A 56,726-nucleotide genomic window follows, 5' to 3' on the forward strand; every position below is an offset into this window, starting at 1 on the left:
CGCGCGCCCCGCCCGGAGTCGGGCCTCGCGGCCCCGCGCGCGCCGGTCGAGCTCCGCGCGCCGCGCCGGGACGGCCCCCGGATGGAGGCGCCCCGCCCGGCGGCGCCGCGTCCTGAAGCCCCGCGCGCCGACGCGCCGCGGACCAAGGCTCCCCGGTCCCAGGCCCGCCTCGCCGCCCAGCGACCGTCCGCCGCCGGCCCGCGGTCCGAGGCGCTGCGTCCCGATCGCAGCCCCCGCCCCGACGCGCCGCGTCCCCACGGCCCCCGGCCCAACGCGGCCGCGGCCGAGGCCCGGCCGGCGCGGGGCCCCAAGGCCGACGCCCGGCGTCCGGACCGCTTCAAAGGCCCCGAGGCCGCCGCCCGCGACGCCAAGTTCCGCGCCGAGGCCGAGCCTAAGCGCTCTGGATCTCCGTCGGCGCCCGGGCGGCCTTCAGGCCCGCGCGGGCCGAAGCCGTCGCCATCACGGCCGCGAAGCTCGACCGTTCGTCCGCCAGGCCCTGCGCCAAAGGGCGGTCCAAAGCGGCGCGGGTGAGCCGCTTGGCGTAGGCCAGGCCGTCCGCGCCGCGCCCGTCCCATTCGGCCGCCATCTCCAGGGCGCGGGCCAGGGGATCGGCGGCCAGTTCGTGCACCAGGCCGATCCTCAGGGCCTCTGCGGCATTGACGGTCAGGCCGCGCAGGATCATCTCCAGCGCCTTGGCCTCGCCGATCACCCGGGGCAGGCGCTGGGTGCCGCCGCCGCCGGGGAAGATGCCGATCCGGGTCTCAGGCAGGCCGATGGCGGTGACGTCCGATCCGGCGATCCGCAGGTCGCAGGCCAGCGCCATCTCGAACCCGCCCCCCATGCACAGGCCGTTGATGGCGGCCACCACCGGCTTGGGCGCCGCGGCCAGCAGGTCTGTCATCTCCAGGAAGCCGGGCGCCGGCTGGGCGCTGGGCGCAGGCCGCGGCGGGGCGTCGGCCGCCGTGGCGTCGCTGGCGGCCGACAGCTCGCCGACGTCGTAGTGGCGCACGAAGATCCCCGGCAGGCCGCCGGTGAGCACGATGGAGCGGACCTCCGCGTCCTCGCTGGCGGCCTTCACCGCGGCGTACATCTCCCGCGATCCGGCCGCCGTCATGGTCCCGAACGGTGGATTGGCGTAGGTGATCACGGCGCAACCGCCCTTGCGTTCCACAGTGACGAAAGTCATCAACGGCCTCCCATTGTTTTTGCGGCGTCCTTGGCCGACACCCTAATCCGCCCGGGAGGCCGGTTTCCATGCGCATCGTTTCCGGCGACTTCCGCGGCAAGACCCTGGTGACGCCGGAGGGCCAGGCCACCCGTCCCACCTCCGACCGCGCCCGCCAGGCGGTGTTCAACATCCTGGAGCACGCCGCCTGGTCGAAGGGTCTGCGCGACGCCCGCGTCATCGACCTGTTCGCCGGCTCCGGGGCGCTCGGCTTCGAGGCCCTGTCGCGGGGCGCGGCCTTCTGCCTGTTCGTGGAGACCGACGAGGCCGCCCGCGGCGCCATCCGCGAGAACGTCGACGCCATGGGCCTGTTCGGCCGCACCCGCGTCCACCGGCGCGACGCCACCGACCTGGGCGTCCGTCCGGGCGCCGACGGCCCGGCCTTCGATCTCGCCTTCCTCGACCCGCCCTACGCCAGGGGCCTGGGGGAGATCGCCCTGGCCAAGCTCAAGGCCGGCGGCTGGCTGACCCCCGGGGCCCTTATCGTCTTCGAGCGCGGCGCCGGCGAACCGGCCTTCGACGCCCCCGGCTTCGAGGTCCTGGACGCCCGCGACTACGGCGCCGCGCGGGTCTTCTTCCTGCGCCTGGTCCCGGACCCCTCCGCCGCGGACTGAGCCCTCAAGCGTCACCGCTTGCGGGGTGGGGCGTCTTGAGCGAGGTTGGCCACCGGGAACGGCGGGGGTGATCCGAATGGCGAGCTACAAGGCTCGGCTTGAGCGCGACCTGGACCGCTGGATCTCTCAGGGTCTGACGCCGGCCGCCTCACGCCAGCCGATCCTCGACAGCGTGGTCGACAGCCGTCGCCTGGACGCCTCCACCGCCCTGGCGGTGGTGGGCGGGCTGCTGCTGGGCGTGGCGGTCATCGCCTTCGTCGCCGCCAACTGGGGCGTCATTCCCCGCCTGGCGCGCTTCGTGATGATCCTGGTCCTCTTCCTCGGCGTCGGGGCGGGCGCAGCCTGGGTGGCGCGCGGCGAGCGCCCCGTCCTGCGCGACACCCTGCTGCTGGTGGCGGCCCTGATCTACGCCGCGGCGATCGGCCTGACCGGCCAGATCTTCGACATCGCCGGCGATCCCCAGACCGCCCTGCGGGGCGCGGGCCTGGCCGCGGCCCTGCTGGCGGTGGCCGGGCGCTCCGCCGGGGCCGGGGTCGCGGCCCTGCTGCTGCTGGCCCTGGGCGACCTGTCGCCCCAGCTCTTCGACGTCGGGGAGCACCCGACCCCCTGGCTGGCCTACGCCGCCCCGCTGGGGCTGGTCCTGGCCTGGGTCTGGCGCTCCCGGCCCATGGCCCACGCCGCGGCCATCGCCCTGCCCCTCGCTGTCCTGCTGTTGATGCTCATCGACGAACGGGGCGACCGGCAGCTGGAATGCCTGGCGGCGGCGGCGGGCTTCGCCGCCCTGGCCGCGGCGATGCGCTGGCGCGCGGGCCGTGGCGACGGCCTGGCCTCCATCGTCTACGGCTGGGCGGTCTGGAGCGCCCTGATCTATTTCGCCAGCGCCGGGATCGGCGATCACGACCTGGCCCGCCTGGCCCATCGCGGCGTCTGGCTGGTGCTGTCGGGCGGGGTGATCGCGCTCGGCCTGCTTGACCGCCAGGGCGCGATCACCGCGGCGGGGATCCTGTCCCTGGCCGCCGCCGGCTGCGTGATCCTGTTCGACCTGGGCCTGGGCCTGCTCACCGCCGCCGGCGTGTTCGGGGCCTGCGCCCTGGTGGTGCTGGCCGCCGGCTGGCTTCTGCGCCGGAGAGTCAGGTCATGAGCCGCGCCCTGCCGCTTCGGATCCTCGGCGCCTGCCTGCTGCTGGCCGCCGCCCTGATCGCCCTGGTGATCCGCGAGGACCGCGCCCGCGCCGCTGGTCGCGAGGTGACGCTGGCCATGGAGGCCGTGGACCCCCGCGACCTGCTGACCGGCCACTATGTCGCCCTGCAGCTCGTCCAGACCCAGCCGTCGGGCGTCCCCTGTCCGCCCGACCTCGTCCCCTGGGGCAAGATGGGCTGGATCGCCCTGAGCCCCGGCGCGGCCGGCGATCGGGTCACCGGCGGCGGCGTCACCCGGGCCGCGGCGCTGCGGCACGGCCCCGTCGCCCTGCGGGGCCAGGTGGGTTGCACGCCGCCCTCGACAGAGATCGAAGGCCGGCCGGCCGTGGTCAGGCTGGACCTTGGCGTCAACCGTTTCCACACCGACCAGGCCGAGGCCGAGGCCATCGACAAGGCCCTGAGGGCGCGGCGCCCCGGTGACCCGGCCACGGCCTTCGCGGTGATCTCGGCCGGGCAGGACGGCCGCGGCCGCCTGCGCGGGGTCATCCTGAACGGACGGCGCACCGACCTGACCTGGTTCTGAGTTCGCTGCGGAACGATGAGCTGGATCTATGCCTGTGTTTACTTAAGACGGCCCGAATATGACAGCTTCATGACAGTCATGCGGCATCGGCCCAAGTCGAGATGAAGTACATCCAGCCCGGGATTCACCTCCCGTTAGTTCGTGGCCCCTAGGACTGGCGCACCCCCCAGTACCGAGGCCTTGCATGTCCGGCGTCCTCCTCGACCTTGCCCAGAATTGCGTCCCCATCGCCCCCGACACCCCCGGCGCCCTGGTCTATGAGCGGTTCCAGGCCGAGCCCGACGCCCTGGCCATCGCGGTGGTGGACGCCCAGGGCCGGCCGGTGGGCCTGGTGGAGCGCACCGCCTTCTTCCTGGCCATGGCCGCCCAGTATGGCCGCGCTCTCTATGCGCGCCGCCCGGTCTCCCTGCTGATGAACGCCGAGCCCCTGGTGGTGGAGGGCGACGTCGACGTGGCGGCCTTCTGCGGCGAGGCCCTGGTGGAGCGGCCCTCGGAACTGCTGCGCGGCTTCATCGTCACCCAGGGCGGCCGCTACGCCGGGGTGGGCAGCGCGCTCTGCCTGCTGCAGGCCACCAACGCCGCCAACCAGGCCCACGCCGAGGAGATGGAGGCCCTGGCCGGCGCCATGGACCGCGCCCGGCTCGAGGCCCAGGCGGCCCTGTCGGCCAAGTCCCAGTTCCTGGCGGTGATGAGCCACGAGATCCGCACCCCGCTGAACGGCGTCCTGGCCATCGCCGACATCCTGGCGCGCAAGCTCGCCCAGCCCGACCTCATCGCCTATGTGCGCGGCATCCAGGACTCCGGCGAGACCCTGCTGCGCCTGCTGACCGACGCCCTCGACCTGTCGCGGGCCGACGCCGGCCGCCTGGACCTGAACGAGGACAGCTTCGCGCTCGCCCGCCTCACCGACGACCTGGCGACCCTCTGGGGGGCGCGGGCCGAGCTGAAGGGCCTGGCCCTGACCGTCGCCTATGACGGTCCCCCCGACCAGTGGGCCCTGGGGGACGAGATTCGCATCAAGCAGGTGTTCAACAACCTGATCGGCAACGCCCTGAAGTTCACCGAGGCCGGCGGGGTGGAGGTGTCGCTGCGGGTCCGCCGCCAGGACATCCACCTCCACATCGAGGGCGAGGTCTCCGACACCGGGGTCGGCGTGCCGGAGGATCGGCTGGCCGCCATCTTCCAGCCCTTCAGCCAGACCGAGGTCGGCCTCAAGCAGGGCGGGGCGGGCCTTGGGCTCTCCATCTGCCGCCAGCTCGTCGAACAGATGGGCGGAACCATCGGCGCGGCGCGCAATCCGGCCGGCGGGACCCGCCTGCATTTCTCGCTCGTGCTCTTCGACCTGCCGGCGCCCGGCGAAGCCCCCGCGCCGATCGAGGCCGAGGCGGCCGCCGGCGGCCTGCACATCCTGATCGCCGACGACAACGCCACCAACCGGCTGGTGGTGGAGACCCTGTGCGAGATGTTCGGCGCCAGCAGCGAAAGCGTGGAGGACGGCCTCCAGGCGGTGGCCGCCGCCGCCAGCGGCCGCTTCGACCTGGTGCTGATGGACATCCGCATGCCCAATCTGGACGGGGTGGCCGCCACCCGCCGCATCCGCGCCCTGGCCGGGCCGGCCGGGGCGGTGCCGATCCTGGCCCTCACCGCGAACGCCGACCCCTGGGACGCCGAGGGCTACCTGGCCCAGGGCATGGACGGTGTGGTGGAAAAGCCGATCAAGGCCGAACGCCTGGTGGACGCCATCAACCGCGCCCTGGCCGTCGACCGGCGCTGCGTGGCCGCCTAGGGCCTCCGGGTCAGCCCTGGAGCACCACGCTGGGGGCCGACCGCGTCGCGGGGCCGTGGTTCACCGCCTCGATATTGTTGCCGTCGGGATCGAACACGAAACAGGCGTAGTAGCCGGGGTGGTAGTCCCGCTCGCCGGGCTTGCCGTTGTCCTTGCCGCCCGCCGCCATCGCCGCCTCATAGAAGCGGTCCACCATGGCGCGGTCGGGGGTCTGGAAGGCCAGGTGCACCCGGGTCGGGGTCTCGCCGGCGTCGATCCACAGCTCGTCGGAGCCCAGGTGGTCGGGGCTCTCCTGGAACGGCACGCCGAGCACCGCCAGCACCGCCTTGTAGAACCGCTTTGACGCCTCCAGGTCCTTGACCCGGAAGTGGAGGTGATCGATCAACCGGCCGCGATGCAGTTCCATGAGGGCTCTCCGTCGTGAACCCGACTCCAACGCGGCCTGCGACGGCAGGTTTCCAACGGGATTGACCCTCACGCCGCGTGATCCCCCCAATGAGGGGCCTTCAGCAACAGGCGGAGGTCTGATGAGCGTCTACACCGTCAGCGAAGTGGCCAGGCTCTCGGGCGTCTCCGTCCGGGCCCTGCACCACTATGACGAGATCGGGCTGCTGAAGCCCGGTCACGTGGGCGAGAACGGCTATCGCTACTACGGCCAGGCGGAACTGCTGCGTCTGCAGCAGATCCTCTTCCACCGGGAGCTGGGCTTCCGCCTGGAGGCCATCGGCCAGATCCTGGACGACCCCGGTTTCGACCAGGCCGCCGCGCTCCGGGCGCACCGCGCGGCCCTGCTGGAACAGGCCAGGCGCTACCGCCAGCTCGTCCGCACCCTCGACCAGACCCTCGCCGCCATCGAAGGCAAGACGACCATGAACGACAAGACCACCTTCCGCGGCTTTCCGCCGGAGAAGCAGGCGCAGCACGAGGCCTGGCTGACCGACCGGTTCGGCCCGGCCGTGCGGAGCGAGATCGAGGATTCCAAGGCGCGCCTGCACGCGCTGAGCCAGGGCCAGTTCGACGGCCTGATGGCGGAGGCCGACGCCTTCGAGGCGAAGATGGCCCAGGCGCTCGCCGACGGCCTGCCCGCCGACAGCGGCGCGGTGGGCGCCCTGGTGGCCGGCCACCACGCCTGGATCGGCCGCGCCTGGAACCGCGTCCCCGACCGCACGGCCTATGAGAACCTGGCCCTCATCTACCAGGACAACCCCGACTTCCGCGCCCGCTACGAGGGGAGGGCGGCGGGGTTCACGGAGTATCTGGTGGCGGCCATGCGGACGTTCGCGGCGCGGGAATTGGGCTGAGCGGTGCGGGCCTACGCCCTCAACGCCCTCTGGCCCTCTTCCGCCGCCGCCCCATCCCCGACCTTCTCCGTCCAGACCTGCTCCACCACGCGCAGCAGGCCGTCGGCGGTGATGGGCTTGGTGACGTGGCCGTCGGCGCCGGCGTCGGCGGAGGCCTGGGCGTGCTCGGGCATGGCGTTGGCGGTCAGGGTGTAGATCGGGGTCGGGCGGGCCTTCTCGCGGCACTCCCGGCGGCGGATGGCGCGGATGGCGGTCAGACCGTCCATCACCGGCATCTGCATGTCCATCAGGATCAGGTCGAAGCTGGAGCGGGCGGCCTCGTCCACCGCCTCGGCGCCGTTCTCGACGCAGGTCAGGTCGACCCCGGCGGCGCCCAGGATCAGCTCCACGACCCGGCGGTTGGTGGGGTGGTCCTCGGCCAGCAGCACCCGCATGGTCTGCAGGTCGGCCTCGGCCTCGGCGTCGGCCTCGTGCTCGCCCCACAGGTCCACCGCCCCGTGGCGGCGCGGCAGCTCCAGCTCCAGGGTGAAGGTCGAACCCTCGCCGGGACGGGAGACCGCCGACAGGCCGCCGCCCATGGCCTCGGCCAGGGAGCGGGAGATGGCCAGCCCCAGGCCGGTTCCGCCAAACCGCCGGGTGATGGAGCCGTCGGCCTGCTGGAAGCGGCCAAACAGCCGCTGGCGGGTCTCCTCGTCGAAGCCGATGCCGGTGTCGGAGACATCGAAGCACAGGTGGGTGGAGGTCTCGTCGCGCCGCGCCCGCACCGACAGCTTCACCTCGCCGGCGCTGGTGAACTTCACCGCATTGCCCAGCAGGTTGCTCAGGATCTGGCGGATGCGCGGGGCGTCGCCGTCATAGGCGCCCTGGGCGTAGGGATCGACCTCGACGGTCAGCTTCAGGTCCTTGGCCTCGGCGCTGGCCTGGAACAGGGAGGCGCAGGCGTTGACCGAGGTGGTCAGGTCGAAGGGCTCGGGGCGGATCTCCAGCCGGCCGGCCTCGATGCGGGCCAGGTCCAGGATGTCGGTGAGCAGGGCCTCCAGGGTCTGGGCCGAGGTCTCGATCAGGTTGACCATCTCGGCCTGGCCGGAGGTCAGCGGGGTCTTGGCCAGGGCCCCGGCTATGCCCATCACCCCGTTCAGCGGGGTGCGGATCTCGTGGCTCATATTGGCCAGGAACTCGCTCTTGGCCCGGTTGGCGGTCTCGGCCTCCTCCTTGGCCTTCACCAGCTCCAGTTCGCCGCGCTTCTCCTTGTCGATGTTGCGCAGCACCCCCAGCACCCGGACCACCCGCCCGCGCTCGTCGCGGATCGCCTCGCAGGCCGAGTAGTGCCACTGGTGCGGCCCCTCGGTCTGGGGGATGCGGTAGACCTGCCGGAAGGGGGGGCCGCCCTCCATGTATTCGTCCCAGGCGCGCATGGCCTCGGGGCGGTCGGCGGGGTGGATGGACCGCCAGATGTCGGCGTTCATCTCCTCATAGGTGGTGCCGACCTCGACCCCTGGGATGGGGGACTGGTAGCCGGCGCCGGTCAGCTCCCGGCGCTTCCAGTCCATCTCCCACATCCGCAGCTCGCCGATCTCCAGGGCCAGCTTCAGGCGCTCCTCGTTGCGCTTGGCCTCCTCCAGGGCGTCGGCGGTGCGGGTCATGTCCACCGACATGATCAGCAGACCGCCGATCTCGCCGTCGGCCTCCCGCCAGGGATTGATCTCCACCCGCGCCCACAGGTGGCGGCCGTCGGGCAGGTTCACCGGCACGCGCTCGTGCTGCACCTGCTGGCCCTTGAGGCAGCGGTTGTAGACCGGCGCCCAGCGCTGGGTGTCGGGATAGGCTTCGTAGAGGCTCTGGCCCACCACGTCGTCGCTCTGGCGCTCGGCGCGCCAGCGGGGGCTGGCCTGGATGACGCGCATCTGCTTGTCGGTCATGCACAGGGCCACCGGGGCGGCCTGGACGAAGGCGGAGATCATGTTGCGGGCCGCGGCCACCTCGCCGGCGGCGCGGGCCAGGTCCTGGCGGGCGGCGCACCTGGCCCACTCGTCCCCGGCCAGGGCGGCCAGGTCGGTGAGGTACTCGGCGAAGGCCGGATCATGGTCGCGAGGCTCGACGTCGGTCACCAGCACGGCGCCCACGCCGCGGCCATCCTCCAGCCGGATCGGGGCGGCGGCGCAGAACCGGATGCCCAGCTCGCCGGTTACGCCCCGGTGTTCCTTGAAACGCGGGTCCTGCCGGGCGTCGGCGACCCACAACACGCCTTCCGAGCGCAGGGCCACGGCGGTGAAGGAGTCCTCGTTGGGCACCGCGCTGCGCCAGCGGTCCGGCTGGCCGGCATGCCAGGTCTGGTCCCCGTCCAGGACCACCACATCGCTGTTCGGCAACCTGGCATAGGCCCGGGCCAGCCGCGCGATGCGAGCCAGGGTCGGTTTCAGCTCAGAAAGGTCCAGCCCGCCGTTGGCGGCCGGACGTTCAGCTTCGCCGCGCGAAGCCCCGTCCTTCTTGGCCATAACGTCTCCCCCGAACAGTCGGCGAACGATGGGCGCGCGGGGTTAAATCTCCGTGACCGTCAAAAACCGATTTCTACCCAGAGTGTGGCGGCGAGGCGAGCTCTCCTCCTCGCCCCCTTCAGGGGGAGAGGATGGGTGAGGGGGCGCGCGGCACGCTGCGCGTCACGGCCTGGGAGCGACAACGGAAGCGCAGAAAGAGCCCTCACCCGACCTCTCCCGCAGGCGGGAGAGGAGGATCTACAGCAGCTTGATCTCGCGCAGCCGCTCTTTCAGGAACTCATCGGCGGTGATCGGGGTCGGGTAGCGGTCGGGGTGCTCGCCGTCCACGCAGGAGGCCAGGGTCCTGATCTCGTAGTCGGGATTGAAGTGCAGGAAGAAGGGCGTCGAATAGCGCGGGAAGCCCCGGCGCTCGGGTTCGGGATTGACCACCCGGTGGGTGGTGGACGGCAGGCGGTGATTGGTCAGCCGCTGCAGCATGTCGCCGATATTGACCACCACCGAGCCGGCCGGCGGATTGATCGCCAGCCACTGGCCGTCGCGGTCCAGCACCTCCAGCCCGGCCTCTTCGGCGCCGAGCAGCAGGGTGATGACATTGATGTCCTCATGCGCCCCGGCCCGGATGTTAGGGCCGTCCTTGGGCACGGGGGGATAGTGCAGCAGGCGCAGGATCGAATTGCCGTCATTGACGGTCGCATCGAAGAAATGCCGGTCCAGCTTCAGATAGCTGGCGATGGCCTCCAGCACCTGGACCCCCAGGTCGTCGAGGGCGTCATAGAGCCAAGCCACGTCGGAGACGAAGGTGGGGACCTCCACCGGCCAGACGTTCTCCGGCATCAGCTCGCGATAGGGATGGCCCGGGGGCAGGTCGCGCCCCATGTGCCAGAACTCCTTCAGGTCGAAGTGCTCGGCGTCCTTGGCGGTCTCGATGCCGAACGGGGTGTAGCCGCGCTGCCCCCCGGTTCCGACCACGTAGCGCTTCTTCACATCCTCGGGCAGGGCGAAGAAGGCCTTGGTGGCCTCCAGCGCGCGGGTGATGTCGGCCTGGGGCAGGCCGTGGTCGGCGATCACCGCGAAGCCGTAGCGGGCGAAGCTGTCGCCCAGCGCCTGGGAGAAGCCGGCGAAGTCGCGGCTGAAGCCCTGGAAGGAGACGGGTTGGATGGCGGTCTTGGTCATGACCCGCCCCTTACACCGGCTGGCGATCCTTCTCCACCCGTCTGGCGAGGTCGTCCTCGCCGTCCTCCTCGGCCGCCCGCCGCATCTCGGCGTTCAGCAGTCGCTCCATGGTCTCGGTGGAGTCGCGGCTGGCCAGGACGTAGTTCTCCTCCTGGCCATAGGCCGGCGCCAGCTTCTCGAACAGCTGGCGGTCCAGCTTGCGGAAGGTGACGGCGGCGGCCACCGCGCGGCGCTCGGTGAAGCCCAGCCGCAGCAGGGCGCGCTTGCCCATGGCGAGACTCCCTTCGAAGCTCTCGCGCTCCACGTCGTCGGCGCCGTGGGCCAGCAGGTCATAGGCGTGCCGGCGGTCCCAGGCCCGCGACATGATGGCCAGGTTGGGGAAGGCCGCCTTGGCCGCCTCCACCAGCTCGACGGCCTTGTCCTTGTCGTCGATGGCCACGATCAGCAGCTTGGCCTTGGCCGCCCCCGCGGTGCGCAGCAGGTCGATGCGGCTGGCGTCGCCATAGTGGACCTTGCGGCCGAAGGCCCGCAGCAGCTCGATCTGCTCGATGCTGGAATCCAGGGTCACCACATTGAAGTCGTTGGCGATCAGCAGGCGGGCGGCGATCTGGCCGAAGCGCCCGAAGCCCGCGACGATCACCTCCGGGTCGCCCTCGTCGAAGGGGATGGCCTCCGGCTCGTCGCCGGGCCCGTCGCCGCGGCTCAGCACCAGCTTCTCGTAGGCGAGGAAGGCCAGGGGCGTGAAGGCCATGGAGAGCGCCACCACCGCCGAGAGCAGCTTCGACAGGTCCGGGTCGATGACGCCCGCCGCCACCGTGAAGCCCAGCAGGACGAAGGCGAACTCCCCGCCCTGGGCCAGGGACACCGCCGTGGTGGCCGCCTCCCGCCGCGCCATGCGGAACACCCGGCCGACCCCGAACATGGCCAGGGCCTTGAGGATCATCATCCCCAGCACGAGGCCGAGCAGGGCCACCGGCTGGCGGGCGATCACCGAGAAGTCCAGCCCCGCCCCCACGGTGATGAAGAAGAGGCCCAGCAGCAGGCCGCGGAACGGTTCGATGTCGGTCTCCAGCTCGCGCCGGAACTCGCTCTCGGCCAGCACCACGCCCGCCAGGAAGGCGCCCAGCGCCGGTGAAAGACCGACCGTCTGCATCAGGGCGGCCACCGCCACCACCAGCAGCAGGGCCGAGGCCGTGAAGATCTCCCGCAGGCGGGCGGCGGCGATGAAGCGGAACACCGGCCGCACCAGGTAGCGCCCGCCGCCGATCACCGCGGCCACCGCGCCCAGGATGGCCAGCGCCTTGGCCCAGCCGGGCAGGCCCATGGCGTCCAGCAGGCTGGCGCCATGGCCCGCGGCCTCAGCGGCCCCATGGACCGGCGCCCCCATGGCCAGCAGGGGCAGGAGGGCGAACAGCGGGATCACCGCCAGGTCCTGGAACAGCAGCACCCCGAACACCGCCTCGCCGACGGCCCCCTGGCGCAGGCCCTTCTCCTCCAGGTTGGCCAGGACGATGGCGGTGGAGGAGAGCGCCAGGACCACGCCCGCGGCCGTGGCCGTGCGCCAGTCCAGGCCGAGCGCCAGGCCGGCCAGGGCGATCACGCCGGTGGTGAGCGCCAGCTGGCCGCCGCCGAGGCCGAAGATCGCCGTGCGCATCTTCCACAGCAGCGCCGGGCGCACCTCCAGCCCGATCAGGAACAGCAGGATCACCACCCCGAACTCGGCGAACCTCATCACGTCGGTGGGCTCGCCCACCAGGTTCAGCAGGAAGGGGCCGACGATGACGCCGGCGATCAGGTAGCCCAGCACCGAGCCCAGGCCGATCCGCTTGGCGATCGGGACCGAGACGACGCCGGCGGTCAGATAGACCAGCGCCTGGATCAGCAGGCCCTGGCCGTTCATCGGCCGGCCCCGGTGGGTTGGTGAGACATGCTCGAACTATGGACCGGCGTTCTCGGATTTGTGCACGCGAAATCTGATTGCCCGGTTCCCAAATGTTGCAGTGCGGCGTAATGGGCGTTCATGGCTGACAAGACACAGAAATCCGCTGTCGAGGCCCTGGCGGGCCGCCTGTTCGACGGCATGACCATCATGGCGGGGGGCTTCGGCCTCTGCGGCATCCCGGAAAACCTGATCGCGGCGATCCGCGAGAGCGGGACCAAGGGCCTGACCGTCATCTCCAACAACTGCGGGATCGACGGCTTCGGCCTGGGGATTCTGCTGGAGAGCGGCCAGATCAAGAAGATGGTCTCCTCCTATGTCGGCGAGAACAAGCTGTTCGAGAAGCTCTACCTCTCCGGCGAGCTGGAGCTGGAGTTCAACCCGCAGGGCACGCTGGCCGAACGCATCCGCGCCGGCGGCGCCGGGATCCCGGCCTTCTTCACCAAGACCGGGGTCGGCACCCTGGTGGCCGAGGGCAAGGAGGTCCGCGAGTTCGACGGCGAGCTTTACGTCATGGAGCGCGGCCTCACCGCCGACCTGGCCATCGTCAAGGCCTGGAAGGGCGACGCGGCGGGCAACCTGATCTACCGGAAGACGGCGCGGAACTTCAATCCGATGATGGCCACCGCCGGTCGGGTCACCGTCGCCGAGGTCGAGCAGCTGGTTCCGGTGGGTAGCCTCGACAAGGACAACATCCACACGCCGGGGATCTTCGTCGACTCGATCGTCGCCGGCGCGAAATACGAAAAGCGGATCGAGCGCGTCACCACCCGGCCCCGCGCGGAGCAGGGCGCCGGCGCCGGAGAGGAAGTCTGATGGCCTGGACCCGCGAACAGATGGCGGCCCGCGCCGCCCAGGAACTGCGCGACGGCTTCTATGTGAACCTCGGCATCGGCATCCCGACCCTGGTGGCCAACTACATTCCCGCCGGCATGACCGTCACCCTGCAGAGCGAGAACGGCATGTTGGGCATGGGCCCCTTCCCCTATGAGGGGGAGGAGGACGCCGACCTGATCAACGCCGGCAAGCAGACCATCACCGAGCTGCCGGAGAGCTCCTACTTCTCCAGCGCCGACAGCTTCGCCATGATCCGCGGCGGTCACATCGCGCTCTCCATCCTCGGCGGCATGCAGGTGTCGGAAGAGGGCGACCTGGCCAACTGGATGGTGCCGGGCAAGGTGGTGAAGGGCATGGGCGGGGCCATGGACCTCGTGGCCGGCGTCAAGCGCGTCGTCGTGGTCATGGACCATGTGGAGAAGTCCGGCGCCCCCAAGCTGCTGACGGCCTGCACCCTGCCGCTCACCGGCGCGCGGGTGGTGGACCTGCTGATCACCGACCTGGGCGTCTTCGACATCGCCCGCGGCAAGTCCCCCCTGACGCTGACGGCGCTCGCCGACGGCGTCACCCTGGAGGAGGTCACCGCCAAGACGCAGGCGAAGTTCGAGGTGGCCCTGGCCGGGTGAAACCTCCGGGCCCGCCCTTGCGTATGTCCCGTCAGGACAACCAAGGTAGAGCCATGAACAAGCCCCTCTTCGCCGCCGTCGCCGCCGCAGCCCTGCTGGCGGCCAATGTCGCCCCGGCGGCCGGCGCGCTCAAGACCGCCGTCTTCGCCGGCGGCTGCTTCTGGTCGGCCGAGCACGACATCGAGCACGCCAAGGGGGTGAAGGACGTGGTGGTGGGCTATGCCGGCGGCGCCTCGGCGAGCCCCAGCTACGAGGACCACGAGGGCCACCTGGAGGCCATCAAGGTCACCTACGACCCCAGCCAGACCAGCTACTCCCTGCTGGTGGCCAACTTCTTCCACCACATCGACCCCACCGACCCGGACGGTCAGATCTGCGACCAAGGCCCCTCCTACCGCACGGCGGTGTTCGTGGCGGACCCCGCCGAGCGCGCCGCCGCCGAGGCCATCAAGGCCCAGGTGGCCAAGGAGCTGGGCAAGCCCGTGGCCACCAAGATCCTGCCCGTCGGCCCCTTCCACGTCGGCGAGGGCTACCACCAGGACTATGCCAGGAAGAACCCCATGGCCTACGCCCGCTACCGCATCGGCTGCGGCCGCGACGCGGCGCTGAAGGCGGTCTGGGGGCGGTAGTTCTGAGTGTCATCCCGGTTTCCGCGGTACGCGGAAGACCGGGACCCAGAAGCACCGATTTCTCCTGCATGCCCTGCGCGTCTGGGTCCCGGACAAGCCCTGCGGGCTTTCCGGGATGACAGCTAGTTTTGCGCCGCCTTCGGCGCCGGCGGCTGGCCGGTCACCGGGTCCCGCGGCAGGGGGGCGAAGCCGTCGCCGAGGAACAGCTCGGTGCGGCGCTTGCGCTTCCTGTCCAGCATCACGCTGCGGATCTCGCGGGCCGAGACGGTCTTGAAGTCCTGGGCCATCTCGTCGCGATAGACCAGGTCCAGGCTGGCGGCCAGGACGTGGGCGCCGGTGGCGGGCGTCAGGGGGTCGGTGGTCTCGGCCTGGTTCTGCGGATGGGCCTCGCGCACCCACATCTTCAGGGGCGGTGCGTTGACGGCGCCGAAGAAGGCCCGCCCGTAGTAGGCGCTGGCGTTGAACAGGAAGCGGTCGTCCACCACCACCGCGGTCAGGCCTGGCTCCACGGCCGCCCGCTCGGTGATGCCGCGCACCGTCTGCTCCCAGCCCTTGGCCCGCTTGAAGGCGTTGGCCGCGCCGATCCTCTCGGCCAGGGGCGGGCTCACCACGCAGGCCAGGAACAGGGTCGCGATCACCGCCTGGCTGGCCACCGCCGCCACCAGCCACCATTTGGCCCGCCACCGCATCAGCCAGGCGGCGACCAGCACGGCGCCGGCCACGTAGCCCGCCCCGGACCAGTTGGCGTTGGCCCGGCTGATGAAGGCCTGGAAGGTGACGATCAGCAGCGGCGGGATGGAGAAGCACAGCAGGGTGACGTCGGCCGGGGTCAGACGCTTGCGGACCGCCAGCAGCAGGCCGCCGCCGATCAGCACCGCGAAGGGGATCGGCCCGAACACCCCGAACTGCGAGACCACGAAGGCCCCCAGCTCCTCCGGGTTGAACAGCTTGCGCCCGCCCCAGGCGGCGTTGGCGGCGGTATGCTGCACGGTGGAAAATCCGTGGGCGGCGTTCCAGGCCAGGTTGGGCGCCAGGATCAGCAGGAAGGCGGCGAGCGCCACGCCGGCCGTCCGCCAGCTCCACACCGCCCGGGCCTCCTTGCTGATGGCCAGGTGCAGGCCAAGCCCGATCAGGGCGTAGACGGCGGCGTACTTGGACAGGAAGGCCAGCCCCACCGCCGCCCCGAACCCGGCGGCGATCCCCAGCCTGCGGCGGCCCTCCGCGTTCGGAAGCTCCACATAGGCCAGCAGGGCGAGGCTCAGATAGAAGAGCAGGATGGCGTCGGTGGCCATGGCCAGCGCCGAGATCTGCACCCCGGGCATCAGGGCGTAGAGGGCGCAGGCGGCGAACCCGACGGCGGGCCCGTAGAGCCGGCGGCCGATCCCGAACACCGCCAGCGTCGCCCCCAGGTGATAGAGCGGGGCGGCCAGCCGCACCCAGGCCTCGCCGTTCCCGCCGATCGCCGTGGTGGTCCAGATGGTCCAGGCGATCATCGGCGGCTTGGAATAGTAGCCCCAGTCCAGGGTCCGCGACCAAAGCCAGTACTGGGCTTCGTCCGGATAGAGCTCCAGGGGCGTGACGAAGAGGGCGACCAGCCGCGCCGCCGTCAGGCCGAGGGCCAGCAGCAGGGCGCCTCTCCATTGGGCGCCGGCGCCGTGAGCGGACAAAGCGTTATCGGCCAAGCGGAACATCCCTCTTTTGGCGGCGGACGGTGGCGCGGCGCAGGCGCCCTGTAAAGGACGATGCGTGTCTTTCGCGCAGCACTCGCGCGGCTTGATGTCGCCGTAACAAAAGCGTCACCCATCAACATAATTTTAGCGCTATAGCGTGGGCCAGACGCCGGAGGGGGCTGGGCAAGCGATCCCCGCACGGCACGATGGATAGGGGACCTTCCAGATGACTTCGATGAAACGCCTCGCCGGTGGCGCGGCCCTGAGCGTACTCGTGTGCGCCATGTCCAGCGCGGTCTACGCGCAGGAAACCACCTCGGCGGTGGGCGGCACGATCGTGGACCAGAGCGGCGCGCCGGTGCGCGGCGCCAGCGTCGCCATCGTCCACACCCCGTCGGGCACCCGGTCGCAGACCGCCACCAGCACCGACGGCAGCTTCGACGCCCGCGGCCTGCGCCCCGGCGGCCCCTACACCCTGACCTTCACCGCCCCGGGCTATGAGGCCAAGAGCCTCACCGGCGTGAACCTGGTGGTGGGCTCCAACCAGCGCCTGGACGTCAACCTCCAGGCCCAGGACCTGGTGGACGAGTTCGTCGTCACCGCCTCGCGCGACGTCACCGCCAACAACACCGGCCGCAAGACCGTGCTGGACGAGACGGCCGTCGAGAGCGTCGTTTCCATCACTCGCGACGTCCGCGACCTGGCCCGCCGCTCGGCCCTGGTCAGCCAGAACACCCGCGGCGACGGCGGCATCTCCATCGCCGGCTCCAACCCGCGCCAGAACCGCATCACCATCGACGGCGCCACCGCGGTCGACAACTACGGCCTCAACACCGGCGGCACCCCCACCAAGCGCGGTCCGGTCGTGCTGGACGCCGTCGAGCAGTTCACCATCGACGCGGTCCCCACCGACGTGGAGAACGGCGACTTCCAGGGCGGCGCCCTGGACGTGGTGCTCAAGGCGGGCGGCAACGACTTCCACGGCTCGCTGTTCACCAACTATCTGAACGACGGCATGGTGGGCGACTCGATCCGCGGCGCCCCGGTGAAGAACACCGTCAGCCAGACCAATTACGGCGCCTTCCTCTCGGGCCCGATCTGGAAGGACAAGGTCTTCTTCGCGATCTCCTACGAGCGCTATGAGTCCTCGGACCTGACCTCCACCGGCCCGACCGGCCAAGGCTTCCAGAACGACATCAACGGCGTCACCCAGGCGACCATCGACACGGTCACCAACATCTTCAACACCCAGTACGCGTCCAAGTTCGACGTCGGCTCGATCACCCGCACCAAGCCGGTGGTGGACGAGAAGTACGCCGCCAAGCTGGACTGGAACATCACCGACCGTCAGCGTCTCAGCCTGACCGCGCGCTACGCGCTCTCGGAAGTGACCTCGCGCACCGACCTGACCCGCACCACGGCCGGCCTGGACTCCCACTGGTATCTAACCGGTGAGGAAGACTACTCCTATGTCGGCGAACTGAACTCCGACTGGACCGACAACTTCCACACCCAGATCCGCCTGACCTATCGCGACTACGAGCGTCGTCAGCTGCCGAAGTCGGGCCAGGAATTCGCCGACATCAGCGTCTGCACCTCGCCCACCAGCATCAATTCCGGCGGCGACAACCTGACCTCCTGCGGCTCCACCTCGGTGGTCCGCTTCGGTCCGGACGAATTCCGTCAGGCCAACTCCCTGGCCACGGAAACCTTCCAGATCCAAGCCAAGGGCGAATATTCACTCGGCGATAATCTGATCAAGTTCGGCTACCAGCTGAAGAATCAGAACATCAACAACCTGTTCGTGCCCACCAGCGACGGCGTCTATTACTTCGACTCCATCGCCGACTTCCAGAACGGCACGGCGGGCCAGCTTCGCTACGCGAACTCGGTGGGCGGCAAGACCGTCGAATCCTCGGCCGCGATCCTCGAATACGACGTCCACAGCCTGTACCTGCAGGACTCGCTGACGGTCACGCCGGACCTGAACATCACGGCGGGCTTCCGCTACGACTGGTTCGTGATGGACTCCACGCCGGTCCTGAACGCCAGCTTCACGGCGCGGAACGGCTTCAGCAACCAGTCGACCTATGACGGCCGGGGCATCATGCTGCCGCGCGTCAGCTTCGACTGGAAGCCGACCTCCTCCCTCAAGATCAGCGGCGGCGGCGGCCTGTTCTCCGGCGGCGTGCCGGACGTGCTGATCGCCAACTCGTTCGGGAATGGCAACGGCATCCAGACCTCGGGCATAACCATCCAGCGCACCGCCACCGGCTTCCAGGACATCTCTGGCACCCCGGGCTTCACCCCGGCGGTTGGCGCCGCGGCCCTCAACGGCCTGCGCACCGATCCGCGCTTCGGCTATGACATCCCGGCGGCGGTCATCGCCTTCCAAGGCGGTAGCGTCGCCTCGCCGCTCGCCGAGGTCTCGGCGCTCTCGCCCAACTACCAGCTGCCCTCGGACTGGAAGGCCTTCCTCTCGGCCAACTGGGACACCCCGTGGTACGGCGTCCGCCTGGGTCTCGACCTGGTGGGCTCCAAGACCCGCGACGGCATCCTGATCCGCGACACCCGCGCCCAGCCGCTGATCGTCAACGGCGCCATCGCCCGCACCCCGGACGGTCGCATCCGCTACGACGCCATCGGTTCCAGCACCGCGGCCACCGCGGCCCAGCGCGCGGCCTTCAACGTCACCTCGCAGAACCCCGGCTCGTCCAACCGCGACCTGGTGGTGTTCAACGACGACGCCGGCAAGGGCTTCACCGTGGCGGTCTCGGCCAGCAAGTCCTTCGACTTCGGCCTGGACGTCCGCGCCAGCTACAGCCACTCCGACATCAAGGACCGCAGCTCCTCGCTGCGCTTCTCGTCAACCCAGAGCTCGCTCTACGGCGGCATCTCCGGCGATGACCCCAACGGCGCGGCCTACGGCACGTCCTTCGACTCCATCGACCATTCCTTCAAGCTGGACGTCTCCTACGCCCACAAGTTCTTCGGCGACAACGAGACCCGCGTGACCCTCTTCGGCGAGCGCCGCTCGGGCCGCCCGACCTCCTTCGTGATGTCGGACGCCTCCTCCGGCCGTAGCCCGGTGTTCGGCGTCAACCGCGGCAACTTCCTGCTCTACGTGCCGAAGATCACCGGTGAAGTGTCGAGCCCGACCGACCTCGACGTCGGCCTGGTCACCTTCGACAGCGTCGCCACCCGCGACAACTTCCTGAAGGCCGTCAGCCAGTTCGGCATGAAAGAGGACGCCATCCAGGAGAAGGGGTCCTTCACCAACCACGACATCACCCAGGTGGACCTGCAGCTCTCGCAGGAAATCCCCTCGCCGATCCAGGGCCACAAGTTCCGGCTGACCTTCGACGTCCAGAACCTGCTGAACCTGATCAACGACAAGTGGGGCATCGTCGACGAATACCTCGACACCGACCGGGTGATCAGCGTCGCCTGCGCCGACGCCTCGGGCGCGGCGGTCACGGCCAGCTCGCCGAACCCCTTCGCCTGCAATCGCTACCGGTACTCGAGCTTCCAATCGAGCTCGACCCAGCGGAACCTGGACACCGGCGGCAAGTCGCTCTGGGCCATCCAGGTCGGCCTGCGCTACGAGTTCTAATCCTCGCGGCGACATCGCCTTCGCGGAAAGGGCGGCCCTCCCGGGCCGCCCTTTTTCGTTGCGGGGCAATAGAATTCCTCCCCCGTCGGGGGAGGGGGACCGCGCAGCGGTGGAGGGGGCTGGGGCCGTGCCGATCCAACGGTCCAAGCCCCCTCCGTCTCGCGGCCTTCGGCCCCGATCCACCTCCCCCGAACCGGCCTTCGGCCTGGGGGAGGAACGAGGGGCTCCCCCTCCCTCCACCTCGACAACCGCCCCCCGGCTTCCTAGGCTAAGCTCCGCATGGCGCGGATCACCCCCCTCTGGAGCTCGCGCGAGCTCACCGTCTATCGGTTCGACCATCCGGTGGAACACGAGGACCAGCCCTTCTGCGCCGTCTCCGACGCCTACCGCGCCAGCTTCGTGGAGGAGGGGACCTTCGACCTGGAGATCGGCGAGGGGCGCTGGCGGGTGGTCCCCGGCGACGTGATGCTCAGCCATCCGGGCATGGCCTTCCGCTCGGCCTTCCAGGGGGCTGGGTTTTCCGACACCTGCCTGTCCATCGTCTACCAGGCGGCCAATGACGACGGCTTCGATCCCGCCCGCAGCTGGGCGGCGGCCGGCCGCCCGGTGCTGCGCGCCAGCAACCGCCTGCGCTATCTGCGCTGGGGCCTGGCCCGGGCCGTGGAGGAGGGCGCGCCGCTGTTCGCCGAATACTGCGCCACCGAGATCTTCCGCGAGGCCCCGGGGGCGGAGCCCGGCCCGCTCTACACCGAGCGGAGCTTCGCCTGGTACGCCGAGCGGGTGCACCATGTCCGCGACCGGCTGGACGCGCAGTTCGCCGAGCCCTTCAGCGTCGCCGATCTGGCCCGGTCGGTGGGGATGAGCCTGTTCCACTTCAGCCGGGTCTTCACCGAACTGGCCGGGGTCCCGCCCCATCGCTACCTGCTCAAGGCCCGCCTGAGGGCCGCCCGCCGGATGCTGGGCCAGGGCGCCAGCGTCACCGAGACCTGCTACGCCTGCGGCTTCAACAACCTGTCCCACTTCAGCCGCAGCTTCGCCCGCCGCTATGGCGCCGCGCCCTCGGCGATCGCCCGGGGAAGTTTGGCAGGATAGTGCAAGCCGCGCCCGGCGCGGCCGGGCTAGGTCGGCCCCTATCAAGCTCGACGATAGGAAGCCCCATGAAATCCGCCCTCTATCCCCTGTGCGCCCTGCTGGCCCTGGGCGCGGCCCCGGCCCGCGCCGCCCCCGACCAGGACCGCGCCGCCGTCGCCGCACTGGACACCGCCTACCAGGCCGCCGTGGAGCGCAACGACGCCGCCGCCATGGCCCGGATCCTCCACCCGCAAATGATCCTCATCACCGGCGACGGCGGGGTCCATACCGGCGAGGACCTGCTGGCCCTGGCGCGGACCCGCGAGGTCGCCTTCGAACACCAGGTGGAGGACCCCGGCACCCAGACCGTGCGCCTCTACGGCCCCGACACCGCCATCGTCACCGCCCGCCTGTGGCTGAAGGGCGTCCGCGGCAGCCGCGCCTTCGACCGCCGCCTCTGGTTCAGCGACACCTATGTCCGCACCCCGGACGGCTGGCGCTACGTCTTCGGCCAAGCCTCCACCGACCTGCCCGCCGCTGCGGGCGCCGGACCGGGGTGATCAATTCCTCCCCCACCGGGGGAGGGGGGCCGCGAAGCGGTGGAGGGGGCTGGGGCCCATCGGGTCCAACGGCGCAAGCCCCCTCCGTCTCGCAGGCTTCGCCCATGATCCACCTCCCCCCGAAACGGCCTGCGGCCTGGGGGAGGAACTGGACGCCCAAGCAGCGCTTGACGAACCCCCCGCCACCGCCCATTTCGCGGCTCCAACAGAAGGGCCGCCGATGACCGTGATCGTTCCCGCCGAATGGGCGCCCCACAAGGCCATGTGGCTGGGGTTCCCCAGCCATGAGGAGCTCTGGGCCGAGGACCTGGCCTTGGCCCAGGCCCAGGTGGGGGCGCTGGCCCGCGCGCTCGCCGGTCCCGGCCGCGAACGCGTGCGCCTGATGACCGGCTCGCCGGAGGGCGAGGCCGCCGCGCGGCGTCTGCTGGGGGATGTGGCCGGCGTCGAGATCGTGGCGGGCGTGTTCGGCGACATCTGGCTGCGCGACACCGGCCCGATCTTCGCCAAGGGCCCGAAGGGGGACGAGGCCCGTGGCTTCCGCTTCAACGGCTGGGGCGGCAAGTACGAGATGGAGGGCGACGACACCGTGGCCGCCCAGATCGCCGCGGCCTCGGGCGCGCCCCTGATCCAGCAGGAGATCATCCTGGAGGGCGGCTCCCTGGACCACGACGGGGCCGGCACGATCCTCACCACCGGCCAGTGCTTGCTCAATCCCAACCGCAATCCCGACTGGACGGCGCAGGCCGCCGAGGCCGAGCTCGCCAAGTCGCTGGGCGCCCGCAAGGTGCTGTGGCTGGGGGAGGGGCTGGCCAACGACCACACCGACGGCCATGTCGACAACCTCGCCCGCTTCGCGGCGCCCGGCGTGGTGGTCTGCCCCGTCGCCTGGGGCCGGGGCGATGTGAACGTCTACGCCTATGACGCCTGCGCCCGCGATCTTGCTGGGATGACCGACGCCGAGGGCCGCCCGCTGAAGGTGGTGCGCGTTCCCTCGCCCGGCTGGATCGAGAGCCACGAGGGCGGCGCCGCGCCGGCCAGCCACATGAACTTCATCATCGCCAACGCGGCGGTGGTCATGCCGACCTATGACGGCGACCCCCGCGCCGCCGAGCTGGCCCAGCAGGCTCTGCAGAGCCTGTTTCCCGACCGTCAGGTTATCGGCCTGCCCTCGGACGCCATCCTCACCGGCGGCGGATCCTTCCACTGCATCACCCAGCAGGAGCCCGCCTGATGGCCCGCACCCTGACCGTCGCCGCCCTGCAGACATCCTACGGGATGGATATGCAGGCCAACATCGCCAAGACCACCGACCTGATCCGCCAGGCCGCCGACCAGGGCGCCCAGGTGATCCTGCCCTCGGAGCTGTTCCAGGGCCCCTATTTCTGCGTCACCCAGGAGGAGCGCTGGTTCGCCGAGGCCCATCCCTGGCGGGAGCACCCTTGCGTCACCGCCTTGGCGCCCCTGGCCGCCGAATTGGGCGTCGTGCTGCCGATCTCGATCTTCGAGCGCGAGGGGCCGCACTACTTCAATTCCCTGGTGATGGTGGACGCCGACGGCTCGCCCATGGGCGTCTACCGCAAGAGCCATATCCCGGACGGGCCGGGCTATCAGGAGAAGTACTACTTCCGCCCCGGCGACACCGGTTTCCGGGTGTGGGACACGAAGTTCGGCAAGGTCGGCGTCGGCATCTGCTGGGACCAGTGGTACCCGGAAGCCGCGCGCGCCATGGCCCTGATGGGCGCCGAGGTGCTGCTCTATCCTACCGCCATCGGCTCTGAGCCCCACGATCCCACCCTGGACACCGCCGCCCCGTGGCGGCGCGCCATGCAGGGCCACGCGGTCTCCAATGTCATCCCGGTGGTGGGCGCCAACCGCATCGGCTTCGAGCCGTGGGAGAACTATCCCAACGGCGGCCAGGCCTTCTACGGTTCCTCCTTCATCGCCGACCATCGCGGCGACCTGGTCTCGGCGCTCGGCGACCAGGAGGGCATCGTGGCGGCCAGCTTCGACCTGGATTTCCTGGCCACCCACCGCGCCGCCTGGGGCTTCTTCCGCGACCGCCGCACCGATCTCTACGGCGGCCTGGTCAACCCGCGGCCTGTCTGACGGTCACAACTCGGCCAATGTCGGTCACCTCGCGGGCCGGCAAACCCTTGTGGGTTAAGGGCTGGCGGTCCGTAGGGGGATAACCCCGACTTCTCCATCCGCGACGGCCGACATGTTGTCAGGCGCGGCAGCTCATCGCCGGCGCCCTTGCCAGTTCCTTGCGCGCTGCGGCCAGGTCCCTCTGGAACGCCGGGTCCCCGTGCAGGCGGGCCACCATGGCCGAGGCCAGGGTCCGGCCGGCCTCGATGTCGCTCTGGAAGTGGACCCCGCAGATCACCCGGCTGTCCCCCACCGCCTTGCCCGCCGCCATCAGCCCGTCGGCCTTGGCCGGCTCCAGCTCCGCCAGGATCAGCCCCCAGGACCAGCCCACCATGGCGTGGCCCGAGGGGTAGGAGGCGTTGGTCTTCATCCAGTCCTCGCGGGGCACGCAGATCTGCTGGCTGTCGCCGATCATCGGCCGCAGCCGGCCATAGTGGTCCTTGGCCGGCTTGCCGATGGTGCGAACGTCCAGCTCCACCCGGTGCAGCAGGCGGTAGAGGGCCGGGGTCGGCTGGGGCCCGATGGCCTTGCCCGCCGCGCAGGCGTAGCTCCTCAGGGCCCCTCCGGCCCAGATGTCGTTGTCCTGTATGGCCTGGGTCCAGCGGGCCGAGCCGGCCATGGACCGGGTCTCGTTGTACTGGGCGCGGTCGGCCTGGCCGCGCAGGCTGCCGTCGGCCGGCGGCGGGCCCAGCAGGGCCGCGCCGTCGAGGTCGCCGGTGGTCAGATAGCCGGTCAGCTTGGTGGGGATGGGGCCGGCGGCCGAGCTCAGCGAGACGTCCTCAGGCGCCTTGCCGGAGAGCTGCGGGAGCATGGCGCAGGCGGCCAGCGACAGGGTGGCGGCCGCGACCGCGAGGGGGCGAAGTCCTTGGATCATAGGCCTTCTTTAGAGCGGTTCCCCGGCTTGGGGAACCGCTCCACAGAGGGTCTTTAGGCGCGCAGGACGGTCAGGCCGTTCTTGATCACCGTGGCGCCGCGCTCCTTCACGCGGGCCTCGAAGGAGATGTTCTTGCCGTCCTTCCAGAGGTCCACCGTGATCGTGTCGCCCGGGATCACCGGGGCCGAGAAGCGGGCCTGGTGGCTGAGGATCTGGTCGGGGTCGAAGCCGGTGATGGCCTGCAGCACCGCGCGGCAGGTGATGCCGTAGGTACACAGCCCGTGCAGGATCGGCCGCTGGAAGCCGGCGCGCTTGGCGACGTCGGGATCGGAGTGCAGCGGGTTGCGGTCGCCGTTCAGGCGGTAGAGCAGGGCCTGGTCCTCGCGGGTGGTGAAGTCCACCGACAGGTCGGCCTTGCGGGTGGGGACCACGTGGGGTTCCGGAGCGCCCTCGGACGGGCCGCCGAAGCCGCCATCGCCGCGGGCGAAGGTGGAGCCGGTCAGGGTGGCGACCTTCTCGCCCTTGTCGTCCTTCCAGACGGTCTCGTTGACGATCACCGCCCCCTTGCCCTCGCCCTTGTCATAGGCGCCGACGGTGCGGCCCTCGGCGGTGAAGGTGCCGGTGGCGGGCAGGGGCTTGTGGAGCTCGACCTTCTGCTCGCCGTGGACGACCATCAGGAAGTTGATCTGGCTGGGGCGGTGGCCGGCCGGCATGGCCGGGGCGGGGCCGCCGGCGGCGCGCGACATGGCCGCCAGCACGGTGGCGGCGGTGGGGATGACCTTCAGGTTCTTCTCGTAGACGAAGGCCAGCTCGTCCTCGTTCACGGGGTCCTGCCCCATGCCGACGCCGAGCGCGTAGAGCATCACGTCCTTGTCGCGATAGGTGAATTCACGAGCCGGGGATTTCTGGTCAAGAATGTCGGGATAAAAGATCGCCATTGAAAATATTTCCTCCGCTAAGCGGTCCGTTTGTAATCGGCGGATTGAAGCGGTTCAGCCTGGGCTAAGCAAGCGGTGAGCGAGCGCATTTGCCGCCCCCCGTCCGATCGGGTAGAAGCGCGGACCCTGCGAAGACGGGTCATTTGAAAACCCGCTCGCACCTTTCTTTCGCGCCCAGGACATCGAAGGCATTTCATGGCGACCGACACCCAGCCCGGCACGGGCGGCCAGATCACCGGCAACGTTCTGTTCTATTCCAAGCCGGAACCGCTGACCCCCGACCTCCACAAGACCCTCGGCGTCAAGCGCATCGACGGCCCCTTCGGCTTCGCCAAGGCCGGCCACGCGATCCCGCTCACCGTCACCGAATTTCCCCTGGCCGCCGTCTCGGGCCCGATCATCTTCGTCGGCGACGACAAGATGCCTCTGGCCGTCATGGGCCTGAACGCCGGGGACAACATGTTCGTCCAGGACAACGGCATGTTCGAGTCCGGCGTCTACATCCCGGCCTATATCCGCCGCTATCCCTTCGTCTTCGCCAATGACGACAAGGCCCAGCAGATGGTGCTCTGCATCGACCGCGCCGCCGAGTTCATCGTCGAGGGCGGCGACATGGCCTTCTTCGACGAGAAGGGCGAGCCGACCGAGTACACCAAGAACTGCATCCAGTTCTGCAACGACTACGAGGTCGAGCGTCAGCGCACCCAGGGCTTCATCCAGATCCTGAAGGACAACGACCTCTTCGAGCTGAAGACCGCCAACCACACCCCGATGACCGAGGACGGCACGCCCGGCGAGCCCCAGAAGATCGCCGAGTACTTCGGCGTCTCGGAGGACAAGCTCAACGCCCTGTCGCCGGCCAAGCTGGCGGAGCTGCGGGACAACGGCGCGCTCGGCCAGATCTACGCCCACCTGGTGTCCCTGGTGGGCTGGGACCGGCTGGTCGCCCTGGCGATGTTCCGCGCCAACCAGGCGGCCCTGGCGGCCAACGCCTGATCCGACCTTTACCGGACGTGCGACGCGGCGGGCTCGAGAGGGCCCGCCGTTTCTTTTGGGACGCTTCCTTAGCGGGCGAAGACGCTGCGGGTCAGGCAGGAGAAGACCAGCCGCCCGGCCTCGTCCAGCAGGTCGTGCTGGGCGATGATGATGCCCTTGCCGTCGCCCACCGGGTCCTTGCCCATCACCGTCATGCGGCCACGCAGGGTCTCGCCGGCGGGAGGATTGCGCGCCCAGCGCAGGGCGTCGACCCCCAGGCGCTTGGTCTGGGGCCAGTTGATCACCGCCGCGGCGTCCAGCCGCGTCCAGATGGCGAAGACCATGGCGTCGGGCGCGCCGCGCTCGGCCGGCCAGCCGGGGGCGAAGGCGGCGATGAAGGACTCCAGGGCGCGGGCGTCCACACGCACCTCGCCGAGATAGACCACCTGACCGATCTCGATCTCGTCGAAGGGGGCGGGCACGTAACTCTCCTGCGGCTCTGGCCGAACTGATTCGTCGATGATGGAGCGCGGCGATGACAAGTCGAGCGCTTTGCGGATCGGCCTCCGCACGCCATATAGCGGCCTTGGGCGCAGTTTGGGACAACGGCATGACGCGTTTGATGGCGAGAGTTCTGGCCGCCCTGGCGATGGCGGCGGCTTTCGCCCTTCCGGCCCAGGCCGCGCCGGTCCAGACCGGGCACATCGAGGCCGAGCTGGTGGCCCGAGACGCCGGCGTCACGCCGGGCGGAACCACCTATGTCGCCCTGCGCCAGAAGATCCAGAAGGGCTGGCATACCTATTGGCGCAATTCCGGGGACTCCGGCGAGGCGACCCAGATCAACTGGACCCTGCCGGCCGGCTGGACCGCCGGCGATATCGTCTGGGCGCCCCCGACCCGCCAGCCCACCGGCCCGCTGATGAACTACGGCTACCAGGGCGAGGTTCTGCTGCCGGTTGCCATCACCGCGCCGAAGTCCGCCAGGCCCGGCGACACCATCACCCTGAAGGCCGCCGCGGCCTTCCTGGTCTGCGAGGAGATCTGCGTCCCGGAGGACGCGGTCCTGACCCTGGACTTGCCGGTGGTGGCCGCCGCCCCGCAACCCGACCCCCGGTGGGGGGCGGCCGTCGCCAAGGCCCTGGACGCGGCGCCCAAGCCCGCCGGCCTGACGGCGACCTTCGCCCGCACCGCCGGCGGCCTGAGCCTCGCCGTCACCGGCGCCCCCCTGAAGGGCGCGGACCTGGCCGACGCCTATTTCTATCCCTTCAAGTCCACGGTCATCGACCACGCCAAGCCCCAGGCCATAGAGCGCGGCCCCGAAGGCCTGACCCTGGCCCTTACCCCCGGCTACGACTTCACCAAGGGGACCGCGCCCGAGGCCCTGGACGGGGTGCTGAGCCTGGGCGGCCAGGCCTATGAGCTGACCGCCGCCGAGGGTCCGCCCCCGGCGGGCAGCTCGGGCCTGGGCGCGCCGCCGGCCAGGGTGAGCGCGGCCGCCCCGGGGGCGGGCCTCGGCCTGGCGCTCGCCTTCGTCTACGCCCTCCTGGGGGGGCTGGTGCTCAACCTGATGCCCTGCGTCTTCCCGATCCTGGCCATGAAGGCCACATCCCTGGCCGGTCACGGCCACGAGCGGGCGGCGGCCCGCGCCCAGGGCCTGGCGTTCCTGGCCGGCGTGCTCGCCACCTTCCTGAGCCTGGCGGGCGTGCTGATCGCCATCCGGGCCGGCGGCTCGGCGGTGGGCTGGGGCTTCCAGCTGCAGTCGCCGGTGGTGGTGGCGGGCCTGGCCCTGCTGATGCTGGCCGTGGCCCTGAACCTGTCGGGCCTGTTCGAGGTAGGGACCTCCCTGCAGGGAGTCGGCACGGGCCTGGCCTCGCGGCGCGGCCTGGCCGGTGCCTTCTTCACCGGGGCGCTGGCCGTCGTGGTGGCCGCCCCCTGCACGGCGCCCTTCATGGGGCCCGCCCTGGGCTGGGCCCTGACCCAGAGCGAGCCCGTGGCCCTGGCGGTCTTCCTGGGCCTGGGCCTGGGCTTCGCCGCCCCCTTCACCCTGGCGGCCTTCGCGCCGGCCCTGCTGACCCGGCTGCCCAAGCCCGGTCCCTGGATGGACACCTTCAAGAAGCTGATGGCCTTCCCGATGTACGGGGCCGCGGCCTGGCTGGTCTGGGTGCTGACGGTCCAGGCCGGCGAGATGGGTCTGGCCCGCATCCTGGCCGCCGCCGTGGTCCTGGCCCTGGCCGCCTGGATTCTGGGCCTGGCGCAACGTCGCCAGGCCGACGGCGGCAAGCCCCTGGTCCTGGCCGGCGTCGGGGCGGCGCTGGCCATCGGCGCCTTCGTTCTGGTGCTGGTTCCGGCCTATGGGACCCCCGCCGCGGCGGCCGCCAGCGCCGATGCGGCGCCCGAGCCCGGGACCATCCCGGCCGGGGTCTACAGCCCCGAGGCGGTGGCGGCGGCGCGCGCGGCCGGCAAGCCGGTCTTCGTCAACTTCACCGCCGCCTGGTGCGTCACCTGCCAGGTCAATGAGAAGGTGGCCTTCGGCACGGCGCAGGCCGCCGAGGCCTTCGCCCGCACCGGCGCGGTCTATCTGAAGGCCGACTGGACGCGGAAGGACGCGGTGATCGCCGCCGAACTGGCCCGCCACGGCCGGGCCGGGGTGCCGCTCTATCTCGTCTATGGCGTGACGGACCCCGAGCCGAAGATCCTGCCCCAGTTCCTCACCCCGGCCCTGGTGGCCAAGGCCCTCGACAAGGCCAAGTCCAGCTAGGTCGGGACCTGGGAGGTGACGGTCGGCGGGGTGGTGATGACCTCGACATTGTCGTTCAGCAGATAGGCCATGTCGCGCAGGGCCAGATCCCGGTCCTTGGGGGTGGCGGCGGCGGTGACGGCCTCGAGCTTCAGGGGCAGGTCCTGGGAGATGCCGCGCAGGATGCACTTCAAGTCGCCGTCCGTGCCGCGCTGAGCCAGCAGCAGGTGGCCCTTCATGTCCAGGGCGGCCAGTTCGCCGATCTCGGTCTTGAAGGTGGGGGGCAGGGCCTTGCCGGCCCGCACGCCATCGACCTGGGCCTTCAGGGCGCCGGCGCGCTTGACGATGTCGGTGAAGAGCGGCTCGGTCGCCACCGCCGACGGCGGCGTGCTGAGTCCCGGCCCCGGCGCGATCGGGCCGGTGGCGGCGAGCCACAGAATGGCGAGGGAAGCGGCGGCGTCGCAGGACATGACGATCCTCGTTGCGCGAACTAAGACGGGGGACTGTGCGCTCCACCTAGCCGCAACATGGTAAACGCGATCCTACCGCGCGACTTGAAGGCCAGCTTGATGACGACCCGTGACGCCGCCTGGACCAACCTGAAGAACGCCGCCGTCGCCGCCCGCGACCCGATCGCGGGTCTGTTCGCCATCGAGCCCGAGCGGATGGAGAGGATGGTGGTGGAGGCCGCCGGCCTGCGGATCGACCTTTCCAAGCAGCCCTGGTCCCTGGGGGACCTCGACACCGCCCTGACCCTGGCCAGGGCCTGCGAGGTGGAGGCCGCCCGCAACCGCCTGTGGGCCGGGGAACGGGTCAACGCCTCCGAGGGCCGCGCGGCTCTGCACATGGCCCTGCGGGCGCCCGACGGGGCGGACTTCAAGGCCGACGGGGTCCCCGTGTCCCGCGAGGTCGAGACCACCCGCGACGCGATGCGCGCCTTCGCCCAGGCCGTGCGCTCCGGCGCCAGGACCGGCGCGACCGGCAAACCGTTCAAGTCGATCGTCCATATCGGCATCGGCGGCTCGGACCTGGGGCCGCGCCTGATCTGGGAGGCCCTCCGGCCGCTCGAGCCGCAGATCGAACTGCGCTTCGCCGCCAATGTGGACCCGTCGGAGACGGCTCTGGCCCTGGCCGGCCTCGATCCCGCGCAGACCCTGGTGGTGGTGGTCTCCAAGTCCTTCACCACCCACGAGACCCTGGCCAACGCCCTGGTGGTCCGCGCCTGGCTGCGGGCGGCCCTGGGACAGGCCGGCGACGCCCATCTGGTGGCGGTCTCCGCCGCCCCCCAGACGGCTCAGGCCTTCGGCGTTCCGGCCGAGCAGGTGTTCGGCTTCTGGGACTGGGTGGGGGGCCGCTATTCGATCTGGTCGGCGGTGGGGCTCTCCTGCGCCATCGGCCTGGGCTACGACGTCTTCCAGCGCCTGCTGGCCGGTGGGGCGGCCATGGACGAGCATTTCAAGCGCACGCCGCTGATGCTCAACGCCCCGGTGCTGCTGGCGCTCGCCCACGTCTTCAACCGCGACGGCCTGGACCGGCCGGTCCGCGCAGTGATCCCCTATGCGGCGCGTCTGCGCCTGTTCCCCAGCTTCCTGCAGCAGCTGGAGATGGAGTCCAACGGCAAGCGGACGGACACCCAGGGCAGGCCGGTGGCCCGCGCCACGGCGGCCTCGGTGTTCGGCGACGCCGGCACCAATGGCCAGCACGCCTTCTTCCAGATGCTGCACCAGGGGACCGACGTGATCCCGGTGGACTTCGTGGCGGCGGCCACGAGCTCGGAGGGCGACCCGGCCAACCACACCATCCTGCTGGCCAATGTCATCGCCCAGGCCGAGGCCCTGATGGTGGGCCGCAGCGAGGCCGATGTGCGCGCGGAGCTCGCCGCCCAGGGCTTGTCGGGCGCCGAGATGGACGTCCTCGCCCCCCAGCGGACCTTCCCCGGCGACCGGCCCTCCAGCTTCATCCTGATGCAGGCCCTGACGCCGGAGGACCTGGGCGCCCTGATCGCCCTGCACGAGCACAAGGTCTTCGTCGAGGGCGTGCTCTGGGGGATCAACAGCTTCGACCAGTGGGGCGTGGAGCTGGGCAAGACTCTGGCCACCCGCATCCTCGCCGAACTGGAAGGCGGCGCGCCCGGCGTCCATGATCCCTCCACCGCCGACCTCGTCGCGCGGCTCAAACTCTGAAGACCCCAAAAGGAACTCCCATGCGCGACCTGACCGGCAAGACCGCTTTCATCACCGGCGGCGCCAGCGGCCTTGGCCTGGCCATGGCCCACGCCTTCGGCGAGGCGGGCATGAACGTCATGCTGGCCGACATCGAGGAGGCGCCGCTCGCCGCCGCCGTGAAGGCGCTGGAGGAGCGGCAGATCCGCGCCAGCGGCGTGCTCTGCGACGTGGCCATCCGCAATGCGGTGGAGGCCGCGGCGGCCAAGACCATCGAGACCTTCGGCAAGGTGCACGTGGTCTGCAACAACGCCGGGGTCGGGGCCGGCGGGCCCATCGACCAGGTGCGCCACTCCGACTGGGACTGGATCCTGGCGGTGAACCTGATGGGGGTGGTCTACGGCATGGAAACCTTCCTGCCGCTGATCCGTTCGCACGGCGAGGGCGGAACCTTCGTCAACACCGCCTCCATGGCCGGGATGATCTCCCCGCCCGGCATGGAGCCCTACAGCGCCACCAAGTTCGCGGTGGTGGCCATGTCGGAGGGCTGGGCCGGCCAGCTGGCGCCGGAGAATATCAATGTGTCCGTGCTCTGCCCCGGCTTCGTGAAGACCCAGATCAACAAGTCGGGCCGCACCCGTCAGGCCCAGTTCGGCGGCCCCGTGGAGAGTCCGGTGACCGCGGATTCCCTGGTGGATAACGGCATCGATCCCGAACGCGTCGGCCGCAGGGTGCTTGAGGCGGTGAAGGCGGACGAGCGCTACATCTTCACCCACCCCGACATGCGCCCCTTCGTGGAGGCCCGGTTCGCGGGTCTGATGGCGGCCTTCGACGTCGCCGCCGCCAGCCCGGCGCTCAAGGGGATGGACTATCAAACCCCCGACCTCAGCGGTATGGCGACGCCGTCTTGACCGTCCTCATCACCGGCGGGACCAAGGGAATCGGCCTGGCCATCGCCCGGCGGCTGGCTCCGGTCCACGGCCGGGTTGTGCTGGCCTATCACAGCGACGAGGCGGCGGCGCGAACCGCTCACGCCGAGATCACCGCCCTTGGCGCCGCGGTGGAGACCGTACGCTGCGACGTCGGCAGCGCGGTGGGGGCGGCGGACCTGATGGGCGAGATCGAGCGTCAGGGCCACGGCCTGACCCACATCGTCCATTCGGCGGCGATGATCTATCCCACCAGCCTGCTGGGGGCCGATCTGGACAAGTTCCGCCAGGCGGTGGAGACCAACGGCCTGTCGCTGCTCTACCTGGTTCACGCCGCCCAGGCCCTCCTGGACCGAGGCTCCAGCGTGGTGTTCATCACCAGCACCGGGTCGCGCATCCCCAGCCCCAACTATGGCGCCCTGGGGGTCGGCAAGGCCCTGGCCGAGGCGATCATCCGCTATCTGGTGGCCGAACTCGCGCCGCGCGGGGTGCGGATCAACGGGGTGGCGCCGGGACTGGTGCACACCACCTCGGTGGCGGCCATGCTGGGCAGCGAAGCGGCCGCCCAAGCCGCGGTCGACCGCGCCGCCCGGACCAATCCCTCCGGCCGCGAGAGCCGGGATTCCGACTATGCCGCCCTGGTGGAATTCCTGCTCGGTCCTGAGGCGGAGTTCATCCAGGGGCAGGTGATCGCCGCCACCGGCGGAACGGGCGTGATCGGCTAGGCCTCGTCGCGGATGTGGTCGTGGCCGCCCTGGCGGCCGGGACGCCAGTAGCCCTCGGCGCTGATCTGGTCCTTGGCGAAGCCGCGGGCCAGCAGGCCCTGGCGCTGGGCGCGCACGGTGCTGGTCTCGCCGATGACATAGGCGTGGCCGCGGCCGGGGCGCGGCGCGAAGAGGGCCAGGCGGTCGATCAGGCGCGGACTGCCGGGGACGGCCGGACCGCCGCGGACCAGCCATTCCAGCTCGACGTCGCAGACGACGTTCAGAGCCTGCTGATCGGCCTTCTCAGCCACCTCGATGAAGGCGAAGGCCTTGGCCCCCGCCGGCAGGCTTTCGATCATGGCGAAGATCCCCGGCAGGCAGGTCTCGTCGCCGACGAAGACATGCCAGTCGGCGGCCGGGTCGATCACGGTGTGGCCGCGTGGGCCGCGGGCCTCCAGTTGGTCGCCGGGTTTGGCGGCCAGGGCCCAGCGCTCCGCCGGCCCGGCATGGCCGTGCAGGACGAAGTCGATGTCCAGCCGGTTCGCCGCCCCGTCCGCCGAGCGGATCGTGTAGTGGCGGCGACCGGGCTGGCCGTCGTCGCCGGTCATCATCAGCACCAGGTCCTGGCCGGGCCGGTGGTCGAAGCCGGTCAGGTCCTCGGCCGAAAAGGTGATGCGGCGCATGTGCGGGGTCAGGTCGCGCGCCGCCACCACGGTGAGGGGCCAGAGGGGCATGGGGGGCCGAAGGGGGCGGGTGGCGGTGAAGGTGTCGGTCATGGGGAGGCTCGTCGTTGCTATCGAGATATATCGAAACACAGACGATATATCTTTGCAAGCGGCTCTCATCTAGCGAGGGGACTCGCCATCCCCCATCGGCCGCGCTATAGGCCCGCCCGCAATGACCGCCACCGCGCTCCACCACGGCCACCACCATGCGACCCGCCACGGCGGGCTCGGCCGGGGGCGTTTGGCCTAAGTCCCCCGGCGCCGAGCCCCCCGCAGACGCGGATGGGGCTTGAGCGAGACCGCCAGGCGCCATCCGTCGAACCCCAGCTTTCAGGGATACCGACGATGGAATTCTCCGCTCCTTTGCCGCAACGCCTGCGCCCGCGCCTTGCCGCGCGCGCCGCCATCGCTTAAGCGCGCGCCATGACGAATGACCCGACACGTCCGGAAGCCCGCGCGCCGCGCGGCTTCAACGACCGCCGCGCGCGGGACCTCACCGCCGAGCGCCAGATCCTGACCCGGGTTTCCGAGGTCTATGAACGCTACGGTTTCGAGGCCTTCGACACCGGGGCCCTGGAATATGCCGACGCGCTGGGCAAGTTCCTGCCGGACGCCGACCGTCCCAACGAAGGGGTGTTCGCCCTGCAGGACGACGACGAGCAGTGGATGGCCCTGCGCTACGACCTGACCGCGCCTCTGGCCCGGTTCGTCGCCCAGAACTGGGAGACCCTGCCCAAGCCCTTCCGCCGCTACGCCTTCGGGACGGTCTGGCGCAACGAGAAGCCCGGCCCCGGCCGCTTCCGCGAGTTCACCCAGTGCGACGCCGACACCGTGGGCTCGGCCCGGCCCGAGGCCGACGCCGAGATCATCGCCATGGCCGCCGACGGCCTGACGGCCGCGGGCCTGCCGGCCGGCGCCTATGTCCTCAAGATCAACAACCGCAAGCTGCTCAACGGCCTGCTGGCCACGGCGGGGGTCTCCACCGAGGGCCAGAAGCTGGCGGTGCTGCGCGCCGTCGACAAGCTCGACCGCCTGGGGACCGAGGGCGTGCGCCTGCTGCTGGGGGAGGGCCGCAAGGACGAGTCCGGCGCCTTCACCAAGGGGGCGGGACTGGGAACCGCGGCCGCGGAAGCCGTGCTGGCCTTCACCGCCGCCGGCGCCGAGGGCCGCTCCGAGACCCTCGACCGCATCGCCAATGTCATCGGCGGCTCGCCGGAGGGCGACGCGGGCCTGGAGGAGCTGTCGCGGATCGACAAGGCGCTGATCGGCATGGGGGTCGCCGCCGACCGGGCGATGTTCGATCCGTCCATCGTGCGGGGCCTGGAATACTATACCGGCCCGGTCTTCGAGGCCGAGCTGCTGCTGGCCACCAAGGATGAGACCGGCGCCCCGGTGCGGTTCGGCTCGGTGGGCGGCGGCGGACGCTATGACGACCTGGTGGCCCGCTTCACCGGGGAACAGGTCCCGGCCACCGGCTTCTCCTTCGGCGTTTCGCGCCTGGCCTCGGCCCTGAGGGCGGCGGGGCGCGACCTGGGCGGCGACGTGCGGGGCCCCGTCGTGGTGGTCGCCTTCAACAGCGAGGACATGCCGGCCTACTACGGCGTGGTGGGGGAGCTGCGCGCCGCCGGCATCGCCGCCGAGGTCTATCTGGGCAGCTCGGGCATGCGGCCGCAGATGAAGTACGCCGACCGCCGGATGGCGCCGGCCGCCATCATGCTGGGGGGCGACGAGATCGCCGCCGGGACGGTGACGATCAAGGACCTGGACCTCGGCCGCGAGCTCTCCGCCGGGGTCACCGACAACGCCGAATGGCGCGAGCAGCGGCCCGGCCAGCAGACCATCCCGCGCGCCGAGCTTATCCCGGCCCTGCGCCGCATCCTGGACGCCCAGCCGTGAGGGCCGAGCCGCGGGTTCCCGCCCAGGCGCTCTCCGCCATCCGCGCGCCATTGAGCGACGGCGCATTGAGCATCGACGCCCCGATCCTGCAGCCTCTGGGCCTGCTGCTGGAGCTGGCGGGGGAGGCGATGCGCGCGCGGCTGTTCGTGGTCCAGGCCGAGGGGGGGCAGGAGTCCTGCCTGCGGCCCGACTTCACCGTGCCGGTGACCCGCCAGCACCTGGATACCGGCGCCGCGTCGGGCCGATACTATTATGAGGGCAAGGCGTTCCGCGCCTCGCCCGACCATCCCGACCGGCCCGAGGAATTCGTCCAGATCGGGCTGGAGCGCTTCGATGCGCCCGGCGCGCCGACCCTGGAGGCCGACGCCGAGATCGCCGCCCTGGCCTGGCGCTCGGCCCTGGCCGGGGGCCGCGACGACCTGCTGCTCTGGCTGGGGGACATCGCCCTGTTCTCGGCCTTCGTCGACAGCCTGGACCTGGCCCCGTCCCTGGCCGCCCGCCTGAAGCGCGCGGCCTCGCGGCCCCGTCTGCTGCAGGCCGAACTGGCCCGCGCCGGCGCCGAGCCGAAGGCGGTGGAAAGCAGCGCCCTGGCCGATCTGCTGGCCAGCCGCTCGCCGGACCAGGCCGCGATTCTGCTGGAGGAGGTCTGGGCTCTGGCCGGGATCGAGCCCGTGGGGGGCCGCGGCCCCGCCGAGATCGCCCAGCGCCTGATCCGCCGGGCCGAGGCGGCCACCGCCCCGGCGCTCACCCTGCGACAGGCCGAGAGCCTGCGCCGCTTCCTGGCGGTGGCCGACACGCCGGCCGCGGCCCTGGCGGCCCTCCGCGATATCGCAGGGCCCAAGGCCGGCGCCTTCGCCGAGGCCCTGGCCGAATGGGAGACGCGGCTCACCCTGCTGGTCCAGGCCGGCGCGCCGGCCGGCGGACTGATGCTGGCCACCGCGCTCGGCCACGCCTTCGAATATTATGACGGCCTGACCTTCGAGGTCCGGTCCACGGCGCTCGGCGCCGACCGGCCGGTGGCGGTGGGCGGACGCTATGACGGCCTGCTGGCCCGCCTGGGCGGCCCGGCCGGCGCGCGGGCGGTGGGCTGCATGGTCCGCCCCTGGCGCGCCTTTGCGGGAGGCGAGGCATGAGCGGTCCCCTGATCATCGCGGTCCCCTCCAAGGGCCGCCTGAAGGAGCAGGTGGAGGCCTGGCTGGCCGACTGCGGGCTGAAGCTCTCGGTGAGCGGTGGGGCGCGGGGCTACATGGCCGAGATCAAGGGCCTGGCCGGCGCCCAGGTGCGCCTGCTGTCGGCCGGCGACATCGCCGAGGCCCTGGACGCCGGCGAGGTCCACCTGGGAATCACCGGCGAGGACCTGGTGCGCGAGCGCGGCGGGGACCTGGACAGCCGCGCCCTGCTGTTGCGGGCCCTGGGCTTCGGCCGCGCCGACCTGGTGGTGGCCGTGCCCAAGAGCTGGCTGGACGTCGACACCATGGCCGACCTGGAGGAGGTGGCCCACGATGTCCTGGCCCGCACCGGCCGGCGCATGCGGGTGGCCACCAAGTACCTAGTGCAGACGCGGACCTTCTTCGCCCGCCACGGGGTGGCCGACTATCGGATCACCGAGTCCGGCGGCGCCACCGAGGGGGCTCCGGCGGCCGGGGCCGCGGAGCTGATCGTCGACATCACCACCACCGGGGCCACCCTGCTGGCCAACGGCCTGAAGATTCTCGCCGACGGGGTGATCCTGAAGAGCCAGGCCCAGCTCGCCGCCTCCCTGCGCGCCGCCTGGTCCGACGACCAGCTGGCGGTGGCCGAACATCTGCTGCGGGTCATCGAGGCCCGGGCGACGGCCCATGAGAGCGCCACCCTGGTCTGGCCGGCCGGCGACAGGGAAGACGCCCTGATCGACGAGCTGGTGGCCGCCGGCGCCTCGCGGCGGCCGCACGGCCTGCTGGTCCCCGTCGACCGCATCGCGGCGATCTCGACCCTGCTCACCGCGCGCGGCCGGGGCCCGGTCACCGCCTCGCGGCCCGACTTCGTGTTCGAGACCAGTTGTGTCGCGTTCGAGACTCTCGCTCAGCGCGTCAAGAATTGACGCATGAGTCAAAAACAACGCCATCTGGCGGTTGAATCCACAGGATCGCGAAAATCTGATCGAAATTAAGCCGCCGGGGGGATTTCAACGCATTGACTCGGGCGAGAAATTGCCGTTTTCTCAGTCCTGCGAGAGACATGGCGACACTAGTTCGACAGTCTCCGGCGTTTCGGGGAGGAAACGCCCGCTCAATAAGAGCTACGGCTCAAAATAAGGCCCGCTGCGATTATCCCCCGCAGCGGGCCAAATTTTTGTCCGGCACAAATTTTGACATTTGAGTCAAAAAGGTTGGAGCCCGATTCCCCGGGCCCCAACCCTCCTGATCGTCACCAGATGCGGACGCGGTTTTCCGGGGCCACGTACATCTTGTCGCCCGACTTCACGCCGAAGGCCTCGTAGAAGGCGTCCACGTTCCGCACCGGGATGTCGGCGCGATACTGCTCGGGGGAGTGCGGGTCGGAGACCAGCCGCTGGCGGGTGCGGTCCTCGCGGGACTTGGAGCGCCAGACCTGGGCCCAGCCCAGGAACACCCGCTGGTCGCCGGTCAGGCCGTCGATCACCGGGGCCGGCTTGCCCTTCAGCGAGGCGTGGTAGGCGTCCAGCGCCAGCAGCACCCCGCCCAGGTCGGCGATGTTCTCGCCCATGGTCAGTTCGGGATTGATGTGGGCGCCTGGCAGGACCTCCACCGCGGCGTATTGCGCGCCGTACTTCTTGGCCTGGGCGTCGAACTTGGCGGCGTCTTCGGAGGTCCACCAGTCGGTGAGCCGGCCGTCGCCGTCGGACTTGCGGCCCTGGTCGTCGAAGCCGTGGGTGATCTCGTGGCCGATCACCCCGCCGATGCCGCCGTAGTTGATGGCCGGGTCGCCGTCGGGATCGAAGAACGGCGGCTGCAGGATGGCGGCCGGGAAGACGATGCCGTTCTTGGTGGGGGAGTAATAGGCGTTGATGGTCGGGGGCGTCATGCCCCATTCCTTCTTGTCGACCTTCTCGCCCAGGCGGTTGACGGTGCGGTTCCACTCAAAGGCGGTGGCCCGCGCGACATTGCCGTAGAGATCCCCGTCCTTGATGGTCAGGGCCGAATAGTCCCGCCAGGTTTCCGGGTAGGCGATCATCACGCTGAACTTGGCGAGCTTCTCCAGGGCCTTGGCCTTGGTGGGCGGGCTCATCCAGGTGAGCTTCTCGATCCGGCCCTTCATGGCGCCTTTGATGTCGGCCACCAGGGCGTCCATCTTGGCCTTGCTCTCCGGCGGGAAGTAGGCCTCGACATAGAGCTTGCCCAGGGCCTCGCCGATCTGGTTGTCCACCAGGGTCACGCCGCGCTTCCAGCGGTCGGCCTGCACGGGCTGGCCCGACAGGGTCTTGTTGCGGAACTCGTAATTGGCCTGGTCGAAGTCCTTGGAGAGATAGGGCGCGGCCTGGTCGGCGAGGTGGAAGGCCTGCCAGGCCTTCAGGGTGTTCAGCGGGGTCTTGGCGTACAGGGCCGCGATCTTCGGGAAGGCGGTGTTCTCGGCCACCACGACCTTCTGCACGCCGGCCAGGCCGGCGCCGGCCATGAAGGCGGTCCAGTCGAAGCCCGGCGCATAGGCCGCCAGGTCCTTCACCGCGAAGGGGTTGTAGGTCTTGTCATCGTCGCGGCGCTCGGCCCGGGTCCAGGAGACCTTGGCGATCTCGGTCTCGAACTCGACGATCGCCTTGGCGTTGGCCGCCGGGTCGGTCCAGCCCGACAGAGTCAGCAGCTTGGCGACATAGGCCTCGTAGGCGGCCTTCTGCGGGGCGAACTTGGGGTCGAGATAGTAGTCGCGGTCGGGCAGGCCGAGGCCGCCCTGGATCAGGGTGACCACATAGTGTTCGGGGTCCTTGGCGTCGTCTCCGGGATAGGCCCCGAACACCGAGCCGCCGAACATCATCTGCGACTTGCCCATCAGGCGGGCGACGTCGCTCAGGGTCTTGGACTTGGAGATCTCCGCCAGGTCGGCGGCCATCGGCTTGGCGCCCAGGGCGTTGACGGCGGCCTCGTCCATGAAGCTGCGGTAGAGGGCGCCGATCCTGGCCTCGTCGCCGGCGGCGGCCGGGTTGGCCGAGGCCTTATCCAGCACCGCCCGCATGCGGTTGACCGAGAGCTCGTTGAGCTTGTCGAAGGAGCCGTAGCGCGAACGGTCCGCCGGGATCTCCATCTGCTTCAGATAGGTCCCGTTGGCGTACATATAGAGGTCGTCGCGGGGGCTGACGCTCAAGTCGCGGCCGGCGCTGTCGAAGCCCCAGGGGCCCATGCGCGGGGCCTTGGCCAGGTCGGTGGTGTCGGCGGCCAGGGCGGGAACGGCGCCGAGCGCCAGGGCGGACGCCGCGCAGGCGGCGAGCCAGAAGGTCTTCATGGGGTGTTCAAAGCCTCGGAAAGGGTTTGGGCGCGACCATGACTCGGTCGCGCCCTCCGTGGCTCGTTACATTTTGGTTACGTTCAGGCGGTGACGCCAAGCTTGGCCAGGGCCATGGCCTTGAGGGCCTTGTAGTCCAGCTTGCCGTTGGGCGCCCGGCCGACGGGGGCCAGGACCAGTTCGCGGGGGGCCTTGTAGTCGGCCAGATGGCTCCGCACGTGGGCGGCCAGTTCGGCCAGGGTGGGCTCGGCCTTGCCGATCACCTCCACCACCGCGCAGATCCGTTCGCCGAAGCGCGGGTCGGGCACCCCCACCACCGCGGCGTCACGGACGCCGGGGAAGCGCTTGAGGGCCTCCTCCACTTCCTCGGGGAAGACCTTCTCGCCACCGGTGTTGATCACCTGGGAGCCGCGGCCCAGCAGGGTGATGGAGCCGTCGGCCTCCACCGTCGCCCAGTCGCCGGGCACGCTCCAGCGCTTGCCCTCGAAGGTGCGGAAGGTCTTGGCCGACTTTTCCGGGTCCTTGTAGTAGCCGCTCGGGGTGAAGCCGCCGACCGCCACCAGGCCGCGGACGCCGGAGCCGGGCAGGACCCGCTCGCCGTCCTCGGTGAAGACCGCCGCGTTGGGGCCGGTGGTGAACTTGGCCGTGCCGGCCGCCGCGCCGCCGCCGGAGACCGAGGAGGCCAGGCCCAGGGCTTCGGAGGAGCCGAGGCTGTCCATCAGCATGATGTGGGGCAGGTGCTTGAGCAGGCCCTGCTTGTTCTCCGCACCCCACATGGCGCCCGAGGAGATGATGCGCTTGAGGCTGGGCATGGGCCACTTTCCGGGGTTGGCCTCCAGGGTCTCCAGCATGGGGGCGGCGAAGGCCGGTCCCACGATGATCAGGCCCGAGACGCCCAGGCGCTGGACCTCGTCGAACAGCTCGGCGGGGTTGAACCGGCGCGACGGCAGGGTGGCCACCGCGCCGCCGGACACCAGCTGGCCAAAGCCGATGAACTGGCCGGTGGCGTGCATCAGCGGCGCGACCGGGATGGTGATGGGCTGGTCGCCGGAGGCCTCGACGGCCTTGGCGCGCTCGCCGGCCTCGGCCACCCGCTCCATGGGCGGCAGGCCGAGCAGCAGGTTGGCGCCGCCGCCCAGGCCCTTGAACAGGTCCTCCTGACGCCACATCACGCCCTTGGGCATGCCGGTGGTGCCGCCGGTGTACATCAGCAGCAGGTCGTCGGCCGACCGGCCCCAGGGGGCCTCGACGCGATCGGCGCCCTTGGCGACGATGTCGTCATAGCTGACCGCCCAGTCGGGAATCTCGCAGCCCGGCTCGGGAACCGCGACCCAGGTCTTCACCTTGGGCAGGCGTCCACGCACCTTGTTGGCCATCTCGGCGAAGGAGGCGTGGAACACCACGGCCTCGGCGTCGGCGTTGTCGAACAGGTAGGTCAGCTCGTCGCCGCCGTACCGGTAGTTGGTGTTGAAGGGGACGAAGCCGCCCTTGAAGGCCGCGAAATAGGTCTCGATGTATTCCGGCGCATTATAGAGATAGGCGGCCACCTTCGACTGCTGGGTCAGCCCGGCGTCGATGAAGTGCTGGGCGAGCGCATTGGCGCGCCGGTCGAAATCGCGCCAGCTGATGACGCGGCTACCATGAATAAGGGCGGGGCGGTTGGGGATGGCCGAGGCCACCGACTCCCACAGGTTGGCGTAATTCCAAACCTCCACGGGCAATCCTCCATACTTAAAATATGGAGCGCATAAACGTTCGGTCGGCGCTGCTGTCAACGCCGACCGAACGGTCGTTTTAGTGGTTCATATGGTCCATGGGCATGGCGCCCATGGGCGCGGCGCCGCCTGTCGGGCCCGCGCCCACGGCGAATTCGATCTTCAGGCGTGCGCCGCTGGAAAAGACCAGGGTGGCGGGGACCGTGTCGCCAGCCTTCTGCGCCTTGGCCAGGCCGATCAGCATGATGTGGTATCCGGCCGGGGCGAAGGTGATGGCCTTGCCGGGCGGCAGCAGGACGCTGTCGAGACGCTGCATCCTCATGACGCCGCCGTCCATGGAGGTCCTGTGCATTTCCACGAGCCGGGCCGCCGGGCTCTCGATGGCGGTCAGGGTGTCGGGGGCGGCCCCCCGGTTGGTGAGGGTCATGTAGCCCGCGCCGTTGGTTCCGGCGGCGGCGGGCCGGCTCCAGGGCTGGCCGACCTCGAGCCCGCCGAGGCGGTAGGTGGCGGCCTGGGCCGGGGCGGAGATCAGGACGGCGGCGCTCAGGCCGAGGATCAGGTTTCGCATGGGGTCCACTCTATATCAGGTTCAGGGCTGTTCGACCGGCGCGACACGGAGCGCCGGGGCTGGATGGGAGAGGCCGCCGGGGGGCTCGCCCGGGTCGGGGATCTGGGTCCATTGGGACTCCTGGGTCCCGCAGGTCTGGACGGTGGGGAAATAGAGGACCCCCGCCGTGGCGGGCAGCTTCACCAGGATGGCGAAGGTGTCGAACTGGTCGGCCGGCAGCTCGCCGCGCCAGGTGAAGGCCGTGGGGCGGTCGCCGGTCTTCTCGATGCTCAGGGTCCAGCCCGGCTTGGGTTGGGGCCGGGCGCTGGCGAGACCTTCGGGGATCTCGATGCGCAGAGCCGTGGTGGCCGCCGTCCCGCAGCCGTGGCCGACCCGGAAGCTTACGGTCTGGTAGGCGCCGGCCGGAGCCTGGCCGGGCTCGGCGCCGACATGGGCCAGGGCCGGGGAGGCCATCAGGCCAAGCCCGGCGGCGAGGAGGGCGGATTTCAGTAGCGCCATGTCAGGCCTCCGAAGACGGACCGGCCCTCGCCGGGGAAGAAGACCGCCTGCGAAACCAGGCGGGCGTCGGTGATGGCGCCGAAGTTGGAGACGTAGCGCCTGTCGAACAGGTTGCGGGCGTCGAGGAACAGGCTGAGGCCCCCGGCCAGCTTCCAGCCCGCGCCGAGATTGGCGACGGCGTAGGACGGCGATCTCAGGGTGTTCTGGTAGTCGACGACCGTGTCCTTGAGCGACCACTCGACGGAGGGCGCGACGAACCAGCCTGAGGGATGCTCGTAGCGGAGCTCGGCCCGGTAGAGGTGCTCGGGCACGACGGGGAGGCGGTGGTCGCCATACTGGACGTCGCCCTCGAACCTGAAGTCCGACCAGGCATAGGTCTGGCGCAGCCGCAGGCCCTGGAGAATCGTCCAGTCGAGGCCGGCCTCCAGGCCCTGATGGATCGTCCTGTCGGCGTTGAAGGTGGCGGCGGGAATCCCCTGGGCGGCGTTGACCGTGTAGGTGAGCAGCTCGTGCTCGAGCCGGGCGCGGTAGAGGGCCACGTCCCAGATCACCGGTCCCCGGCGTCCGCGGGTTCCGATCTCGCCGGTCCAGGCGTCCTGCGGCCTCAGGGGTGTGAAGCCGCCGACGGTGGGCGACAGGGCGCTGAAGTTGGGCGGCTCCACCGACCGGGTCAGGTTGGCGTAGACCTGGGCGCCGGCCTCATCCTGCCAGAGCAGGCCGATCCGCGGAGCGAGCCAGTCGTCGTCCTTGCCGGTGGTCAGGTCGAAGGTGCCGGGCGCGCCCGGCAGCCTGAAGCTCTGATAGTCCCGTTCGGCACGGCCATAGGCGCCGCCGGCCACCAGGGCGATCTGGTCGGTCACGAAGACCCGGCCCTCGGCGAAGACGTCCAGGGCCCTGGCGTTCTGGCGGCTCTTGGCGGTCTGGGGGCCATGAGAGCCCGCCCGGTTGACCCACTGGTTGGCGTCCAGGTCGCCGGAGCGGAACGAGACTCCATAGAAGGCGTCGGCGCGGCGGCCGGCCAGCTCGCCCTCCCAGTCGAAGCGGCCGAAGGCCCCCCAGTTGCGGCTCTCCTGGTCGATCACCTGGAAGATGGGGTGGTCCAGGTCCTTCCAGGTCGCATAGACCCCACCCTCGAACACCGTCGACGGCGTCAGCCGCCAGCGGGTCCGCAGGGCGCCGCGCACCGAGCCCATGTCGCGCTGGTAGTTCAGGGCGCGGTTGGCGGGATTGGCCGCCTGCGGACTGTTCAGGGCCTGGGCCAGGGTCACCGAACCGGGGATCTCCTGGTGGACATAACCGCCATGGATCAGCAGGCGGACTTCCTGCTCCTCGCCGAACCGGCGGCCGATGTTCAGGCTGGCATGCTGCTCCTGGCCGGCGCTCTGGGCGCGCCAGCCCTCGGCCTGCTGGGCGGTGACCGCCCCGAAGGCGTCCCAGTCGCCCCAGACCCGCGCCGCCTCGGCGTGGCCGCGCAGGGTCCCGTACGACCCGCCTTCCACGCGGAGCAGGTTGTCGGCCCCGGCGTCACGGCCGGTGGGGGTCACCAGGTTGATGGCCCCGCCCAGCAGGGCGCCGCCGAACCGCAGGGCGTTGCCGCCCTTGTAGACCTCGGTGAAGCGGGCGATCGACGGGTCGATCAGCTGGAAGTCGCCGAAACCGTCGGCCTCGTTGAAGGGCACGCCGTCCTGCGCCAGCAGGGTTCCGCGGTTGTGGGTGGAATTGCCGATCCCCGAGCCGCGGATCGAGAGCCGGGTGTCCCCGCCCCACTTCTTCTGGGCGTAGACCCCTGGCACGTCGCGCAGCAGGTCGGCGAGGCCGGGGGCGTAACGGTTGGCGTAGGATTCGGCCGATACCACCGCCACCGCGCCGGGGGTTTCCGACAGGCGCGCCCGGGCCTGGGCGACGACGGGCGGATCCTCGGGGTTGCGGGCGGCGGTGACGACGACGCTGTCGACGGTGGTGGGCTGTTCCTCGGCCAGGGCGAGGGCGGGGGCGGCCAGGGCGCCGGCCGCGAGCAGGATGACGCGCAGCGCGGCGCGTGAAGACTGAGGCATGTGGGAATTCCAGACTCAAGGACGTCAGGACGCGCGCCGACGCAGGGACCGGCGCGTGGTGAAGTGTCAGAGAGTCCGGCTTGGAGGGCCTTGGCCGAAGGGACGGGGCGGGGCGCGGGCGCCGCGCAGGACGACCTCGACGCTCGGCGCCTGGACGATGCGTTCGGCCACATAGGCGATCGGGACGACGGACAGCTCCGGCGTCATCGTGACCGCCAGGGTGGCGCCCAGGCAGTCGTGGCAGGGCAGGCCGGCGAAACCCTTCTGGGCCTTGCCATCGTGGTCCAGCACCACGGTCTTCGCGCCTTGCGGGGTGCAGAGTTCGACCCGGACGGCGCCCATCGACTCCGCGGCCAGGGCCGCGGCGGGCGCGAGGGCCTGGATCAGCAGGGCCGCGACCGCGAACAGCACCGCCAGGGGCGTACGCCCCCGCGACCTGCCTCGATCCGCGCCCATCTGCATGGCGCCGGTCATAAGGCCGTGAACGCGGGTTCCGCAAGGCCCCTTCCGACAGGCATAGTCACGCTCATCCACAAGGAGAGCGTATGGAAGGCCACGTTTCGCCCGGCGAATACAAAGACGTCATTCTCTTTCTCGCCACCGCCGGCGTGATCGTGCCTCTGTTCCGCCGTTGGCGGATCAGCCCCATCCTCGGCTTCCTCGGCGCCGGGGTGGTGCTCGGCCCCTACGGCCTGGGGGCCCTCAGCGACACCTTTCCCTGGGTCGGCTACTTCACCATCGACAATCCGCAGGAGGTCGCCCAGCTCGCCGAGTTCGGCGTGGTCTTCCTGCTGTTCATGATCGGGCTGGAGCTCTCCTGGGAGCGCCTGCGGCTGATGCGCCGCTTCGTGTTCGGCATGGGCGCCCTGCAGGTGGGGCTCTGCATCGCCGCCATCGCCGGCGTCGCCATCTCCTTCGGGGTCGACCCGATCGCGGCCATCGCCATCGGCGCGGCCCTGGCGCTCTCCTCCACCGCGGTGGTGATGCCGATCCTGACCGAGCAGAAGCGCCAGCACTCCACTGCCGGACGCGCCACCTTCTCGGTGCTGCTGTTCCAGGACCTGGCCGTGGCCCCGATCCTGATCACCCTGACCATCCTGGGCCGGGGCGGCGGCGACCAGGTCTTCTCGCCCAAGCTCTTGCTGGCCTTCGCCCCGGCGGTGCTCGGCGTCCTGGGGCTGGTGGTGTTCGGCCGGCTGTTGCTGCGCCCCATGCTGAAGTCGGTGGCGCGCGCCAAGAGCGAAGAGCTGTTCATGGCCGCCTGCCTGCTGGTGGTGATCGGGGCGGGGCTGGTGAGCGCGCTCACGGGCCTGTCCATGGCGCTCGGCGCCTTCATCGCCGGCCTGCTGCTGGCCGAGACCGAGTACCGCCACGAGGTCGAGGTCACCATCGAACCCTTCAAGGGCCTGCTGCTGGGCCTGTTCTTCCTCTCGGTGGGCATCGGCCTCGATCTCTCGATCCTCGCGGCCCAGCCCCTGCTGGTGCTGGGCATGGCGCTCGGCCTGATCCTGCTGAACGCCTCGGTGGTCTATGGCCTGGCGCGGCTGTTCGGGCTGAAGTCGCCGCCGGCGATCGAGGCCGGCCTGCTGCTGGCCGGCGGCGGCGAGTTCGCCTTCGTCATCCTCTCGGCGGCCATGGGTGACGGGATCGTCGACCGCGTGATCGGCCAGACGGTTTTGGTCTCCTCCACCCTGTCGATGATGTGCATCCCGCTGCTGGCGGCCCTGGGGCTGAAGCTCGGCGGCCGCAAGGTGTCCGGGGAGGGCCTGGCGGCCGAACCGCCGGCGCCGGCCGACGGGGAGAAGCCCCGGGTCCTGGTGGTGGGCTACGGCCGGGTCGGGCGGCTGGTGGGCGACATGCTCAGCCGCCACGACATTCCGTGGGTCGCCGCCGAGCGGGATCCGCGCCTGGTGGAGGCCGCCCGCCGGGCCGGCGAATCAATCTTCTTCGGCGACGCCTCGCGTCCGGAGTTTCTGCGACGCTGCGGTCTGGAGACGGCGCCCTCCCTGGTGGTGACCATGGACGCCCCCGACGGGGTGGAGACCATCGTCGCCACCGCCCGCCAGATGCGGCCGGACCTCACCATCGTGGCCCGCGCGCGCGATGCGCGGCAGGCCCAGAGACTCTATGAGCTGGGCGCCACCGACGCCGTGCCGGAGACCGTCGAGGCCTCCCTGCAGCTTTCCGAGGCCGTGCTGGTGGAAATCGGCGTGCCCATGGGCCTGATCATCGCCTCCATCCACGAGCGCCGCGATGAGTTCCGCAAGTCCCTCAACCGGCCCGAGGCCCTGGGCGGCCGCGTGCGCCGTTATCGGCGCAACGCAGAGGCGTGAGCCGGGCCCGCGCCTGCGCCGATATTCCACGGTTGGGCGAACATGTTGTTCATCTTGAACAAAGTGCGTCACAGTGCGGTCTTAAAGAGACACAGCCGCCCCATCTTCGCCTGGAGATGGCCTCGAAAAAATTGTCGGGAACCAAATATGGGAGCCGACGTTCTCGGGGTCGGTGCGACAGGGGCGCGCCGGTGCTAAGAGGGGTAGGGGATGTCGCGAGAGCGGTTCGGAATGATCGGGACAGACGCTGTTTCGCCGTTCGGACGGGCCTGCGACGTTCCGGCTGGTTTACAAGATAACTGTGGAACTGGGCGATGGGCGCGGGGCGCCCAGGGTGGCGGTTTGATTCGTCACGGCCAAGTTCAACGTCAAGATTCGACACTCCGGCGTCCGCCAGGCACGCTGAAAGTGGCTCGAAGGAGGACTCTGTCTTCCGTCCCGAAGTTGATCGCTGAGGGGTTTATTGTGTAGCGTCCTGGCGTCTAGTTCGCGGGTCGGGCAGATTGGCGGTCGGTGTGGCTTCGGCGACACTTTCGCCGCGCTTCGGCCTTGTTATAAAGGTGCTGGGTCATATGGCCGCAGCAGAGGGCAATGAGAGGGCTCTGATATGAAATTCAAACTCCTAGCGGGAGCCGCCCTGGCTGCGGTGTTCGCCGCGTCCGGTGCTTCCGCGCAAGAAGGCTGGTACGGCGCCGTCGACCTTGGCTACCACTGGCCGGAAGGCATTGAAGCCGACTCGTCCAACAACGCCGCGAACGCCAAGCCCTATTCCTGGACGTTCGACCAGGAAAAGGATTGGGCCGGCTTTGCTCGTCTCGGCTATCAGCTGAACGACAACTGGCGCGTTGAACTCGAAGGCGGCTACCGTCCGGGCGACATCAAGTCGGTCCGCGGCGGCACGGGCAACTCGATCCTGGGTCTCTGCACCCCGGGCGTGCTGCGCACCGCCGGCGCCCCGACCTGCGGCGCCCCGACCGGCGAGATCGAGTCGTGGACCGTCATGGGCAACGTGCTCTATGACTTCGCCCCCGGCGCGATGATCAACCCCTTCATCGGCGCTGGCGTGGGTATCAACCACGTCTCGCTGAAGACCGTCGGCCAGTTCTCCAGCGTGACCGGCGCGATCACCGCGGCGAACCCCGCCATCCAGAACCTGACCATCGACGACGACGATACGGCGCTCGCCTATCAACTCATCGCCGGTCTGGCCTGGCAGGCGACCGACAAGCTGAACGTCGACCTGACCTATCGTTGGCTCGGCGGCTCGGACCTCGACTTCGCGTCGACCGGTTCGAACGCGCTGCAACCCGGCGTCTTCAGCGGCGAATACCGCGACCAGTCGGTGACCCTCGGCCTGCGTTACTCCTTCGCTTCGCCGCCGCCGCCCCCGCCGCCCCCGCCGCCCCCGCCCCCGCCGCCTCCCCCGCCCCCGCCTCCTCCGCCCCCGCCGGCGTATGAGGCCAAGCAATTCATCGTCTACTTCCCGTTCGATCAGTACGTCCTGACCCCGGAAGCCCAGACGGTGGTTTCGGAAGCCGCGAACTACGCCAACGCCGGCCACGCCACCCGCGTGGTGGTCGTCGGTCACACCGACTCCTCCGGTTCGCCGGCCTACAACGTCCGCCTGTCGGAACGTCGGGCCAAGGCCGTGGCTGACGCGCTCGTCGGTCAAGGCGTCGGCGCCGGCTCGCTGCAAGTCGACTGGAAGGGCGAAACGCAACTCGCCGTTCCGACCGGCGACGGCGTGAAGGAACCGCTGAACCGCCGTTCGACGATCGACATCAACTTCTAAGATATCGATCTCGGCGGTTCGCCGAACTAAGCGAGGGGCCCGGTCGCAAGACCGGGCCCTTTTGCTATGGGCCGCCCGCCGCGGGCCGGCGCGTCCCCGTCCGGGGCCTAGCCGCGGTCAATTCTTCGCGCCAGCCTTGTGTTTTCCGCAACAATTTCGCATTTTCCGCCCGAACTTGAGGGCCGGACATGTCTTGGGACCATCTCGACCGGGATAAATTTTCAGACGAGCGCGAGGCCGTGTCGGCCCTGCTCGCCAGTCGCCCCCTGTCCCCGGAGGACCGCGAGGAGGTGCGCCAGGAGGCCGAGGCCCTGGTCCGCTTCGCCCGCAAGGGCGCGGCCAAGCAGGGGGTGGTGGAGAGCTTCCTGCAGGAGTTCTCCCTGTCGACCCGCGAGGGCCTGGCCCTGATGTGCCTGGCCGAGGCCCTGCTGCGCACCCCCGACGAGGGCACCCGTGACCGGCTGATCGCCGAGAAGATCGCCTCGGCCGACTGGGCCAGCCATCTCGGCCGTTCCGACAGCCTGCTGGTGAACGCCTCGACCTGGAGCCTGATGCTCACCGGCAAGCTGATCGACCCCGACGAGGAGGCGCGCGCGGACCTGCCGGGCTTCATCCGCCGGCTGGCCGGCCGCCTGGGCGAGCCGGTGATCCGCCAGGCCGTGGGCGCGGCGGTACGGATCATGGGCGAGCAGTTCGTCCTGGGGCGGACCATCGATCAGGCCATCAAGCGTGCGGGGGCGGACGGCTTCGTCTGCTCCTTCGACATGCTGGGGGAGGGCGCGCGCACCGCCGCCGACGCCGATCGTTATGAGAAGGCCTATGCCGACGCCCTCACCACGGTGGGGTCCAAGGCCAAGGGCCAGGGGCCCGAGGCCGGTCACGGGGTCTCGGTGAAGCTCTCGGCCCTGTCGCCGCGCTACGAGGCCCGCCAGGAGGACAGGGTCTGGTCCGACCTCTATCCCCGCATCCTGCGGCTGGCCCGGATCGCCGCCGACGCCAACATCAACCTGACCCTGGACGCCGAGGAGGCCGATCGGCTGGTCCTCTCCCTCAAGCTCCTCGAACGCCTCGCCGCCGAGCCGGAGTTGGGGACCTGGAAGGGCCTGGGCCTGGCGGTGCAGGCCTATCAGAAGCGCAGCCCCCGGACGATCGAGGCGGTGGCCGACATCGCGCGCGCCACCGGCCGCCGGCTGATGGTGCGGCTGGTGAAGGGCGCCTACTGGGATTCCGAGATCAAGCGCGCCCAGGTGGGCGGCCTGCCGGGCTATCCCGTCTACACCACCAAGGCGGCCACCGACGTCTCCTACCTGGCCTGCGCCCGGGCCCTGCTGGCCGCGGCGCCGGCCCTCTATCCGCAGTTCGCCACCCACAACGCCCACACCCTGGCCGCCGTGCGTCAGATGGCGCGCCGGGCCGGGGTCGAGCCGGAATACCAGCGACTGCACGGCATGGGGGAGGCGCTCTATGCCGGCGCGGTGGAACGCTACGGCCCCCTGAAGCTGCGGGTCTACGCACCCGTGGGCGGCCACGAGGACCTGCTGCCCTATCTGGTGCGCCGGCTGCTGGAGAACGGGGCCAACACCTCCTTCGTCCATGCCCTGCTGGACGAGAAGACCCCGGTCTCGGCGGTGGTGGGCGATCCCATCGCCACGGTGGAGGCCGCCGGCGGCGCGCCGCACCCGCGCATTCCCCTGCCGATCGACCTCTATGGCTCGGCCCGCAGGAACTCCACCGGGGTGGACCTGTCCATCGCCGCCGACCGCGATCGCCTGAGCGCCGCCGTGGCGGGGCTCGACTTCCTCACCGGCCGGCCGATCATCGCCGGGCGCGAGACCGGGACCGGAGCCAGCGCCCCGCGCACCTCCCCCAGCGACCTCGACCGGGTGATCGGCCAGGCCTGGAGCGCGGGCGAGGCCGACATCGAGGCCGCCTTCGCCGCCGCCAAGGCCGCCCAGCCCGCCTGGGACGCCCGTGGCGGCCACGGCCGGGCCAAGGTGCTGCGCGCCATGGCCGAGGCCCTGGAGGCCCACCGCGACCGGCTGATCGCCGTCTGCGTCGCCGAGGCCGGCAAGACCTATGGCGACGGCGCCGCCGAGGTCCGCGAGGCCGCCGACTTCTGCCGCTACTACGCCCACCTGGCCGAGCGTCAGTTCGCGGGCCCCGAGACCCTCAAGGGCCCGGTGGGGGAGGTGAACCAGCTCTCCCTGCACGGCCGCGGGGTCTTCGTCTGCATCAGCCCCTGGAACTTCCCGCTGGCCATCTTCACCGGCCAGATCGCCGCGGCCCTCGCCGCCGGCAACGCCGTCCTCGCCAAGCCGGCCGAGCAGACCCCGCTGATCGCCGCCGAGGCGGTGCGTCTGTTCCACGCCGCGGGCTTGCCGTCCGAAGTGCTCCACCTGCTGCCGGGTGACGGCGCGAGCGTGGGCGGCGCCCTTACCGCCCACCCGGCCTGCGCCGGCGTGGCCTTCACCGGCGGCACCGACACCGCCTGGGCCATCAACCGCACCCTGGCGGCCCGTCCCGGGCCCATCGTCCCCTTCATCGCCGAGACCGGCGGCCTGAACGCCATGTTCGTCGACACCACCGCCCTGCGCGAGCAGGTGATCGACGACGTCATCGCCTCGGCTTTCGGCTCGGCCGGCCAGCGCTGCTCGGCCCTGCGCATCCTGTTCGCGCCGCGCGAGACCGCCGATCTGCTGATCGAGGGCCTGGCCGGGGCCATGGACGCCCTGGTGCTGGGCGACCCGGCCGATCCGCGCACCGACATCGGCCCGGTGATCGACGCCGACGCGCGGGCCGCCCTGAACGCCCACCTGGCGCGGCTCAACGCCGAGGCCAAGGTGATCCGCCGGACGGCCGAACCGGCCGGCGGCCATTTCTTCGCCCCCACCCTGGCGGAAATCCCGTCCGCGGCCTTCCTGCAGAAGGAGGTGTTCGGCCCGATCCTGCACGTGGTCCGCTACGATGCGGCCCGGCTGGACGAGGCGGCCGGTCCCCTGGCCGCGGCTGGCTACGGCCTGACCCTGGGAGTCCACAGCCGCATCGAGGGCTTCGCCGACCAGGTCCGGGCTGCTGTCCCGGCGGGCAACGCCTATGTGAACCGCTCGATGATCGGCGCCGTGGTGGGGGTCCAGCCCTTCGGGGGCGAGGGCCTTTCAGGCACCGGACCCAAGGCGGGTGGGCCGCACGCCCTGCTGCGCTACGCGGTGGAACGGGCGGTGAGCGTGAACATCGCCGCCCAGGGCGGGGACCCCGCCCTCCTGAACCTCAACCCCTGACGCGCGTTCCCCGCCCAAGCCATCGGGCGCGGGGTAAGGCATGACACACCAACAGGCGCTGGCCTTCGGCCTGATCGCCGTCACCATCGGCGCCTTCATCTGGGGGCGGTTCCGCTACGACCTGATCGCGCTGGTCGCGCTGCTGGCCGGCGTGCTGCTGGGGGTGGTGCCGGCCAAGAGCGCCTTCGACGGCTTCTCCAACGACATCACCGTCATCATCGCCAGCGCCCTGGTGGTGAGCGCCGCTTTCGCCCGCTCCGGTATCATCGAGGCCCTGCTGCGCCCCCTGCTGCCGCGCCTGAAGACCGAGCGCAGCCAGGTCCCGGTGCTGACGGCGGCGGTCACCCTGCTCTCCATGACCACCAAGAACGTGGGGGCCCTGGCCATCATGATGCCGGTGGCCCTGCAGGTGGCGCGGCGGACCGCGACCTCTCCAGGCCGGCTGCTGATGCCCATGTCCTTCGGGGCCCTGCTGGGCGGGCTGGTGACCCTGGTGGGGACGGCGCCCAACATCATCGTCTCCCAGGTGCGCGAGCAGATCCTGGGCAAGCCCTTCGGCATGTACGACTATGCCCCCGTCGGTTTGGCCCTGGCGGCCATGGGCGTCCTGTTCCTGTCCTTCGCCTACAAAATCCTGCCCAAGGGCCGGACCCCGGCCACCAATATCGACGCGGCCCTGGCGGCCAACGCCTATTTCACCGAGGTCCAGGTTCCCGAGGACTGGACCTTCGAGAAGAACCGCGTCCTCGACCTGCACGCCATGGCGCACCAGGAGGTGCGGGTCATGGCCCTGCTTCGGGGCGGCAAACGCAAGTCCCAGCCCCATCCGAACACCAAGGTCCTGCCCGGCGACACCCTGCTGCTGGAGGGCGATCCCCAGGGGCTGGACGACCTGATCACCCGGGCCAAGCTTCGCCTGACCCGGGCCGACAAGCCGCTCTCCATGGAGGAGCCCACCGAGGAGGTGCGGGTCATCGAGGCCGTGGTGGGCGCGGAGTCCGGGCTGATCGGCGAGACCGCCCAGCGCTTCGACCTGCACGGCCAGCACGGCGTCAATCTGCTGGCGGTCAGCCGCTCGGGCTTCCGGCTCAGCCAGCACCTCAACCGGGTGCGCCTGCGCCGCGGCGACGTCATCGTCCTGCAGGGCGGGGAACGGACCCTGCCCGCCGCCCTGACCGCGCTGGGTCTCCTGCCCCTGGCCGAGCGGGAGGTGAGGCTGGGCGGCATTCGGCACGCCCTGGCGCCCGCGGTCATCCTGGCGGCCGCCATGGTCCTGGTGGCCTTCCAGGTGGTTCCTGTGGCCATCGCCTTCTTCGGGGCCGCCGTGGTGATGATCGCCATCGGCTCGATCCGCATGCGGGAGGCCTATTCGGCCCTGGACGGTCCGGTCCTGGTGCTGATCGCCGCCCTGATCCCGGTGTCGGAGGCGATCCAGACCACCGGCGGGGCCGATCTGATCGGGGCCTGGCTCTCGGCGCTGTTCCGCGGCCAGGCGCCCATGCTGGCTCTGGCGGCCATCATGGCCGTGGCCATGGCCGCCACGCCGTTCCTGAACAACGCCGCCACCGTGCTGATCGTGGCCCCGGTGGGGGCGGCCCTGGCCCTCAAGCTGGGGCTCAATCCCGACCCCTTCCTGATGGCCGTCGCGGTGGGCGCGGCCTGCGACTTCCTCACCCCCATCGGCCATCAGTGCAACACCCTGGTGATGGGGCCGGGGGGCTACAGGTTCAGCGACTACCCCCGGCTGGGGGCGCCGCTGACCCTGCTGGTCTTGGTGGCCGGCACGCCGCTGATCGCCCTGTTCTGGCCCCTGGTGAAGGGTTAGAGCCTCGGGTCAGATGGAGTCATCTGACCCGAGGCTCTAATTCAAAAGTGTAGAGCGCGTCGGACGGGTTAACCGGCTTCCACCTAACCCTGACGCGCTCTAGCCCCAGATCAGGATCCACAGGCCGATGGCGGCGAAGGAGGCCGCCGCGGCCCAGCGGATGGCCGTCAGGGGCAGCTTGGTGGCGGCTGCGTCGCCCAGGAACACCGCCGGGGTGTTGGCCAGCATCATGCCCACCGTGGTGCCGGCCGCCACCAGGGCCACCTCATGGAAGCGCGCGCCCAGGGCGACGGTGGCCACCTGGGTCTTGTCCCCCATCTCCACGAAGAAGAAGGCCACCAGGGTGGTCCAGAAGACCGAGGACCCGGCCCGCTCGCGCGGCGCGTCCTTGTCCTCGAAGGTGTCGGGAATCAGCGCCCAGCCGGCGAAGGCGATGAAGGCCAGGCCCAGGACCCACTTCATCCAGGGCCCGTCGAAGAAGGCGCCGGCCACCGAGCCGATGGAGGCGGCCAGGGCGTGGTTGGCGATGGTGGCGAAGAAGATCCCCAGCAGGATCGGAACCGGCTTGCGGAACCGCGCGGCCAGCAGGATGGCCAGCAGCATGGTCTTGTCGCCGATCTCGGCGATGGCCACGAGGCCGGTGGAGACGAGGAAGGCTTCCATGAATCGAGCGTCCGGGCGGGGTCAGGCGCATACCAATGGCTTTCCGCGCCGCCGACCCCGCAAAAGATCAGCGCACGAAAGCCAAAGGTCTCGCCAAGCTCGATGCCGGACGCGCCATGCTTGGGACCTTTCGGCCCCGCACAAGTCTGTTGACGCGCCCCCTGCTGGAACCGCAGGCGGCTACTCCCCAGTGACGCCGTGGGGATAGGGCGGCGGCTCCACGGGCGCAAGGTGAAACTGCCCGCGCGGCGGGCGAGATGTTTTGTCACACTGTCGTGAGCGGCGCCTGTCCGACGCCCCGGAAAGCCTTGTCGATCAACCCCCGGAGAGCCACGTTAAGACCTCGTTAACGAAAAAGCCTGGGGACGCGTCCATTCCCCCCGTTGACGAGTCATTAGGCTTCATGCCCCCATATGATGCGTATCTGGGGTTGGGCGACCACTAGATGTAGGGCTTGCCGCGTTGGGGCGGTTCTAGACGGAAGCGCCTGATAGTTATGGATTTTGGGTCATGAGCAGCAGCGAAGCGGTATTGCGGACGGTTTCGGAAGCCAACACGGCGGCCCCGGAACGGGCCGATCGACCGCAGCTGCAACTGGTCCGCAAGGTCGTGGTCGACCGGTCGCGGGACGCCCTGCTGACCGACTTCGGCAAGACCACCCTGGAGGACCGCTACCTGCTGCAGGGCGAGTCCTATCAGGACATGTTCGCCCGGGTCGCCACGGCCTATGCCGACGACGCCGACCACGCCCAGCGGGTCTATGACTACATCTCCAACCTCTGGTTCATGCCGGCCACCCCGGTGCTGTCCAATGGCGGCGCCGATCGCGGCCTGCCGATCTCCTGCTTCCTGAACGCGGTCGGCGATTCGCTCGACGGCATCCAGAGCGTCTGGAACGAGAACGTGGCGCTGGCCTCCAACGGCGGCGGCATCGGCACCTATTGGGGCGGCGTCCGCTCCATCGGCGAGAAGGTGAAGGGCGCCGGCCAGACCAGCGGCATCATCCCCTTCATCCGCGTGATGGACAGCCTGACCCTGGCCATCAGCCAGGGCTCCCTGCGCCGCGGCTCGGCGGCGGTCTATCTGGACATCCACCATCCGGAGATCGAGGAGTTCCTCGAGATCCGCAAACCCTCGGGCGACTTCAACCGCAAGTCCCTGAACCTGCACCACGGCATCTCCATCAGCGACGCCTTCATGGAGGCCGTCCGCGACGGAGAGATGTTCGGCCTGCGCTCGCCCAAGACCGGCGACGTGGTCAAGGAGGTCGACGCCCGCACCCTGTGGCAGAAGATCCTCGAGATCCGCCTGCAGACCGGCGAGCCCTACCTGATCTTCTCCGACACCGTGAACCGCTCCATGCCGCAGCATCAGCGCGACCTGGGCCTCAAGGTCCGGCAGTCGAACCTGTGCTCGGAGATCATGCTGCATACCGGCCCCGACCACCTGGGCGCCGAGCGCACCGCGGTCTGCTGCCTCTCCTCGGTCAACGCCGAGAAGTTCATGGAATGGCGCGACCACCCGACCTTCATCGAGGACGTCATGCGCTTCCTCGACAACGTCCTGCAGGACTTCATCACCCGCGCCCCGCCGGAGATGAAGAACGCCGTCTACGCCGCGATCCGCGAGCGGTCGGTGGGCCTGGGCCTGATGGGCTTCCACTCGTTCCTGCAGGCCCAGAACGTGCCCTTCGAGAGCGCGCTGGCCAAGTCCTGGAACATGCGCCTCTTCAAGCACCTGCGCCGCCAGTGCGACGCGGCTTCCCGGACGCTCGCCGCCGAGCGCGGCCCCTGCCCGGACGCCGCCGACATGGGCGTCATGGAGCGCTTCAGCCACAAGCTGGCCATCGCGCCGACCGCCTCGATCTCGATCATCTGCGGCGGCACCAGCGCCGGCATCGAGCCGATCCCGGCCAACATCTACAGCCACAAGACCCTGTCGGGGACCTTCGCGGTCAAGAACCCCTATCTGGAGCGCCTGCTCGAGGAGAAGGGCCAGAACACCGCGGCGGTCTGGGACACGATCCTGGAGAACGAGGGCTCGGTCCAGCACCTGGACTGCCTCACCGCCGACGAGAAGGACGTCTACAAGACCGCCTTCGAGCTGGACCAGCGCTGGGTGGTGGAACTGGCCGCCGACCGCACGCCCGACATCTGCCAGTCCCAGTCGGTGAACATCTTCCTGGCCGGCGACGTCGACAAA

44 protein-coding genes, 1 pseudogene and 1 riboswitch (2 of these 46 running past the window's edge) are annotated in these 56,726 nt (G+C 70.4%); of the genes and pseudogenes, 27 read left to right on the forward strand and 18 right to left on the reverse strand.

The window, feature by feature from the left end:
- Positions 1–531: the end of a pseudouridine synthase gene (locus ACO06I_RS18415; protein WP_421934076.1), read on the forward strand. 1,032 nt of this gene lie to the left of the window's left edge; 531 of the gene's 1,563 nt are visible here — the last part of the coding sequence; the start codon falls outside the window, past its left edge; its stop codon occupies positions 529–531.
- Here the strand turns inward: ACO06I_RS18415 and ACO06I_RS18420 are convergent.
- Positions 485–1,186: pseudogene (locus ACO06I_RS18420) on the reverse strand (enoyl-CoA hydratase/isomerase family protein); the annotation flags it as partial. The gene ACO06I_RS18415 and the pseudogene ACO06I_RS18420 sit on opposite strands and share 47 nt — an antisense overlap.
- Before the next feature lie 68 nt (positions 1,187–1,254).
- Here ACO06I_RS18420 and rsmD point away from each other — a divergent pair.
- From rsmD to ACO06I_RS18440, 4 genes are all read left to right on the forward strand, one after another.
- Positions 1,255–1,839 carry a 16S rRNA (guanine(966)-N(2))-methyltransferase RsmD gene (gene rsmD / locus ACO06I_RS18425; protein WP_421934077.1) on the forward strand — a complete coding sequence of 195 codons (585 nt, stop codon included), beginning with the start codon at positions 1,255–1,257 and terminating at the stop codon, positions 1,837–1,839.
- Between the two features lie 76 nt (positions 1,840–1,915).
- Positions 1,916–2,980, forward strand: a complete 1,065-nt coding sequence (locus tag ACO06I_RS18430) for a DUF2157 domain-containing protein (RefSeq protein WP_421934078.1) — start codon at positions 1,916–1,918, stop codon at positions 2,978–2,980.
- Positions 2,977–3,561: a GDYXXLXY domain-containing protein gene (locus tag ACO06I_RS18435; RefSeq protein WP_421934079.1), complete on the forward strand. Its 585-nt coding sequence runs from the start codon at positions 2,977–2,979 to the stop codon at positions 3,559–3,561. The genes ACO06I_RS18430 and ACO06I_RS18435 overlap by 4 nt, the downstream gene beginning before the upstream one ends.
- A gap of 184 nt (positions 3,562–3,745) precedes the next feature.
- Positions 3,746–5,347, forward strand: coding sequence for an ATP-binding protein (locus ACO06I_RS18440; RefSeq protein ID WP_421934080.1), 1,602 nt, complete (start codon positions 3,746–3,748; stop codon positions 5,345–5,347).
- Positions 5,348–5,357: 10 nt separating this feature from the next.
- On the opposite strand, the gene ACO06I_RS18445 is transcribed toward ACO06I_RS18440, so the two are convergent.
- Positions 5,358–5,753: a VOC family protein gene (locus ACO06I_RS18445; protein WP_421934081.1), complete on the reverse strand. Its 396-nt coding sequence runs from the start codon at positions 5,751–5,753 to the stop codon at positions 5,358–5,360.
- Positions 5,754–5,874: 121 nt separating this feature from the next.
- On the opposite strand from ACO06I_RS18445, the gene ACO06I_RS18450 reads away from it, so the two are divergent.
- Positions 5,875–6,648: a MerR family transcriptional regulator gene (locus tag ACO06I_RS18450; protein WP_421934082.1), complete on the forward strand. Its 774-nt coding sequence runs from the start codon at positions 5,875–5,877 to the stop codon at positions 6,646–6,648.
- 11 nt (positions 6,649–6,659) lie between these two features.
- Here ACO06I_RS18450 and ACO06I_RS18455 read toward each other — a convergent pair whose 3' ends face one another.
- From ACO06I_RS18455 to ACO06I_RS18465, 3 genes are all read right to left on the reverse strand, one after another.
- A complete protein-coding gene (locus ACO06I_RS18455; RefSeq protein ID WP_421934083.1) occupies positions 6,660–9,143 on the reverse strand; it encodes an ATP-binding protein in 2,484 nt (827 codons plus the stop codon).
- A gap of 237 nt (positions 9,144–9,380) precedes the next feature.
- Positions 9,381–10,316 carry an isopenicillin N synthase family dioxygenase gene (locus tag ACO06I_RS18460; protein ID WP_421934084.1) on the reverse strand — a complete coding sequence of 312 codons (936 nt, stop codon included), beginning with the start codon at positions 10,314–10,316 and terminating at the stop codon, positions 9,381–9,383.
- A gap of 10 nt (positions 10,317–10,326) precedes the next feature.
- Entirely contained in the window at positions 10,327–12,216 is a 1,890-nt protein-coding gene (locus ACO06I_RS18465; protein WP_421934085.1) for a monovalent cation:proton antiporter-2 (CPA2) family protein, read from the reverse strand.
- 120 nt (positions 12,217–12,336) lie between these two features.
- Between ACO06I_RS18465 and ACO06I_RS18470 the strand changes: the two genes are divergently transcribed.
- From ACO06I_RS18470 to msrA, 3 genes are read left to right on the forward strand one after another with little or no spacing between them, the layout of a single operon-like run.
- Positions 12,337–13,071 (forward strand): CoA transferase subunit A, encoded by a 735-nt coding sequence (locus ACO06I_RS18470; protein ID WP_421934086.1) that lies wholly within the window; start codon positions 12,337–12,339, stop codon positions 13,069–13,071.
- Positions 13,071–13,718, forward strand: a complete 648-nt coding sequence (locus ACO06I_RS18475) for a 3-oxoacid CoA-transferase subunit B (protein ID WP_421934087.1) — start codon at positions 13,071–13,073, stop codon at positions 13,716–13,718. Before ACO06I_RS18470 ends, ACO06I_RS18475 begins: the two co-directional genes overlap by 1 nt.
- A 53-nt stretch (positions 13,719–13,771) precedes the next feature.
- Positions 13,772–14,347: a peptide-methionine (S)-S-oxide reductase MsrA gene (msrA, locus tag ACO06I_RS18480; protein ID WP_421934088.1), complete on the forward strand. Its 576-nt coding sequence runs from the start codon at positions 13,772–13,774 to the stop codon at positions 14,345–14,347.
- Positions 14,348–14,469: 122 nt separating this feature from the next.
- Here msrA and ACO06I_RS18485 read toward each other — a convergent pair whose 3' ends face one another.
- Complete coding sequence (locus tag ACO06I_RS18485) at positions 14,470–16,014, reverse strand: ArnT family glycosyltransferase (RefSeq protein ID WP_421934089.1); 1,545 nt, start codon at positions 16,012–16,014, stop codon at positions 14,470–14,472.
- A 238-nt stretch (positions 16,015–16,252) separates the two neighbouring features.
- Here ACO06I_RS18485 and ACO06I_RS18490 point away from each other — a divergent pair, with 238 nt between their 5' ends.
- The 5 genes from ACO06I_RS18490 to aguB all read left to right on the forward strand — a co-directional run bounded on the left by ACO06I_RS18490 (position 16,253) and on the right by aguB (position 23,367).
- On the forward strand, positions 16,253–19,630 hold the full coding sequence (locus ACO06I_RS18490) for a TonB-dependent receptor (RefSeq protein ID WP_421934090.1): 3,378 nt from the start codon (positions 16,253–16,255) through the stop codon (positions 19,628–19,630).
- 279 nt (positions 19,631–19,909) lie between these two features.
- The gene (locus ACO06I_RS18495; RefSeq protein ID WP_421934091.1) at positions 19,910–20,722 is read left to right on the forward strand and encodes a helix-turn-helix domain-containing protein; all 813 of its coding nucleotides are present in this window, start codon (positions 19,910–19,912) and stop codon (positions 20,720–20,722) included.
- Positions 20,723–20,787: 65 nt separating this feature from the next.
- On the forward strand, positions 20,788–21,261 hold the full coding sequence (locus ACO06I_RS18500) for a nuclear transport factor 2 family protein (protein WP_421934092.1): 474 nt from the start codon (positions 20,788–20,790) through the stop codon (positions 21,259–21,261).
- 220 nt (positions 21,262–21,481) lie between these two features.
- The gene (locus ACO06I_RS18505; protein WP_421934093.1) at positions 21,482–22,492 is read left to right on the forward strand and encodes an agmatine deiminase family protein; all 1,011 of its coding nucleotides are present in this window, start codon (positions 21,482–21,484) and stop codon (positions 22,490–22,492) included.
- The gene (aguB, locus tag ACO06I_RS18510; protein WP_421934094.1) at positions 22,492–23,367 is read left to right on the forward strand and encodes an N-carbamoylputrescine amidase; all 876 of its coding nucleotides are present in this window, start codon (positions 22,492–22,494) and stop codon (positions 23,365–23,367) included. The genes ACO06I_RS18505 and aguB overlap by 1 nt, the downstream gene beginning before the upstream one ends.
- 118 nt (positions 23,368–23,485) lie before the next feature.
- Here aguB and ACO06I_RS18515 read toward each other — a convergent pair whose 3' ends face one another.
- Both ACO06I_RS18515 and ACO06I_RS18520 read right to left on the reverse strand, forming a co-directional pair.
- Positions 23,486–24,280 carry an acid phosphatase gene (locus tag ACO06I_RS18515; RefSeq protein WP_421934095.1) on the reverse strand — a complete coding sequence of 265 codons (795 nt, stop codon included), beginning with the start codon at positions 24,278–24,280 and terminating at the stop codon, positions 23,486–23,488.
- A gap of 53 nt (positions 24,281–24,333) precedes the next feature.
- The gene (locus ACO06I_RS18520) at positions 24,334–25,218 is read right to left on the reverse strand and encodes a MaoC/PaaZ C-terminal domain-containing protein (protein ID WP_421934096.1); all 885 of its coding nucleotides are present in this window, start codon (positions 25,216–25,218) and stop codon (positions 24,334–24,336) included.
- A gap of 195 nt (positions 25,219–25,413) precedes the next feature.
- Here ACO06I_RS18520 and ACO06I_RS18525 point away from each other — a divergent pair, with 195 nt between their 5' ends.
- Positions 25,414–26,214, forward strand: a complete 801-nt coding sequence (locus ACO06I_RS18525) for a SapC family protein (RefSeq protein ID WP_421934097.1) — start codon at positions 25,414–25,416, stop codon at positions 26,212–26,214.
- 68 nt (positions 26,215–26,282) lie between these two features.
- Here ACO06I_RS18525 and ACO06I_RS18530 read toward each other — a convergent pair whose 3' ends face one another.
- Positions 26,283–26,675: an acyl dehydratase gene (locus ACO06I_RS18530; protein WP_421934098.1), complete on the reverse strand. Its 393-nt coding sequence runs from the start codon at positions 26,673–26,675 to the stop codon at positions 26,283–26,285.
- Between the two features lie 140 nt (positions 26,676–26,815).
- On the opposite strand from ACO06I_RS18530, the gene ACO06I_RS18535 reads away from it, so the two are divergent.
- Positions 26,816–28,951: a protein-disulfide reductase DsbD family protein gene (locus tag ACO06I_RS18535; RefSeq protein WP_421934099.1), complete on the forward strand. Its 2,136-nt coding sequence runs from the start codon at positions 26,816–26,818 to the stop codon at positions 28,949–28,951.
- Here ACO06I_RS18535 and ACO06I_RS18540 read toward each other — a convergent pair.
- Entirely contained in the window at positions 28,948–29,400 is a 453-nt protein-coding gene (locus tag ACO06I_RS18540; protein ID WP_421934100.1) for a hypothetical protein, read from the reverse strand. The genes ACO06I_RS18535 and ACO06I_RS18540 overlap by 4 nt on opposite strands.
- 99 nt (positions 29,401–29,499) lie before the next feature.
- Between ACO06I_RS18540 and pgi the strand changes: the two genes are divergently transcribed.
- The 3 genes from pgi to ACO06I_RS18555 are packed head-to-tail and all read left to right on the forward strand — an operon-like array spanning position 29,500 to position 32,746.
- Entirely contained in the window at positions 29,500–31,113 is a 1,614-nt protein-coding gene (gene pgi / locus ACO06I_RS18545; protein ID WP_421934101.1) for a glucose-6-phosphate isomerase, read from the forward strand.
- 20 nt (positions 31,114–31,133) lie between these two features.
- Positions 31,134–32,003, forward strand: a complete 870-nt coding sequence (locus ACO06I_RS18550; protein WP_421934102.1) for an SDR family NAD(P)-dependent oxidoreductase — start codon at positions 31,134–31,136, stop codon at positions 32,001–32,003.
- The gene (locus ACO06I_RS18555) at positions 32,000–32,746 is read left to right on the forward strand and encodes an SDR family oxidoreductase (RefSeq protein ID WP_421934103.1); all 747 of its coding nucleotides are present in this window, start codon (positions 32,000–32,002) and stop codon (positions 32,744–32,746) included. The genes ACO06I_RS18550 and ACO06I_RS18555 overlap by 4 nt, the downstream gene beginning before the upstream one ends.
- On the opposite strand, the gene ACO06I_RS18560 is transcribed toward ACO06I_RS18555, so the two are convergent.
- Positions 32,743–33,501 (reverse strand): siderophore-interacting protein, encoded by a 759-nt coding sequence (locus tag ACO06I_RS18560; protein WP_421934104.1) that lies wholly within the window; start codon positions 33,499–33,501, stop codon positions 32,743–32,745. The genes ACO06I_RS18555 and ACO06I_RS18560 overlap by 4 nt on opposite strands.
- A 372-nt stretch (positions 33,502–33,873) precedes the next feature.
- On the opposite strand from ACO06I_RS18560, the gene hisS reads away from it, so the two are divergent.
- From hisS to hisG, 3 genes are read left to right on the forward strand one after another with little or no spacing between them, the layout of a single operon-like run.
- On the forward strand, positions 33,874–35,346 hold the full coding sequence (gene hisS / locus ACO06I_RS18565; RefSeq protein WP_421934105.1) for a histidine--tRNA ligase: 1,473 nt from the start codon (positions 33,874–33,876) through the stop codon (positions 35,344–35,346).
- The gene (locus ACO06I_RS18570) at positions 35,343–36,479 is read left to right on the forward strand and encodes an ATP phosphoribosyltransferase regulatory subunit (protein ID WP_421934106.1); all 1,137 of its coding nucleotides are present in this window, start codon (positions 35,343–35,345) and stop codon (positions 36,477–36,479) included. Before hisS ends, ACO06I_RS18570 begins: the two co-directional genes overlap by 4 nt.
- Positions 36,476–37,426 (forward strand): ATP phosphoribosyltransferase, encoded by a 951-nt coding sequence (hisG, locus tag ACO06I_RS18575; protein ID WP_421934107.1) that lies wholly within the window; start codon positions 36,476–36,478, stop codon positions 37,424–37,426. Before ACO06I_RS18570 ends, hisG begins: the two co-directional genes overlap by 4 nt.
- Positions 37,427–37,752: 326 nt before the next feature.
- On the opposite strand, the gene ACO06I_RS18580 is transcribed toward hisG, so the two are convergent.
- The 6 genes from ACO06I_RS18580 to ACO06I_RS18605 form a co-directional block, all read right to left on the reverse strand.
- Positions 37,753–39,798 (reverse strand): M13 family metallopeptidase, encoded by a 2,046-nt coding sequence (locus ACO06I_RS18580; protein WP_421934108.1) that lies wholly within the window; start codon positions 39,796–39,798, stop codon positions 37,753–37,755.
- Positions 39,799–39,881: 83 nt separating this feature from the next.
- The gene (locus ACO06I_RS18585) at positions 39,882–41,513 is read right to left on the reverse strand and encodes an AMP-binding protein (protein ID WP_421934109.1); all 1,632 of its coding nucleotides are present in this window, start codon (positions 41,511–41,513) and stop codon (positions 39,882–39,884) included.
- A gap of 79 nt (positions 41,514–41,592) precedes the next feature.
- Positions 41,593–42,081, reverse strand: coding sequence for a copper chaperone PCu(A)C (locus tag ACO06I_RS18590; protein ID WP_421934110.1), 489 nt, complete (start codon positions 42,079–42,081; stop codon positions 41,593–41,595).
- 21 nt (positions 42,082–42,102) lie between these two features.
- Positions 42,103–42,579 carry a YcnI family protein gene (locus ACO06I_RS18595; protein ID WP_421934111.1) on the reverse strand — a complete coding sequence of 159 codons (477 nt, stop codon included), beginning with the start codon at positions 42,577–42,579 and terminating at the stop codon, positions 42,103–42,105.
- A complete protein-coding gene (locus ACO06I_RS18600) occupies positions 42,567–44,633 on the reverse strand; it encodes a TonB-dependent receptor family protein (RefSeq protein WP_421934112.1) in 2,067 nt (688 codons plus the stop codon). The genes ACO06I_RS18595 and ACO06I_RS18600 overlap by 13 nt, the downstream gene beginning before the upstream one ends.
- 66 nt (positions 44,634–44,699) lie before the next feature.
- Positions 44,700–45,095, reverse strand: a complete 396-nt coding sequence (locus ACO06I_RS18605; RefSeq protein ID WP_421934113.1) for a DUF2946 domain-containing protein — start codon at positions 45,093–45,095, stop codon at positions 44,700–44,702.
- An 83-nt stretch (positions 45,096–45,178) separates the two neighbouring features.
- On the opposite strand from ACO06I_RS18605, the gene ACO06I_RS18610 reads away from it, so the two are divergent.
- The 4 genes from ACO06I_RS18610 to ACO06I_RS18625 all read left to right on the forward strand — a co-directional run bounded on the left by ACO06I_RS18610 (position 45,179) and on the right by ACO06I_RS18625 (position 53,861).
- Positions 45,179–46,966, forward strand: a complete 1,788-nt coding sequence (locus ACO06I_RS18610; RefSeq protein ID WP_421934114.1) for a cation:proton antiporter — start codon at positions 45,179–45,181, stop codon at positions 46,964–46,966.
- Between the two features lie 607 nt (positions 46,967–47,573).
- A complete protein-coding gene (locus ACO06I_RS18615; RefSeq protein ID WP_421934115.1) occupies positions 47,574–48,758 on the forward strand; it encodes an OmpA family protein in 1,185 nt (394 codons plus the stop codon).
- Positions 48,759–48,946: 188 nt separating this feature from the next.
- Positions 48,947–52,036 (forward strand): bifunctional proline dehydrogenase/L-glutamate gamma-semialdehyde dehydrogenase PutA, encoded by a 3,090-nt coding sequence (gene putA / locus ACO06I_RS18620; protein ID WP_421934116.1) that lies wholly within the window; start codon positions 48,947–48,949, stop codon positions 52,034–52,036.
- Positions 52,037–52,076: 40 nt separating this feature from the next.
- Positions 52,077–53,861 carry an SLC13 family permease gene (locus ACO06I_RS18625; protein WP_421934117.1) on the forward strand — a complete coding sequence of 595 codons (1,785 nt, stop codon included), beginning with the start codon at positions 52,077–52,079 and terminating at the stop codon, positions 53,859–53,861.
- A gap of 99 nt (positions 53,862–53,960) precedes the next feature.
- Here ACO06I_RS18625 and ACO06I_RS18630 read toward each other — a convergent pair whose 3' ends face one another.
- A complete protein-coding gene (locus ACO06I_RS18630) occupies positions 53,961–54,524 on the reverse strand; it encodes a TMEM165/GDT1 family protein (RefSeq protein WP_421934118.1) in 564 nt (187 codons plus the stop codon).
- Positions 54,525–54,539: 15 nt separating this feature from the next.
- Positions 54,540–54,725: riboswitch (yybP-ykoY riboswitch) on the reverse strand.
- A gap of 309 nt (positions 54,726–55,034) precedes the next feature.
- Between ACO06I_RS18630 and ACO06I_RS18635 the strand changes: the two genes are divergently transcribed.
- Positions 55,035–56,726: the 5' portion of a ribonucleoside-diphosphate reductase subunit alpha gene (locus ACO06I_RS18635; RefSeq protein ID WP_421934119.1), read on the forward strand. It continues 174 nt past the right edge of the window; only the first 1,692 of its 1,866 coding nucleotides appear in the window; its start codon is at positions 55,035–55,037; its stop codon lies beyond the right edge, outside the window.

Source organism: Phenylobacterium sp. (genome assembly GCF_965229015.1).
Lineage (GTDB): Bacteria > Pseudomonadota > Alphaproteobacteria > Caulobacterales > Caulobacteraceae > Phenylobacterium.

Coding starts and splice junctions, on each gene's coding strand:
- ACO06I_RS18515 (WP_421934095.1), bottom strand. CDS start 24,280: ATGATCCAAGGACTTCGCCCCCTCGCGGTCGCGGCCGCCACCCTGTCG.
- ACO06I_RS18590 (WP_421934110.1), bottom strand. CDS start 42,081: ATGCGAAACCTGATCCTCGGCCTGAGCGCCGCCGTCCTGATCTCCGCC.
- ACO06I_RS18435 (WP_421934079.1), top strand. CDS start 2,977: ATGAGCCGCGCCCTGCCGCTTCGGATCCTCGGCGCCTGCCTGCTGCTG.
- ACO06I_RS18490 (WP_421934090.1), top strand. CDS start 16,253: ATGAAACGCCTCGCCGGTGGCGCGGCCCTGAGCGTACTCGTGTGCGCC.
- ACO06I_RS18600 (WP_421934112.1), bottom strand. CDS start 44,633: ATGCCTCAGTCTTCACGCGCCGCGCTGCGCGTCATCCTGCTCGCGGCC.
- ACO06I_RS18625 (WP_421934117.1), top strand. CDS start 52,077: ATGACACACCAACAGGCGCTGGCCTTCGGCCTGATCGCCGTCACCATC.
- ACO06I_RS18475 (WP_421934087.1), top strand. CDS start 13,071: ATGGCCTGGACCCGCGAACAGATGGCGGCCCGCGCCGCCCAGGAACTG.
- ACO06I_RS18630 (WP_421934118.1), bottom strand. CDS start 54,524: ATGGAAGCCTTCCTCGTCTCCACCGGCCTCGTGGCCATCGCCGAGATC.
- ACO06I_RS18460 (WP_421934084.1), bottom strand. CDS start 10,316: ATGACCAAGACCGCCATCCAACCCGTCTCCTTCCAGGGCTTCAGCCGC.
- putA (WP_421934116.1), top strand. CDS start 48,947: ATGTCTTGGGACCATCTCGACCGGGATAAATTTTCAGACGAGCGCGAG.
- ACO06I_RS18455 (WP_421934083.1), bottom strand. CDS start 9,143: ATGGCCAAGAAGGACGGGGCTTCGCGCGGCGAAGCTGAACGTCCGGCC.
- ACO06I_RS18550 (WP_421934102.1), top strand. CDS start 31,134: ATGCGCGACCTGACCGGCAAGACCGCTTTCATCACCGGCGGCGCCAGC.
- ACO06I_RS18610 (WP_421934114.1), top strand. CDS start 45,179: ATGGAAGGCCACGTTTCGCCCGGCGAATACAAAGACGTCATTCTCTTT.
- msrA (WP_421934088.1), top strand. CDS start 13,772: ATGAACAAGCCCCTCTTCGCCGCCGTCGCCGCCGCAGCCCTGCTGGCG.
- ACO06I_RS18560 (WP_421934104.1), bottom strand. CDS start 33,501: ATGACCGACACCTTCACCGCCACCCGCCCCCTTCGGCCCCCCATGCCC.
- ACO06I_RS18470 (WP_421934086.1), top strand. CDS start 12,337: ATGGCTGACAAGACACAGAAATCCGCTGTCGAGGCCCTGGCGGGCCGC.
- ACO06I_RS18495 (WP_421934091.1), top strand. CDS start 19,910: ATGGCGCGGATCACCCCCCTCTGGAGCTCGCGCGAGCTCACCGTCTAT.
- ACO06I_RS18540 (WP_421934100.1), bottom strand. CDS start 29,400: ATGTCCTGCGACGCCGCCGCTTCCCTCGCCATTCTGTGGCTCGCCGCC.
- aguB (WP_421934094.1), top strand. CDS start 22,492: ATGGCCCGCACCCTGACCGTCGCCGCCCTGCAGACATCCTACGGGATG.
- ACO06I_RS18595 (WP_421934111.1), bottom strand. CDS start 42,579: ATGGCGCTACTGAAATCCGCCCTCCTCGCCGCCGGGCTTGGCCTGATG.
- pgi (WP_421934101.1), top strand. CDS start 29,500: ATGACGACCCGTGACGCCGCCTGGACCAACCTGAAGAACGCCGCCGTC.
- ACO06I_RS18500 (WP_421934092.1), top strand. CDS start 20,788: ATGAAATCCGCCCTCTATCCCCTGTGCGCCCTGCTGGCCCTGGGCGCG.
- ACO06I_RS18445 (WP_421934081.1), bottom strand. CDS start 5,753: ATGGAACTGCATCGCGGCCGGTTGATCGATCACCTCCACTTCCGGGTC.
- ACO06I_RS18615 (WP_421934115.1), top strand. CDS start 47,574: ATGAAATTCAAACTCCTAGCGGGAGCCGCCCTGGCTGCGGTGTTCGCC.
- ACO06I_RS18430 (WP_421934078.1), top strand. CDS start 1,916: ATGGCGAGCTACAAGGCTCGGCTTGAGCGCGACCTGGACCGCTGGATC.
- hisG (WP_421934107.1), top strand. CDS start 36,476: ATGAGCGGTCCCCTGATCATCGCGGTCCCCTCCAAGGGCCGCCTGAAG.
- ACO06I_RS18440 (WP_421934080.1), top strand. CDS start 3,746: ATGTCCGGCGTCCTCCTCGACCTTGCCCAGAATTGCGTCCCCATCGCC.
- ACO06I_RS18520 (WP_421934096.1), bottom strand. CDS start 25,218: ATGGCGATCTTTTATCCCGACATTCTTGACCAGAAATCCCCGGCTCGT.
- ACO06I_RS18450 (WP_421934082.1), top strand. CDS start 5,875: ATGAGCGTCTACACCGTCAGCGAAGTGGCCAGGCTCTCGGGCGTCTCC.
- rsmD (WP_421934077.1), top strand. CDS start 1,255: ATGCGCATCGTTTCCGGCGACTTCCGCGGCAAGACCCTGGTGACGCCG.
- ACO06I_RS18605 (WP_421934113.1), bottom strand. CDS start 45,095: ATGCAGATGGGCGCGGATCGAGGCAGGTCGCGGGGGCGTACGCCCCTG.
- ACO06I_RS18525 (WP_421934097.1), top strand. CDS start 25,414: ATGGCGACCGACACCCAGCCCGGCACGGGCGGCCAGATCACCGGCAAC.
- ACO06I_RS18465 (WP_421934085.1), bottom strand. CDS start 12,216: ATGAACGGCCAGGGCCTGCTGATCCAGGCGCTGGTCTATCTGACCGCC.
- ACO06I_RS18505 (WP_421934093.1), top strand. CDS start 21,482: ATGACCGTGATCGTTCCCGCCGAATGGGCGCCCCACAAGGCCATGTGG.
- ACO06I_RS18535 (WP_421934099.1), top strand. CDS start 26,816: ATGGCGAGAGTTCTGGCCGCCCTGGCGATGGCGGCGGCTTTCGCCCTT.
- ACO06I_RS18580 (WP_421934108.1), bottom strand. CDS start 39,798: ATGAAGACCTTCTGGCTCGCCGCCTGCGCGGCGTCCGCCCTGGCGCTC.
- hisS (WP_421934105.1), top strand. CDS start 33,874: ATGACGAATGACCCGACACGTCCGGAAGCCCGCGCGCCGCGCGGCTTC.